Below are 57424 nucleotides of genomic sequence, written 5' to 3' on the forward strand. Positions count from 1 at the left end.
TGTTGCTTCTCATTATTTAAGTGATTTGCTAGAGATTTTTAAGAATAATGGTGATGAAGTTTATTCTTTTAGCTTTGAAGCAGGTGAAGCATCGAAAACACTTGATACTGTCAGATTCTTATATGAACATTTAATTACTAAGAAGTTTACTCGTAAATCCCTTCTTGTAGCATTAGGCGGTGGTGTTGTAGGTGATTTGACTGGCTTTGCCGCCAGCACTTTCCTTCGTGGAATTGATTTTATCCAAGTTCCTACTACATTGCTTTCTCAGGTAGATAGTTCTGTTGGTGGCAAGACAGGTGTGGACTTTGATGGCTATAAAAATATGGTAGGAGCATTTTACATGCCTAAGCTTGTATATATGAATCTTTCTACCTTGAAGACTCTTGATGACTATAATTTCGCATGCGGTATGGGCGAGGTTATTAAGCATGGTCTCATAGCAGATGCTGATTTTTACAGATGGTTAAGTGAAAATTCAATCAAGCTTAAAGAAAGAGACTTTGATGCTTTAGAATACTGTGTATACACTAATTGCAATATAAAGAGACATGTTGTAGAGATAGACCCTACAGAAAAGGGAATTAGAGCTTATCTTAATTTTGGACATACACTAGGACATGCAATTGAAAAGCATTCTAATTTTACTTTAGGCCATGGTCAGTGCGTTTCTCTTGGAATGATTTGTGCAGGTTATCTATCAGAGAAATTAGGATATATTACAGCAAAGGATAATGAGGAAATCGCTAGAATTTGCCAGTTATATGATTTACCTATTAAGGTGGGAAATATGACTAAGGAACAGGTCCTTGCAGCATCTAAATCTGATAAGAAGATGCAGGGTTCTAAAATCAAATTTACCATTTTAAAAAGTATTGGTGCCGCAGATTCTTATTTAGATTTTACTGATGAAGATTTGCTAGAAGCTATTGAAAAGGTGTTAGAATAATGTTTTACAAGGTTAATAAATGGATATCAATTATATACAGTCTCATTCTTGTAGGCTTATTAGTTTTACTTGATCAATGGACTAAGCATCTTGCTGTTAGTCACCTGATGAATAAAAGCGATATTATTCTTATACCAAATGTATTACAGTTACATTACTTGGAGAATACTGGTGCAGCTTTTTCTATGCTTGAGGGTAAGCAAACCTTCTTTGCGGTGGCAACACCTATATTATTAATTCTACTTTTAATAATACTTTTTAGGATGCCACGAGAGAAAAAATACTTATATCTGGATTATATTATTGTTTTAGTTGTTGCAGGTGCAATAGGTAATCATATTGATAGAGTTATTAATAACTATGTAGTAGACTTTATTTATTTTTCTCTTATTAATTTTCCGGTATTTAATATTGCAGATTGTTATGTAACTGTATCCATGATATTATTACTGATATTGATTTTGTTCTACTATAAAGACGAAGATTTAGAAGAAATTAAAAAGAGTATTTTATCAAGAAATTAGTATGGATGAAAGTTTAATCGTAATTGAAGAACCTTCTGATGCAGGCATTCGTATTGATAAATTCCTTGCATCAGCTATACCAGACAAATCACGGAGCCATTATCAAAAAGCTATTGATAATGGCCTTGTTTTGGTTAATGGTAAAACAGTTAAAAGTAAATATCAGACTCGACTAGGTGATGAAATTGTAATTAGTATTGAGCCTGTTAAGGAAATAGATATTTTACCTGAGGATATTCCTATAGATATTCTCTATGAAGATAATGATGTAATTGTAGTTAACAAACCAAAGGGCATGGTTGTTCATCCAGCACCTGGTCATTATTCTGGAACTCTTGTTAATGCTTTGATGTTTCATTGCAAGGATTCTTTGTCAGGTATCAATGGTGAGATTAGACCAGGAATTGTTCATAGAATTGATATGAATACAACTGGATCACTTTTAGTTTGCAAAAATGACAAGGCCCATAATGATATAGCAGCCCAAATCAAGGTACATTCGGTTAATAGAATCTATAAAGGAATAGTTATTGGCAATTTTAAAGAAGAAGAAGGTACCGTAGATGCCCCAATTGGCCGTAATCCCAAGGATAGAAAGAAAATGGCTGTTGTACCAAATGGACGTGAGGCCGTTACTCATTTTACTGTTTTAGAGCAGTTTAAAGGCTATTCTTATGTACAGTTTAAGCTAGAGACAGGCAGGACACATCAGATACGTGTGCATATGGCTCATATAGGACATCCACTTTTAGGTGATGATGTCTATGGCAAGCCCGTTAAAAATCTTGAGGGGCAGACGCTTCATGCTCAAACACTTGGGTTCAAGCAGCCTACAACAGGGGAATATGTTGAGGTTAACGCTCCATTGCCTTCATATTTTGAAGAATTACTTAATAAATATCGTAAGATGACAATTAATTAAAAGGTCTAAGCATTAATTTGCTTAGACCCTTATTTTGCTTATTTATCTTTATTTTTAAAATTAACAGCATTTCTTGCCTGTTTTTTGTGTTCATCCTCGATAGCAGCATAGTAATCAATAGTTGTATTTATATTTTCATGTCCTAATACGTCAGCAACTAAACGAATATCGCCTGTTTCACGATAGAGGGCAGTACCATAAGTACTTCTAAGCTTATGTGGCGTAATTTTCTTGTTCGGAACCACCATTTTCGCGTATTTTTTAACTAAATTCTCAATAGCATCAATACTAATACGCTTGCCCTGGAGAGAGTAGAAGAGAGCGCTTTCGTGGCCTTCTACAGGGTTAATGTATTCTCGTTCGCCATTAATATAGTCTTTTAAAGTCTCTGCAACATCATCATTGAAGTAGATAATATCTTGCCCGCCTCCCTTTCGAACAATTGTTAAAGAATTAACAATAAAATCTACATCGTTTAAATCAAGTCCATTGCATTCGCTGACACGAATTCCGGTATTAAGCATAAGTGTTAATATGGCTAAATCACGTCCACGAGTCTTTTGATTATATTTCTTTTGACGTTCAGATGTATAACAATTTCCGTTATCAATTGCCTCTAAAATTGCCTGAACCTCATAATTATTCATACGAACGATGTTTTTATCCTTTTTAAGCTTTGGCAAAGCAACCAGCTGGGTTGGATCCTTAGAAACAAATTCTCTTTGCAATAAATACTTGTACATACTGCGTAAAGGAGACATTTTTCGCGCTATGGCTTTTTTACCATTTTCATGTTGCTCACCAATAACATTTAACTCTAAGTATCTTTGATATTCTTCAAGATCATCTGGAGTAATTTTATCAAGGACGTTGTATTCGATTTTTTTGATGTCCATACCTGTAATTGTAGGGTTGGAGCTCTCTAAAAATCGAAAGAAGGTCAATAAATCATAGCAATATGAAATCAATGTACTTGGTTGCGTAGTTTGTTCCTTGGAATGAATAAAATCAACAGCAGGCTTAGGAAGTTGGAGAATAAGCTCACGTAATTTTAATTTCTGTTTTTTTGATTTATTTTTATAGAATTCTGAATCCTTACCCATGAAAAACCTCCAAATATCAATGTTTACAAGGATTATAGGATTTCCTTGTTTTTACTATTATAACATACTTTCTATCGGAAAAACAGATATTTAACCGATAGATGCATATCTTTTTTACACTACTCTTTTTCGAGTAGATTTTAATAAAATATAAATAATATTGTCATTGATAACTATAGAAGTAAATTTTATTTTATTGCCAAATCATCTTCTATAGTCAGTAGAAACATCTATGAATGAACGCTTACCAGTTATATAGTCATCATAGGCTGTTTCTGCATCTTTGCCATGGAAAACCTGACATAGCCCACACATATCACAATCAGCAATACATGGATAGGTTCTTTTTATATATTCTCGTCGTTCTTCAACTGTGGAATTTGATATGTCTGGTGCCATAGTAGCTTCTCCTATTTTATCTGCCTATCCTGACGGTATGTAGACATGTAATCAGCGTTAATATCAGCTATTTCTCGTCTTCCATCAATGTAATCCTGATAAATATCCCAAGGACTTCCGCCGCCCAGCCAACAAGAAGAACAATTTTCGCATCCACCTCCGCAATCAAGGGATGCTTTAATTATTTCTTCTCGTTCTTCTTTTGTAGTGTCTTTTATAAGAATAGATTTCATAATGGTCCCCACAATTCTTTACAACACTATTAATTATCTCCTATATAAGTATATTATACAGTACAAAAGCTATTTTATAAATCTTATTTAGATGTAGGTAAATACTGCACTGCTATTCTATTTTCTGGCTTTGAATCTACTAGATATATTACTATCAAAAATAACCATTCTAATGGCTTCATTATGATATAAGTAATATCACATGCTACTTTGTGTGTTCTAATTAAATTAGCTATTGGAAAGCCGTATTTATCATAAAAACTCCTGATTGACCTATGAAATCTAGGGGTTTTCTCTTCTAATATATTCTCAAAGGCATTAGCGATAAGAAGTTGGCGATTAACAATGATTCTATGACCATGGCGCTCTCCCATTCTAATAGGCTTAACAAGCTTTCTATGTCCACCAGCTGCTACAGTGCAAAGATAATGGTTATCCATAGGTAGATTCTGTGGAGCCTCTTTTAGGGACAAAGTCCAATCACTTGTCTCTGTCCACGCCTTTATAATTGCATCTGGCTCTTGGCCAAAAAGTACAAGTACAATAAGAATTATTCCAAGCATAGGAATAACAAAAAATAGTCCCCAAATTGGCCATTTATTTGAACATTTAATAAGTATGCTATTTATCTTTTTAATAAATGGTGATTTTCCATATATTTTATCTTCATGAAATTCATCGTTGCACCACTCTTTTATTTTCTCTCTTATTATCGTAAATGCGATAATGAATATGTTTATCGGTACTAATATATATAACGCGCCTACAAAATCAAATGCTATAGGCAAGCATTGAATTGCCCATAAAAGCTGTATTATAAGTGCTAAATAAATTGAAGTAATACATAAAACAGTAGTTAGTGGGGGCAATTTGTTTACATTATTAGATAGTAAAATAATGGCTCCTACAATACCTACTAATGATACGACGATAACAGTTATATACCCACCAGTCCAAATAGGTTGATGCCTTTCTACATTATATAACTGTTCAGTCCATTCAGCTTCAAATATTACATCTAATAAAGTCATCATGCCAAAGGTATAAAAAATACCTAATAATATGGTCAATGCCCAAAATACATGTCTTAATATCTTCTTTTTCCATTCATGAAAAATACCAATAAAATTATATAAAGACAATAATGCTGGTACACCTAATGTTAAGAAAGACACAATAAGTGAAATGAATAATTCTCCCATAAACTCAAAACTCCTTTTAATCTTGGTATATAAAATTTACCATAATTCATATTTATCTATTGAATATTCTACATCCTAGTGCTATTGTAATCATAGCTTTATCGCTTTAACGTACTAAACTCTATTTATGAAAGGAAGGATATTTTTATGAAAAAAATCAGTGATTTTATCGGAAAGTACATGGCGATTATCGTTCTAGTTGTGGCAGCTCTGGCTTTATTTAAACCGGTTACATGTCTTTGGATTCAAACAACATGGATTAACTATTTATTAATGGTTGTAATGTTTGGTATGGGTCTTACAATTAAACCAGAAGATTTCGTATTAGTGTTTACACATCCAAAGGATATCTTACTTGGATGCCTGGCTCAGTTTACTATCATGCCTCTTCTTGCTTTTATCTTAGGAAAGACATTTGGTCTTGAGGCTGGATTACTTGCTGGTGTAATTCTTGTAGGTACATGTCCAGGTGGTACATCTAGCAATGTTATTACCTATCTAAGCGAAGGTGATGTAGCATTGTCTGTAGGTATGACAAGCGTTAATACTCTACTCGCACCATTCCTTACACCACTAATTACATATTTATTCTTACATACTTCAGTATCAGTTGATATAAAGGCAATGTTTATATCAATAATCAAAGTTGTAATTGTACCAATCGCACTTGGATTTATTATAAATCATTTCTTTGGTAAATATACTCAGAAAGTAAAGGAAGCTCTTCCACTTATCAGTGTTCTTGCTATTACAATGATTGTAGCAGCTGTAGTATCACACAATTCTGAGCAGATTCTTTCAACAGGTGCTATTATCTTTGTAGTGGTAATCCTTCATAACTTACTTGGATATGCATGTGGTTTATTATTAGGAAAAGTTCTTGGTCTTCCACTTGCTAAGAAGAAAGCATTATCTGTTGAGATTGGTATGCAAAACTCTGGTCTTGCAACATCTCTTGCTGGTACAGCATTCCCTGATCTTGCAATGGCTACAGTACCTGGAGCTATTTTCTCAGTATGGCATAATATCTCAGGTGCATTACTTGCAAATCTCTATAGAAGAATGAAATCAGAGGATAATAATTCAAGTCAGCTTGAAGTTAGTCTTGATTCTACAAATTAAAAAAATTAAGGTTGCAGATTATTCTGCAACCTTTTATTTTTAATATTTAAAAACTGCCTGGCTCATCTTCCATGATGATGGCTGCTATAATATATGCTAAAATTCCACAACCAGCGCAGCAGGCAAATATAACCCAAAGCAATCTAATAAATGTAGGATCTACACCAAGATAATCTCCTATTCCGCCGCATACACCGCAAATTTTTCTGTGATTACTTTTATAAAGTCTTTTATTCATTTTCATCCCTCCATTTATCTATAATCTTAATTTATAAAGATTAAAAATACAAGAGACTAGAATTGAATTACATCTTCTAATGTTCTAACAAAAAGTTCAAGTCCTTCTTTGTCTGTCTGTGAAAATCTATTTAGACTAGGGCTGTCAATATCAAGTACGCCCACAATCTTACCATTATTATGAATAGGAACTACTATTTCTGAGTTAGAAGCGCTATCACATGCTATATGACCAGGAAATTCATGTACATTAGGAACTATTATAGTCTCATCATTTTGTACAGCTGTACCACATACACCCCTGCCTAATTTGATTCTAATGCAAGCGACCTTTCCTTGAAATGGACCAAGCAATAAGGAATCATTGTCTATTAAATAAAACCCAGCCCAATTTAAATCATCTAAGTTTTGGTTAATTAGGGCAGAAGCATTAGATAATACTGGAATATAGCTTGGCTCATCCTCTGCTAGTGCTTTTAACTGTTCTGCAAGTAACTTATAATCTGTCATTTATACATCCTCTCTTTATTCGAATCCGCAAATGCGAATTCTATTGTAGCTTCCTGTTGAGTATATAATAAATTTGCTAGTTATAGTAGCCTATTTTAAGAAAAACTTCGTCCATAAGCTCTGCATTCCTAATAGAAAAATTAGGAGTAATATGCTGAGGTTCGCCATTTAAAATGCAGCTATTAAGCTGAGCAATCTCAAGTGAATAATTCTGTGGAACGGATATCTTTCGCTCTATTATTTCCTTATCCAGGTATATTTTATATGATAACTCTCCAGATTGATTGAACTCTACATCAGAGCGAATTGCCCCCTTTGAGCCGTGTATATAAAGCTTATCAAAGCGACTACCGGTATCCTTGCCAAGTATCATACCAACAGTAAAAGTAGCATTAACACCATTTTTAAATTTGATAATAGCATTAGTAAGCTCATCAACACCAAGTTTTGTGTATCTTGCGTTGGCAATAACTGATGTAGGTGTAGAATCTATCAAAGATAAAATCATGGTAGTGCAATAACATCCTAAATCGTACATTGCACCACCACCCTGGTCTTTGTATAATCGTATATCTTCACTATAGCCCTGAGTTAAAAACTCTGATTCAATATAATCAATGTCTCCGATTAATCCTGAATCTATGTCTGCCTTTAAACTCTTAATATATGGACTATGTAAATATGCATATGCCTCCATAAGTATTACACCATTAGTCTTGGCTGTTTCAAACATATCTCTAGCGGCACTTGCATTAAGAGCAAGAGGCTTCTCACACATAACATGCTTTTTATGCTGTAGGGCTTCCTTAACCCATTTTAAATGAAGGCCATTAGGCAGAGGAATATAAATTGCTTGTACCTCAGAATCTTCAATTAATTCTTCATAAGAACTATATGCTTTTTGAAATCCAAAATCATCCTTGAACTTAAGGGCCTTATTAATATCTCTTCCTGCAATAGCATAAAGCTCACAAGTATCAACTTGCTGCATTCCAGGAATGGTACAACCCTTTGCAATATTTGCTGTTCCTAAAACACCCCATTTTACCTTTTCCATAAATAAAAACCTCACAAAATATTATTTGATAAAACTATATCCATAATAACAAGTCTTCTTTAAAGGAACTAATTAATCATTGGTAAAGGATTAATCAATTTTTGTCATTAATAAAAATAGGAACAAACCAACAAATAAAGGTGATCTGTTCCTATAATATAACTAAATAAATCCTACTAAGTAAGTAAATCTGGCGAATTCTGAGAGTTAACATATACGCCATGCTCTTCCATGGTAGTAATAATTGTGTTTCTCACTAAATCTGCCACCTCGTGTGTCTTCATATCCTTGTATGTATCATAGAGGATAGGCTTACCAAATATTACTTTAGTAGTAACAGGACCAGGCTTAAGGCTATTAAATGCAATATAGGAATCTATTAAAGTAACAGGAATAATAGGAACCTGAGCCTTCATAGCGCATTTAAAACTGCCGGGCTTAAATCTCTGAACTATATTACCATTTCGATCATATCCACCCTCGGAAAAGAGAATGAAGCGTGTGCCCTCAGCAACTTCCTTAGTAATCTGGTCCATAATACGGATATTCTGTCGTACATCATCAAGGGCTAAACGCTTGGCGCCAAGCAAATCAACTAACTCTCTAACTAAAAAGCCATATGACTTAGCCTTATCCATAACAAAGGTACAAGGATTATGATGGGCATACATAATACCTAAAGCATCGTATTTGCCCTGATGATTAGGATACATAACATATCCGCCCTCTTCTGGAAGGTTCTCCGTACCGTACACTTCTGTGGTAATTCTAGCGCTCTTCTTTAAAAATCTAATAAGTCTAAGAGCGTAAGCATATCTAACCTTCTCGGGATACCTATCCTTGTGTTTGGTCATCTTACGCATGTGGGATACTAAAGATGGTCCACGTTTTAAATTAAAAATAATAGCGATAAAAAATCTAATCATTTACTCTCCTAAAATACAAAATATAGATATGTTATCAAATATATAATCTATATGTATGTATTCTAACACAAGAGAATAAAGTATGTGAATACTTAAAGTTCCTCATATGAGGAATATTCAATAACTAAGTAATTTCCGGCGGTAATATCGTCCTTTGACAAATGATTCAGTGACTTAATATTATCAATGAACTCCCTCTTATCAGTAAAATCTGGTCCCATGAACTGATCTGCTATAGTCCAAAGTGTATCACCATCCTGAACCTCATAGCTAGTGTAATATGTATATACCTCTCTGCTATCCTCTGCAGAAGCATTAATACTAAAAGAAATCATCCCAACAAGAATAGCTGCAAAAATCCCAATAAATAACATCATCTTGCGTCTCTTAACAATTAACTCTGCTTTAGTAACTGCTCTCATAATTCTCATCCTCCAAAAAGATGTTCGAAAACATTTGTTCTGAAAACAATATAATTCACGAACAATCGTTTGTCAATACTTTTTACGAACAAAATTTCGGAAAATTTGTTTGCAAAAATATGTTCTTTATGCTATTGTAATTTTAAGAAAATGAAAGGAGTGTTTTCACTATGGCATACGGAAAAATATCTGCTAAGCAAAGAGAAATACTTGAAGTTATAAAAAGCGAGATTTTAAATAGAGGTTATCCGCCTACAGTGCGTGAGCTTTGTGATGCTTGTAATCTTAAGTCCACTTCTTCTATTCACTCACATTTAGAGACATTAGAGAAAAATGGTTATATTAAACGTGACCCTTCCAAGCCACGTGCTATTGAGATTGTAGATGATAATTTTAATATGATTAGACGAGAGGTAGTTAATGTACCTGTTGTTGGTAATGTTGCTGCAGGACAGCCACTACTTGCTGTACAGAATATTAATGAATACTTCCCTATTCCAGCTGAGCATATGCCTAATCAGCAGTCATTTATGCTTCGTGTTAAGGGAGAGTCTATGATTAATGCTGGTATCTTAGATGGTGACACTATTATTGTTATGCAGCAAGATACTGCTAGAAATGGTGATATGGTAGTAGCTCTCGTTGATGATAGTGCTACTGTTAAGACATTCTATAAAGAGGATGGACATATTCGTCTTCAGCCTGAGAATGATAATATGGACCCAATCATTGTCCCTGATTGTCAGATTCTTGGTAAGGTATTCGGAGTGTTCCGCTTCTTCTAACCACTGTAACATTTTTATTAATGCAACGCATATAAATTTAAAAATATATAATTTGAATATGTAAAAAATAAAGCCATCTGTAGCTATCAAGCTCTTAGTGTTACTTAAGCGAAGCTTTCCATGCTGAACGAAGTAATACTAAGGCATGAGGGCGTAACAGATGGCTTATAAATTATTAATTACTAATTATTAATTATTAAAGTTCCTTGGCATCAATAAGAATGCCGTCTTTCCATATACGCTCTAAGTCGTAGAATAATCTATCTTCCTCAGAGAATAAATGAACAATCACATCTTCATAGTCCATAAGCACCCAAGTACTCTGTCTATTTCCCTCGATTGATTTAGCGTGAATTCCCTGCTCGTAAAGAAGACGATCTACTTCGTCCTGCATTGCGTTAAGCTGACTCTGATTTGAAGCTGAAGCTACAATAAAATAATCAGCCATAATGCTTATATTGGAAATATCGATCGCTTTTACGTCGATGGCTTTTTTATCATCAAGTGCTTTGCAAACAATCTTTGCCATTTCTCTAGATTCCATTTTAAACCTCGCCTTTCATCTCATTTAAATAATAATTGTATGTATCTATTGTGGTAGAATCTACCATTTCAGGATTTTCATTTAAATAATTAACTGTGTCTTCTAAAATCATGAAAACACATTTATCTAAATCCTCATAGGCAACAGACCTAAGAATATCAAGTCTTGGCTGTTTATCACGTCCTGGCTCAATATAATCTGCAACGAAAATAATTTTATCAAGCAGATTCATTCCAGGACAGCCTGTTGTATGAACCTCTATTGCATGGGCAATTTGGTCATCAAAAACATCGTATTTGCTTTTACAATAGAAGGCTCCTACTTTGCCATGTAAAAGATGAGGATATTTGTATTCAATATCTCTGATAGGTATATTGTTTTTCTCACATACAGATATACGCTTTTCGTCTGATATACATTTGGCACAATCGTGCAGTATGCCTGCTACCATAGCCGTATAAGCCGGATAATTCCATTTTAAGGCCAATGAATAGGCTGTAGTGGCAACACCTAGGGTATGAACATATCGGCTGGATTTGAGCTCTTTATTCATCTCTTGAGACAGTCTCAATATATCGTCATAATGGTATGAGTAAGGGCTATATAAATTATGCTCTATAATATACTCTTCCACTTTTGAATCAAGCCATTTACGAACGCTTTTATCGGTGTAAAAATCCTGTCTTATAACTGATGAAGCTAAACCATTAGCCTTATAATCAATTAAAAAGAAATCACCTGAGAATAAATCCTTACATTCATTAATTGCGTCAGTAAGAACATCCATATCATCTCCGAGTCTAGGTGCAACCAATATAGTGGCACAATCAGAGATAACATCAGGCTTTACCCAGTTCTTAAAATAAAGCAAACTGTCACTTCCCATTATAAAGAAGATATCATCAGTAGGATTTTCTTTTTTTATTTCGGTTAAAGAAATATATGAGTAACTCTTACCAGTACGATAAATCTCTCGCTCATCAATAGCTATTTTAGGCTGGTTTGCGATGGCAAACTTAACCATTTCTAGTCTGCATGCATCAGGAATATTCTCCGCAGTATCCTTATGCGGTGGATTCCCAGCAACTAAAAAATAAACTTTATCAAGTGAAAATTGCTCTAAAGCAGCCCTTGCTATATCAATATGTGTGTTGTGAATTGGATTGAATGTCCCGCCATAAATACCAATTCTCATGTTGTCTCCTTACTGAGGAAGCTTAATAACTGGCTTCTTCGCTGGTCTATAAAGAATAATTTTTCTTCCGATAACTCTAACAACCTCAGAGTGAGTACGCTCAGAAAGGACCTGAGCCATCTCCTTTGGATCGTCAAAACAGTTCTTTAATACGTTGATTTTAATAAGCTCTCTTGCCTCAAGAGCCTCATCTACTGCATTGGTATACTCTGGAGTAAGTGAAGCCTTGCCAATTTGAAGAATTGGGCTCATATCTGAAGCAAGTGATGATAAATATGCTCTTTGTTTGTTAGTCATCTATAAACTCCTATTATTTATAATAATCAAATACTAAACCGTACATTCTAACGGTATCACCTTCTTGAATTCCTTTTTCTTCAAGTTCCTTGAGAATACCCTGCTCCTTAAGGAAGTTCTGGAAGAATAAAAATCCTTTTTCAGACTCAAGATTAGTGTAACCAAGCATTTTCTCAATACGAGGTCCTTCTACTACATAGTCGCCCTCGTCATTGATTTCAACTGTGTAAGGCTCCTCAGAGAATGCTCTGATTGTAGGGTCAAACTCCTGCTCATAAACTATTGGAGCATCGTCACATGTTTCAAGGAGTCTAACAACCTCGTATAAAAGGTCTTTAAGGCCCTTTCCTGAAACAGCTGATATAGGGAATACCTTGATTCCCTTTGGCTCAAATTCAGCCTTTAATGCTTCGATAACTTCGTTAGAATCTTCGCCAATTACATCCATTTTGTTGGCTGCAATTACCTGTGGCTTCTTAAGAAGCTCTGGGTCATAAGCTGCTAGCTCACCAGATATTGTCTTAATATCCTCAACTGGGTCACGACCCTCTACTGAAGCTCCATCAACCATATGGATAATTACTTTTGTACGTTCAATATGACGAAGGAACTCATGTCCAAGTCCGATTCCCTCAGATGCTCCCTCGATAAGTCCTGGGATATCTGCAATAACAAATCCGTTTATATCGTCAACATCCACAACACCAAGGTTTGGCGAAAGTGTTGTGAAATGATAATTTCCAATCTTTGGCTGTGCATTTGTAACCCTTGAAAGGAAGGTTGATTTACCTACGTTAGGATATCCAACAAGTCCTACATCTGCAATAACTTTAAGCTCTAAAAGTACCTCAAGCTCGATGGCATCAATACCTGGCTTAGCATACTTAGGAGCCTGCATAGTAGATGTAGCAAAGTGCTGGTTTCCAAGGCCGCCATTACCTCCTGGAAGAACTATCTGACGCTTATTATCACCAGACATATCTGCGATAACACGTCCTGTCTCAGCGTCCTTTATTACAGTTCCCTCAGGTACTTTCAAAATAAGGTCCTCTCCGTTTTTACCATGACAGTTGTCCTTGCCGCCTTCCTGACCATTTTCAGCAGCAAATTTACGTCTATGGCGGTAGTCAACTAATGTATTAAGGCCTGGATCTACTTCGAAAATAACATCTCCGCCCTTACCACCGTCGCCACCATTTGGGCCACCGTTAGGAACATATTTCTCGCGACGGAAACTTACATGACCGTCTCCACCTTTACCTGATTTTATAATAATTTTTGCTCTATCGGCAAACATAAATTTCTCCTAAATAATCAAATCCGCTGGTTACGACTACAAGCCTGAGAGTTTCTCAGCTCATCTAAAACGATTCGCTTAAGAAACCTCAGAGCTTGATGTCTACCAGCTCTTTTAATTGTTCTAAAATTAAATTTGACCCGACATACGATTCGTAGTCGGGTCAATAAATTACTGTTCTACTGGATAGACAGAAGCCTGCTTCTTGTCTCTACCTTTTCTTTCGAAACGAAGTACTCCATCTACTAAAGCAAAAAGTGTATCGTCTCCACCGAGACCTACATTGTTGCCTGGAAGAATCTTTGTACCACGCTGTCTGTAAAGAATATTGCCAGCCTTAACGAACTGACCGTCTGCTCTTTTAGCGCCTAATCTCTTAGACTCTGAATCTCTACCGTTCTTTGTAGAGCCTACACCCTTTTTATGAGCGAAGAACTGAAGGTTCATCTGTAACATGTCTTACACCTCCTTGTATGTGAATGAAATATATTCATCACCGTATTGTTTGTGAATTTCGTCCAAACCTAAAACCATGGAGTCCAATAATAACTGTGACTCACTAGAAATATCATCATTGAATGTCATGCTCATATAGCCGCCATCCTCTGCTGCGTCACACGAGAAAGCATCATCTGTAAATCGCTCAATACTATTAAAAGTATTAATCACAAGAACTGATACTGCCGAACAAACTATATCCTGACCGTTGTCAGCATAACCTGCATGTCCCTTAAGTGTAACATTGATATATTTATTCTGGTGTTTGGAAATTACTACGCTAATCATAATTAGCCGTTAATCTTCTCAATCTTAACCTGAGTGAAAGCCTGTCTGTGGCCATTCTTGTTGTGGTAACCTGTTTTTCTCTTGTACTTGTATACGATTACCTTCTTACCTCTGCCTTCTTTAACAACAGAAGCCTCTACTGTAGCACCCTTAACTGTTGGGTCGCCAACCTTGAGATCCTTGTCGCTAACAGCAAGAACCTGATCAAAAGTAACCTTCTCACCAGCTTCAACGCCAAGCTTTTCAATGGTAATGATATCGCCTTCAGAAACTTTGTACTGCTTACCACCTGTTGCAATAATTGCGTACATGGTTGCTCCTCCTTTTTATCATTACTCGCCAGTTTCGGTGGTGCTTCGGTATGAAACACACTTAAAAAACCACACTGAGCGGCATACTCATGTATATTAACACAGCTTTTTTTGTGCGTCAACTGATATCTGAATAAATTGTATAAAAAAATATGAAAATTTAGAAGAATCTAGATTGTTAAGCTAATCTATTTCATGTATGTCTCCAAGGTGCTTCTTCAAATATATATCTAATGAACTTAGATTCTTACTTCCTGCTTCTCTAATCTTTTTAGCTTCAGCCTCAAGACAGTGCCTACAGGCTTTTCTTAAATCCTCTTCTTCGTTTGTTGCAAACCAGTTATTGAATAGCTCATCAGGATCTTCTCCTTCTTTAAATCTACACTTGCTTAGTTGAAGTGTTAACTGAGAGGTGGAACATACTCTGACAGCTTCTTTAGCTTCATCAGTAAGAGTAATCTCCGGAAAATCCTTATTGTATTTTCTGATTTCCTCATCTGCAATCTCTACAGCTTTTGCTTGTACTACTTGGATCATCTCGCTTATTTCCATGGTTGATACCCCCATATAACAAATAAAAACGAATTATTTCCAAAGGTCTCTAAATTCTTGATATTGCCATAGGCCAATATTATTTTCTTCAGCCTCTGCCATCAATTCAGCTAAAATATCATCATGGGCTACTGTAGGCTCGTATTTTTTAGCAATCCCATAACCATTCTCGACAATTATAGCATTAACCATTGAATTTTTTATGTTTTCTACATTAAATGTATCATCCACATCTTCTAACCAGACGTAAGCTAAAATTCTATCGTATTGGTCGTCTGCATCTACATCATATTCTAGATAGAGGGTACCGGCATTTGTTAATAATTCCTTAGTATAGTCGCTTGCCATTACACCGTATTCATTGTTGCGCTCTTCTTCTTGAGCGACGGATTCTGGCGTATCGATTCCAATCATGCGAACTCGCTTATGCTCTCCATTTGAATCCTCAACAATAATAGTATCTCCATCTACAGTTCTAATGAATTTAACAGCATCCAATTTACTCTCCTGATTATCCACTGTATTATCTGCATCTATCTCAGTTACATTTTGATTATTAATAAATTCTGATGATGCAACGCATAGAATTATGGCTACAATAATTCCTACTATACGCTGCCATCTATTATTATTTTTCATATTATTCATCCCATATAATTGTAATTTATTCTAAAAAACAGATGAGAAATTTCTGCTCCTTGTGATTTCTAGTAAACCTAAATGAGTGAAGCCATGGACAGATACGTTAGAAATATCATCATTAGAATTGTCCTTGAAATATCTAATTAGCTCTTGCTCCTCATCTTTGGATACCTTAAGCATATCGATTATTATTATACCAGAAATAGATCTAAGTCTAATCTGTTTTAATACTTCATCAATTGCTTGTTTATTGGTGTCAAAAGCCGTTCCTTTCCCATGGTTTTTAGATGAATTGACATCAATAACTGTAAGTGCTTCTGTAGGTTCTATTACAATATTGCCACCATCCTTTAAATGGCAAACCTTTGATGTGATATTCTTTAAAAGTTTAGTAAGGTCATATAAATTCCATAAACTATAGGATTCATCAGTATATGCCCTAACATTAAGGTCCATATTGATTACTTCTTCTAGATCTGAAACTATTTCATAATCAGATGAAGCATACTCATTTATATAGTGATAAATAAAACCATTATTCTTATTATCATCAATTAAATGCTTTACAAAGTTACATGAAAATGGCTTGCTTCCTTTTTTATCCTGGGTAATTACAACGTAAAATTGATCTCCCTGACAAACCTTCTTTTTATCTGAATGACGAACCAAATAATATTCAGGAAATAGCTTTTTTGATTCAATAAAACCCTTTTCACCAATAGAAAGCTTACATATACAAGAATCAATGTCAGAAATAACCTTTTCTACTGTGGCAGTGCAGACTGTGCCAATCTGTGTGTTATCCAGGTTGATAATATCTAGAGGACTATCATTTTCATCAAATGAAACAAGGAGCCTAAGCTCCTTATTCTCATATATTCCCTTTGTAATTACTATTTTTTTAATGCTCATCCCCAATTTCTCCAAGAGAGATAAAGTTATCTGGCTGTCCAGTAAACATATCTACTCTTTTAATATCAAGCGATAAATCATCAAATTCAGGCAGACCTATAAATTCATGAAAAGCCTTTACTACAAGCTCTGGCTTAATATTATCTGTGCTACCGCTAGAAAGAAGAAAATCATACACAGGTACTTTATCTTCTATTGTAAGGTTAAAGCGGTAAATAAGTGGCTTTAAATCAAGCTCTCGTTCACCCTTTTTTGTCTTTTTAATAATGTTAATAGAATGTGCTTCATCAAAGAATTTCAATTTTAAATCTGAAATATTGTCTATGTAACAAGCATCATCCTTTGAATCCTTATATGTTACGATGTAACTTGCTGCAGTAACGGCAGACATACATTTTTCAGCATCATCTGGTAGGTATTTAAAGCCTGTTATTTCAAGCCCCTCCACCATGTTGTCATTAAGAGAATTAAGGGCTTCGACGGGATCTACCTTTTCCTTTAAATCGATATCCATATATTCACCCTCAGATGTAAGGCCTACACCAAGTGGTGATGCAAATGACATAATCTGGTGAGGATTAAATCCTTCTGAATATCTAATAGGAAGATTAGAACGCTTTACAGCTTTCTGGAAAAATCTCATTAAATCTAGATGGCCCACATATCTCATTATGCCTGTCTTGGCAAATTTAACTCTAGCGCGCATTATGACATACCCCCGATCCAATTTTAGCAGAGCCACAACCGCTACAAGCCATCTTGCAATTTGGTGTTACCTTAGCTTCCATAGCGTTGTTCCACTCTCTCTTTAAGAATTCTTTTGTTACGTGACAATTGATGAAATCCCAAGGAAGGAGCTCATCTAAATCACGCTGACGGTATGCATAATAATCTATAGAAATATTATTCTTTTCAAAGGCTGCAAGCCATTTGTCAAAGTCAAAATATTCACCCCATGCATCAAAGAAACAGCCGCTCTTATATGCATCCAAAATAGCAGGACAAAGTCTTCTATCTCCACGGGCAAACACCCCCTCAAGAACTGTAACATCAGAATGATGCCAATTGTACTTAAGAGACTTTTGGTTAAGCTGTGCCTTCATCTCGTCGTTAACAACTTTGGCACGGCGTAAGTATTCTCCTGCCTCATACATAGGTGCCCACTGGAAAGGTGTAAATGGCTTTGGTACAAAGAATGAAGTAGAAATAGTAATCTGGCATCTACCCTGACGCTGTTCCTTAGGAACGGTATCATAGTAAGCAGCAGCAACTTCATTGGCAAGCTGTGGAATGGCCTTCATATCCTCGTCTGTCTCTGTTGGAAGTCCCAGCATGAAATAGAATTTAACCTTATTCCAGCCGCCTTTAAATGCAAGTGTTGCACCACCAATGATATCCTCAACTGTAAGGCCCTTATTGATTACATTTCGCATACGCTGGCTGCCAGCTTCTGGCGCAAATGTAATACTTGATTTTCTAACGTCCTGAACCTTTGACATAACATCAAGAGAAAATGCATCAATTCGTAAAGACGGTAACGACACATTAACACCCTCAGAAAGACAATCATCAATAAGGAAATCCATAAGTTCTCCAAGTGCATGATAATCACTGGATGATAGTGAGCTAAGAGAAATCTCCTCGTGACCTGTTGAAGCTAAAAGCTCTTTTGCTTGAGCCTTTAAAACATCTACAGACTTTTCTCTGTTTGGTCGGTAAATCATACCAGCCTGACAGAAACGACATCCTCTGATACAACCACGCTGAATTTCTAGAACTACTCTATCTTGAATCGCTCTAACAAATGGAATAAGCATCTTAGTTGGGTATGAAGATGAATCCATATCTGTCACAACCTGTCTATCAATAACAGAAGGTACATCATCATAGAGAGGTCTAAAATACTCTAAAGTTCCGTCACTTTCCTTATAGCCAACTTCATATAAAGAAGGAACGTAAATCCCTGGAATATGACAAGCTTTTCTAAGGAAATCCTGTCTATTAAATCCACTTTTTCTGCATTCTTTATATAAGTCTAAAAGATCACCGTAGCTGGTCTCTCCCTCGCCTACATATACAATATCTACAAAATCAGCTATAGGCTCAGGATTAGTAGCACATGGTCCACCTACTACAACTATAGGGTCATCATCGTCTCTATCCTTTGATTCTAAGGCAACTCCCGCCAAATCAAGAATCTGTAAAATGTTGGTATAACACATCTCATATTGGAGTGTCATACCGATGAAATCAAAATCCTTGATGGCATCCTGTGATTCAAGCGCAAAAAGGGGTATATTACGCTCCTTCATCAGATTATGTAAATCTGGCCATGGCGAATATACCCGTTCACAATATGTATCCTCACGCTTGTTAAGCATATCGTAAAGAATAGCTATACCAAGATGAGACATACCTACTTCGTAGACATCAGGAAAGCACATAGCAAATCTGATGTCCACTTCTGCAGGATTCTTTTTTACACTATTAAATTCATTGCCGATATAACGTGCAGGCTTATCAATCTGCATTAAAATATCGTCTGGTAACGCAAGTTTTTTCATTTAATTATCTTTGAGCAAGCTCAGAAGTAACGTCCTCCCAAGTAACACCCTTTTCTACCATGAGAACCATCATGTGATACAAGAAATCAGAAATCTCGTATTTGGTCTCCTCTGACTCAGGGTTCTTAGCTGCAATAACGATTTCTGTAGCTTCTTCGCCCACCTTTTTAAGGATTTTATCAATGCCCTTGTCGAAGAGGTAATTAGTATAAGAACCTTCTTTTGGGTTCTTCTTTCTGTCCTCGATTACAGCGTATACATCCTCAAATACCTTAAGTGGATTTCGCTCAATATACTCCTTTTTTACTATCTCGTTGAAGAAGCAGCTTGGTGCGCCAGTGTGACATGCTACTCCTACCTGAGAAACTTTCGCCAAAATAGTATCAAAATCGCAATCGGCAGTCAATGACTTTACATACTGGAAATGACCGCTTGTCTCGCCCTTTACCCAAAGGCACTGTCTTGAACGAGAAAAATAAGTCATCTTACCTGTGCGAATTGTAGCATTAAGGGACTCCTCATTCATGTAAGCTACCATTAATACTTCGCCAGTCTGGAAATCCTGAACAACTGTAGGAATAAGTCCATCTGAATTTGGCTTCAAGTCTGACCATTCAAGCTTTGCTTCGAAGTTGTCCATTTTGATACCCTGATCAGAAAGCTCACTCTTCATGCGCATAGCATCAAAAGCTGTATTATTTAAAAACTGACCAGAAATACCTCTGATTTGCTCTGACTTTAAGATTCCTAAAATATAATCAAAATCATATTCATCAACCTGAACAATATAAGGGATATTAGTAATATTCTCAAGGCCCTCTAGAAGGCTTGTATCCATAATGAGAAGCTCGTGAACATTATCTGCAAGGAAATCCTTGGTCTTAAAGAGAAAATCTACTGTAGCAAGGCTGACAAGCATTTTCTCTGCGCCAAATCGTGCACTTGCCTCTTTGATAAGGTCGATTGTCTCTGGCTTTGAACCATTTAAGATAACCTCAACGCATCCTGCGTATAAAAGCTTCTTAACATCCTCAAGACGCTTGATATTGCCGCCGCCTGCTGTCTTAACCTGAATGTTGCGGTTAATCTCTCTGATAGCAAGTATATTTTTTTCATGCTCTTCATCATCTGTAGATAAATCATAGCAAATAATTTTATCAATACCACTATCATCATAAACTGATGCAAGTTCTAAAACGTCACTCTTATCATCAAGCTCTGTAGGACTCTTTACTGCCATACCATCTTTGATGTAAATAGTAGCAACTATATTTTTGTGTTCCATACTAAGTTGTACTCCTTTTTAGATTGAACCCTTTGTAGTCATAGTCTGATTATTCAGTCTAGGGTCAATAGTTGTGGCTTCATCTAAAGCCTTAGCGAAAGCCTTGAACATGGCCTCGCACATATGGTGTGAATTACCTGGTGTAAGAACCTTGATATGAAGGTTCATACTAGCTGAATAAGAAATGGCATAGAAAAATTCCTTAACCATCTCTGTATCCATATAGCCGATCTTTTCTGTAGGAAACTCGGCTTCAAAAGATAAATAAGGTCGGTTGCATAAATCAACTGCAACTAATACTAAAGTCTCATCCATAGGAAGAATACAGCTGCCATATCTCTTGCATCCAAGCTTAGGTCCACAGGCCTTTTTAATAGCATTACCAAGAACAATGCCTGTATCTTCGATGGTATGGTGACAATCAACCTGTAAATCGCCCTTAATGGAAGCATCCAAATCAAAAAGTCCATGTCTTGTGAAAGCATCAAGCATATGATCAAAGAAACCTATACCTGAGTTAACCTGACAAAGTCCACTTCCATCTATAGAAAAGTCAATTGTTATATCTGTCTCTTTAGTTTTTCTAGCAACCTTTGCTCTACGTTCTTCTGCCATAATCCTCGCCTATTTTTTCAATAACCACCTTTCTCATTATACAAAATATGAGTAGGTATTTAAAGTTTAATCGTCTCTTTGCACTGATAATTAAGATATATAAATAAATTATTAAATATCTTCAAATCTTACTCTTATAGAATTAGCGTGTGCTGTAAGTTGTTCATTCTCAGCAAACTTAACAATATCAGGATATACTGTTTCAAGTGCCTCTCTCGAATAAGAAATAATGCTAGACTTCTTAATAAAATCATCAACAGAAAGTGGTGAGAAAAATCTAGCTGTTCCATTTGTTGGAAGCACGTGATTTGGGCCAGCGAAATAATCTCCAAGAGGCTCTGATGAATACTGTCCAAGGAATATTGCACCAGCATTCTTAATGTATGTCATATCCTCAAATGGATTAGCTGTAACAACTTCTAAGTGCTCAGATGCAATGGCATTAACGCAATCGATTGCATCTTTTTTATTGTCAGCAACAAGTAAATAACCAAAGTTATCAAGTGATTTCTGGATAATGTCTTTTCTAGATAAAATCTTTACGAATCTCTCGATTTCCTTTTCTACTTCGTCTGCGATTCGCTCAGATGTAGTAACAAGAATTGCGCTGGCAAGCTCGTCATGCTCAGCCTGTGAAAGTAAATCTGCTGCCACGTATGTTGGATTAGCTGTCTCATCAGCCAAAACTAAGATCTCTGAAGGACCAGCAATTGAATCGATTGAAACATATCCAAAAACAGCCTTTTTAGCAAGAGCAACAAATATATTACCAGGGCCTACAATCTTATCAACCTTTTCGATTGACTCTGTTCCAAATGCAAGTGCTGCAATAGCCTGTGCTCCACCACACTTATAAATTACATCTACACCAGCCTCATTAGCTGCAACAAGAGTACTAGGATTAACCTTGCCCTCTTTGTTACATGGTGTAGTCATAAATACCTTTCCAACACCTGCTACCTTTGCAGGCATAACATTCATAAGAACAGATGATGGATATACTGCCTTACCACCTGGTACGTATACACCTACCTTTGCAAGCGGTGTAACCTTTTGTCCTAAAATAATGCCGTCTTCTGTAGTAAACCAGCTATTTTGTCGCTGCTTAGCGTGGTACTTTTCAATATTAACAAGGGCCTTTCTGATAACCTCAACAAGTTCCTTAGGAACAAGAGTATATGCCTCTTCAATTTCCTCTTTTGTAACAACAATATTGCTAGCATTAATATCTGCACCATCGAATTTCTTCGTATATGCGAATATTGCCTCATCACCCTTTTCTCTAACCGTATTTACGATTTCGGTAACAGTAGATTCATACTCTGTATACTGATTAGGGCTTCTTTTTAATAATGATTCTAAAATATTATCTATTGTGTCGCTTGTAAGCTTAAGCTTTTTCATTTTCAAGTGCTCCCTTCAACTTCTCAATAAGAGCTGTGATTCTCTCATATTCCATCTTCATAGAAACTTGGTTAACAACCATACGAGCAGAAAGTGGACAAACTTCCTCGAGAACAACAAGTCCATTTTCTCTAAGTGTAGAACCAGTCTCAACAATATCTACAATAACTTCTGAAAGACCAACAATAGGTGCAAGCTCTATTGAACCGTTGAGCTTGATAATCTCTACCGTCTGATTCTTTTTGTTGTAAAAATAATCCTTAGCAATTCTAGGATACTTGCTGGCAACTCTGATAAGCTCATGATGCTTAAGTAACTCAGCTGCCTCTGCAGGACCGCATACGCACATTCTGCACTTTCCAAAACCAAGATCTAATACCTCATAGATATTACGATTCTCTTCTAAAATAGTATCCTCTCCAACAACACCAATATCGGCTGCACCGTACTCTACGTAGGTAGGTACATCTGGTCCCTTTGAAAGGAAAAATCTAAGTTTTAATTCTTCGTTAGTAAAGATAAGCTTTCTGGTATCTGGATCCTTCATCTCTTCGCAAGTGATACCGATGCTTTCAAATAAAGCAAGTGTCTGCTTTGCTAAACGCCCCTTACCAAGGGCAAAAGTTAAATATCTATCGCTCATTACATCTCTCCAATGCTAACATCAATTGATCAACAGTTATCGCAAAACCAATAGCAGGTGAATCTTTGCCAAAATGTCGCAGAAGCGAATCATATCTACCACCCTTAACTAGTGGCTCACCTACTCCATAAGAATATCCAGTAAATATAATTCCAGTGTAATATCTATATTCTGAAATCATACCAAGCTCAAATGAAATATAATCCATCACACCGTTGCTCTTAAGGATTTCATATAGCTTTGTAAGGTATTCAAGAGCATCATATACTTTTTTGTATTTCTTAGCCTTTTCAAGATAATTCTTCCATTCTGAAGGAGAATTAAGAATCTTGCCTGTTAAATCAAAAAGCTCGATAAGGCTCTTATTAACTCCTGCAGATTCAAGTAAATCCTTGGCACCAAAGAAGTTTTTATTAGAGATAAGATTAAGCAATCGCTCCTCATCCTCTGCCTTAAGTGAAGCAGCCTCAACAAGGCCCTTTACAATATCAATATGTCCTACTCCAATCTCGAATTCCTTAAGACCGATTGACTTTAATGAATTGACAACAATTGTAAGAATCTCAGCATCTGCATCTACAGAACTATCGCCAATAAACTCGCATCCTGCCTGAGTGCTCTCTTTAAGACGTCCCTGAAGGCTATGATAATTAATAAATACATTGCCTTCGTAAGAAAGCTTAACAGGCTCATCTGTATCTGAAAAATACATAGCTGCTGCTCTACCTACAGATGGAGTAATATCTGGTCTAAGTACAAGAGTGTTGCCATCTCTATCAAAGAACTTGAACATCTCATTAGACTTACATGAACCTACTTCCTTAGAAAATGTGTCAAAGTACTCAAAAGTAGGGGTTGAAATAGGCGTATATCCAGATGCCTTAAAGTCCTTTCTGAGATTGTAAAGAACATCTAATCTACGCTCATATTCGCTGTTATAAATGTCTCTAACACCCTCTGGAGTGTGTAATGTAAGGTTTTTCATTCTCGTCTCCTAATCTATTAAAACACTTTAGTCTGCTAACGTAATAAAGTGATTATAACGAATAAAAGCCGGAAAGTCAACTTTCACGGCTCTTTAAATCAATATTTATCATGTCTAGATATGGAACTAATAGATTTGGCTTCGTCTCAAAGAAGTATTTTTCATCCAATTCGTCTATACGAAAGCTCTTTCTCCCACCATCTACCATCCTATCCCAGAAGGTCTTCAGCTGCACAAATGGAAGGTAATAATAGAGATCCCTCTCGCTAAAGAAAATAAGAATAAATGCTATTCCATCCTGCTTTTCCCACTTTTCCATGAAATCTATCTGGTGCTGATGGATGTTCTGAAGAGGAAAAGTGTCCTTATTGCACTCCTTAGCATCGAAACAAACTGGGATTCCTTGGATTGCACCAACATAATCAACAGTTGATTTCTGGTCGAAATATGCAAGCGTAATATGGCCCTTTTTGCTATCCATTTCAATAGGTGTAATAGGTGTGGGGATCTTTTGGATAAGTGCTAACCCATTTTCCTCGTATACTAAATTTGTTTTATTTATAAATTCTTCAAAAGTGGAACCTCTAAGGCCCCTCGACTTAAATGTAGACATTAAATTCCCCCGGTAAATCAGCTACATATTTTTCTCCATCTTCAAATTCAATAGAATATGCATGAAGAAGCTGTCCTTTTATTTTATATTTTTTATTAATTACCGTATTTCCGTATTTATTATCACCTAAAATAGGATGACCGATTGATGCTAAATGAGCTCTAATCTGATGAGTTCGACCAGTAATCAGATGAATCTCAATAAGGGTCATATCATTAGCAAGTTTTTTAATCGGTCTGTAGGCTGTCTGTATAGGTTTTGAATCATCAGATGGTTTTGATGAAATGGTTACTTTGTTGGTGGCCTCATCTTTAGACAGGTATCCGTCTATTTCCTGAGGCTCCTTAATATCACCTAAAACTATTGCTCTATACATTTTTATACAGCTTCGCTCCTTAAGAGCCTTGCCAAGCTTTTGTGCGCAAGGTAAATTCTTTGCGAATAAAATAAGCCCAGATGTATTTCTATCAAGTCTATTACAAATGCTAGGATGAAAATGTTTAAAGGATTCTTCTGAAAGCTCTCCCTTATTAATCATATAAGATATAGCCATCTCATTAATAGAAATATCATCCTCAGAATCTTTTTGGGACTTGATGCCGGATGGTTTGTTAATAATAATCATGTCATTGTCTTCGTGAATAATATTAATATCCGACGCAATAGATTTAAGGGAATGATAAAGGGGATCTGATTTTTCTCCTCCAGACATCTTTTCAAATGTCTCATCGGAAAACCATATCTTTACAACATCTCCCGTATTAAGTTTTTCTGAGCCGTCAGCCTTCTTGTCGTTTAGAGTAATATTTTTCTTGCGAAGCATCTTATAAATAAAAGATGTACTAGCCTCTGATAATACTCGTTTTAAAAACTTGTCAAAACGCTGATTACTATCGTTTTCGTTTATTTTTAATTCTTTCATTTGATTTGTTTTGCTTAGTAGAGCTTTTTCCTCTACTGTGATTATTGTTTACCGAATTTGTCTTTTTACCATTGTGTTGTTTAGCACCATTCTTGCTACCAGAATGGTTTCTAGTAATCTTTCTAGGTGGAATAAGACACTCTTCTCCAAAGCCAATCAAATCCTCTCTACCAGCCTTAACAAGTGCCTCTCTTACCAAATCATAATTCTCAGGCCTCTTGTATTGAATAAGAGCACGCTGCATTGCCTTTTCGTGAGGATTCTTGCATACATAAACTGGTTTCATATCTCTAGGGTCTATTTCTGTGTAATACATTGTTGTAGAAATAGTACTAGGTGTAGGATAGAAATCCTGTACCTGCTCAGGAGATAAATGGTGGTCTCTTAAATATTCTGCCAAAGCTATAGCATCATCAAGAGTAGAACCTGGATGTGAACTCATAAGATATGGCACTAAATACTGCTTAAGACCAAGTTCCTTATTAATCTTCTCGTATTTCTTGCAGAAATCGTTATATACGGATATATCCGGCTTTCCAAGATAAGACAACACATTGTTTGAAATATGCTCAGGAGCAACCTTTAATTGGCCGCTGACATGATATTTGCATAGGTCTCTAAGGAATGTATCATCCTTGTCATACATTACATAGTCAAAGCGAACACCGGAACGGACAAAAACCTTTTTTACTTTAGGTAATTTTCTAAGTTTTGTTAGTAAAGCAACATAATCCTTGTGGTCTACCTCTAGATTCTGACACTTAGTAGGAAACAGACACTGTCTATTCATACAAACGCCCTTTGTTATCTGCTTTTTACAAGAAGGATTTCTGAAATTAGCAGTCGGACCGCCTACATCGTGGATATATCCTTTGAAATCAGGATCCTCTGAAATCAATTTGGCCTCGTTTACAATGGAATCATGACTGCGGGATTGAATGATTCTTCCCTGATGGAATGTTAATGCGCAGAAATTACATCCACCAAAGCAGCCTCTATTGCTAATAAGAGAAAACTTAACCTCTTTAATAGCTGGAATACCGCCGTCCTTCTCATAAATCGGATGATAGGTACGCATGTAATCAATTGCATAAATATCATCCATTTCCTGCCTAGTCAGAGGCTTTTGTGGTGGATTTTGAACTACAAACATAGCTCCATCATAAGTCTCTACTAGCTTTTTTGCAGTAAACGGATCCGTATTTACGTATTGAGTGTAAAAGCTCTTAGCGTAGGCCGCCTTATCGGTTTTTATTTCCTCAAAAGTAGGAAGTATAATACCATCCTCAGTAAAGTATTTATCTCTTGTTTTAAAAACTGTTCCAGCTATAAATGTAATATCCTTTACATCCATACCAGAAGCAAGACAGTCAGCTATTTCTATTACAGAGTGCTCTCCCATTCCGTAAGAAATAATATCCGCTCCAGAATCCAAAAGAATAGAACGACGTACCTTGTTAGACCAATAATCATAGTGGCCAAGTCTTCGTAAAGAGGCTTCTATTCCTCCGATAATAATTGGCTTATTTTTGTATGTATGTCTAATAAGATTGCAATAAACAACTGTAGCATAATCTGGACGAAGTCCAATTTTTCCGCCTGGAGAATAGTTGTCAAAGTCTCTTCTATGCTTAGAAACACTATAGTGATTAACCATAGAATCCATATTGCCTGCGCTCACAAAGAACCCTAGCCTAGGCTCTCCTAAAACATTGATTGAATTATCATCCTTCCAATCTGGCTGTGGAATAATACCAACAGAATATCCGTGTAACTCAAGAAGTCTACAAATAATAGCCGCACCAAAAGATGGATGATCTACATATGCATCACCACAGACATAAACAAAATCAAGTTGTTCAATTCCTCTTTCCTGTAAATCACTCTTGGAAATTGGTAAAAACTTTTGCATAAATACCTCTAAAAATAATTTAGCCAACTTGCGTTTACAAGTTGGCTACTTATCAAATTTCAAAAAAGAAATTATTCCTTGTTGAAAAACTGCTCTGGAATATCAAGTGCAGGTACTTCATCGTCTGAAGAAGCTGCGCTTGCAACCTGTGGAGCCTCAACTCTTGGCTCTTCTGGAACTGATACATCAGCAGAAGGCTCAAGGCTTGATGCAGGGTCTGTAGCTCCGTCATTAAGTGAATCAGGAACAAGAGATGCACGATTGGCATCAACAGTATCTAAATAAACCTGCATTGTGCTAAGGAATGAATCTGTGCGTGTACGTGTAGTCTCAATAGAATTAGCAAGTATAGTCTGAATATTTGCTAAAAGCTCATCCGTATATGCGATAGCGCCCATTCTGATATTGTTAGCGTCTTCTGTAGCTCTATCGATCTTCTCCTGAGCATTTTTCTGAGCAATGAGAATAACCTCATTAGCCTGGGCATATGCCTGTTGCATAATCTGGTGCTCAGAAACAAGCTCATTAGTCTGAATCTGTGCCTGACTAATAATCTCATCTGCCTTAGCACGAGCATCTGCAAGAATCTGCTCACGGTTAGCAATCATTCTCTGATATTTTCTAATCTCATCAGGTGTCTTTGTACGAAGCTCCTGAAGTAAAGATTCAATTTCATCTTTGTTAACGATAATTTTACTTGTAGAGAAAGCTGAAGGCTTACAATCATCAATATAAGCTTCAATTTCATCAATAATGTCTTCTATTTTGCTTGCATTTGCCATGTTGCTTACTTCTCCTTGTCTTTAAATTTTGCTTCTATGAGGGGTATAATCTCCTTAGGAACAAACAGGCTGATATCTCCCCCATACGACGCAAATTCCTTTGCGACTGTAGAACTTAAATAAGAATACTTTAGAGATGTTGTCATAAACAATGTCTCTAACTCAGGATACTGGACTTTATTAGACTGAGCCAACTGAATTTCGTTTTCGAAATCAGTAACAGCTCTAAGTCCTCTGATAATAACCTGAGCATCTTTTTTCTTGGCGAAATCGACTAGTAATCCTTCAAAACATTCTACTTTTACATTGCCTAAATTTTCAGTCAATTCCTTTATCATGTTAACACGTTCATCAATGGAAAACAACGGATTTTTTTGTTTGTTATTGAGAACGCCAATGATTAACTCATCACATAATTTGCTAGCTCTTTTGATAATATCCAAGTGTCCAAATGTGATTGGATCAAAACTACCAGGATAAATTGCTCTATTCATTTTACGCCTTCTTTATAAATAAATGCTTATTTGTCTTATATATTTTTTCTTTGGTGATTTCATACCCCAAATCACCAACATAATCAAAATCAGTTTCTAAAGATGCCTCAACTATAATCAATGTATCCTCTGATACACTCTTAAGATTTGATAATGTCTCAAGAACCTGTTTTTCGATTAATTTATTGTAAGGAGGATCCATAAAAATCACATCGAACACTTCGTGATTATTTAACCTGTTCAAAACAGAAAAAACATCCTCTTTATACAATGTACAGTTATCTCCAAATTTTGCTTTGGAAATATTTTTCTCTATGCAAGCTATTGCTTTTTTATCTTTTTCTACAAAAATAGCTTCTCTAGCACCGCGGCTAAGAGCTTCAAGACCAATCTGACCACTTCCAGAAAATAAATCCAAGAAATATGAATCATATATTTCTGGAGCAATCATATTAAACAAAGTCTCTTTTATTCTGTCTGATGTAGGGCGAGTATCTAAGCCTTCGGGAGTTTCTAAAAGCATTCCTCGCTTACTACCTGAAATTATTCTCATTTATTATCCTATCTCATCCATGCAATCTGATAAAAGCTGAAGTGCCTCATCTGCTGCCTGATGTCTAACCTGGCTTCTGTCACCTGATAAATTAAGCTGTCTAACCTGACATTTATCATTGTATGCGCAGGCTATATATACAAGTCCAACAGGCTTCTCAGGCGAGCCGCCTCCTGGCCCTGCAATTCCAGTAGATGCAATGCCAAAATCGGCGCGAGCTTTCTTTCGAACGCCCGTAGCCATCTCTTTTGCTGTCTGAGTACTAACAGCCCCATACTGCATCAGAGTACTCTCTTTAACAGAAAGATTTCGCATCTTAGCCTCGTTGGAATAGGTGATATATCCCTCGTTGAAGCAATCAGAAGCACCTGCAATGTCTACAATACTGCTAGCTATCAAACCACCGGTACAAGACTCAGCAGTTGCAACAGTCATATTTTTTGATGCAAGTCTATCAACTATTACAGATGCATCCATTAGTTCTGCTCCTTAAGAACAGCACTATTCTGATAAATATAAATTACAAGTGAAAGAATTGTCATTACAAGTGCAACCCACTTAAGGATTTCTCCAACTATCTGAAGTGGAGCAAATGGAATATTTGCAACAAGAATGATAATCATAAACATCTGTGTAACTGTCTTAATCTTGCCAAAGATGTTAGCTGCAATAACAATACCATTTTCAGCAGCAATAAGTCTGAAACCAGAAATAATAAACTCTCTAGCAATAATAATAATTACGAACCAGCTATAGAGCTGTTTTGTCTCGATTAAGCAAATCATTGCAGAGCAAACAAGAAGCTTGTCTGCAAGTGGATCCATAAACTTGCCAAAGTTGGTAACTAAATTGTACTTGCGTGCAATCTTACCATCTAGCATATCTGTAAGGGATGCAATAATAAATATAACGTCTGCAATAATGCGGAGTGTCATATCATCATTATGAGCATGTCCTAGTAAAAGTGAAACTACAAAAAATGGAATTAATAGTACTCTTACGATTGTTAATTTGTTAGGTAAATTCATAACTTTACATCTCCTATTAAATCATATTCATCAAAGCTAGTAACGGTAACATCAACAAACTGACCGCTAGTAAGCTCAATGTCACTATTAACAAATATAAATCCATCAACAGATGGTGTATCTCTGTAAGTTCGACCTATAAATACTCCATCCTCCGGCAACTTACCTTCTATGAATGTAGGAATAGTACGACCTACGTATGTTTTATTATTTGAAAGACAAATATCCTTTTGAGCAAGCATAACCTCGTCTACCCAGCGATGCTTAAGCTCCTCATCAACTTGATTAAGCCATGCAGCTGCTACTGTTCCATCTTCTGGAGAATATGCAAAAGCACCTAATCTATCGAATTTCATATCGCCAATGAAATCAAGGAGCTCCCTATGCATCTCTTCTGTCTCTCCAGGAAAGCCACAGATAAGTGTAGTCCTAAGAGAAATATCCGGCATAGCCTGACGAAGTCTAGATGCAATTGCCATAATATCTGCCTTGTTAGTCTTGCGGCCCATTTTCTTAAGAATATCATCATTACAATGCTGGATTGGCATATCTATGTAATGACATATCTTAGGCTCACTTGCCATACAATCGATAAGCTCGTCAGTAATCTCCTCTGGATAAGCATATAAAATACGAATCCACTTAATTCCGTCGATTTCACAGAGCTTATGCAATAAATCTGGAAGTGACTTTTTGCCGTAGAGATCAACACCATAAACGGTAGTCTCCTGAGCAACAACAATCAATTCCTGAACGCCATCTGCAGCAAGCTGCTTAGCCTCTGCAACAACCTGTTCCATAGGAACTGAACGATAATCACCTCGAATATAAGGGATAATGCAATATGTACAGCGCTTATTGCAACCCTCAGCTATTTTTAGATAAGCAAAATGGCCACCAGTTGTAAGAACACGTCTGCCATCTCTAGGAAGGCCAACTAAATCCTTTTTAACAACTGGCTTAATTCCTTTATTCTCTAAAACTTTATCGATTGTATTCAAAAGCTCATCGTAGGAATTGGTGCCGATGATTGCATCAACCTCAGGTAAATCAGCTAGTATCTCATCTGTAAATCGCTGTGCGAGACAGCCGGTCACAATGAGAGCCTTAAGATTACCCTCAGTTTTGTAGGCACCCATATCGATAATATTTTGAATACTCTCCTCCATTGCATCTGCAATAAAAGAGCATGTATTAACAACAATAATGTCTGCTTCAGCCTCGTCATCACAAATTGTATATCCGTGATCAATCAAATCACCAAGCATATGCTCAGAGTCTACGAGGTTCTTGTCGCAGCCAAGAGAAACAAATAAAACTTTCATAAATTAGTTGTTTGTATCCTCGTTGATAATCTTAATTGCACCTTCATTTAACTCATTAACAGCAATAGAAAGTGGCTTGTCGCCTGGCTTATGATTGATAAGTGGCTCTGCACCGTCGATGATCTGACGTGCTCTCTTAGATGTTGCAGCAACGATTGTATAACGGCTATTTACAACTGGCTCCTCACCAACCTCAACATTCTCATTAACCTTTTCCATAAGCTCTACATAAGATGGATGTATCATAATTAATTGCTCCTTTCAAATACCTTTAATTGTTCTTTCATCTCGTTGATTGTCAAAGTATTTCTGCATACTCTGAAATGTTCAGCTTGAATTATATTATGAACCTGATCAACTGCCTTCTCTAATGAATCGTTGATAATCAGGTAGTCATAGCTATCCATAATCTCAGCCTCTGTGTTAGAAATAGCAAGTCTCTGTGCAATAACATCATCAGTCTCTGTGCCTCTTCCAACAAGTCTGTTTTTAAGCTCTTCAGCAGATGGTGGCATTGTAAATAACAAAAGCGCATCTGGATACATTTTCTTAACCTGAAGTGCACCGTGGGTGTCAATCTCAAGGATGACGTCCTTTCTACGGTCTATTAATTGTTCAACGTAAGCTCTTGGTGTACCGTATGAATTGCCATTGAATGTGGCGTATTCAAGGAGCTCGCCTTTTTTAATCATCTCTTCAAACTCTTCTTTTGTCTTGAAGAAATACTCTCTGCCCTCTTTTTCACCTGCACGCATGTCACGTGTAGTGGCAGAAATAGATAGATTATAATCTTGTGGATGTGCTTCAAGCAAATGCTTCATGATAGTGCCTTTGCCAGCACCTGAAAAGCCAGATAATACAACCACCAGGCCTTTGTCATGTATCATAATCTAAATCCTCCTTTATGTAATTGTCGCTAATTCTAGCGGAAATTGTCTCAGGCATAAGGGCTGATAAAACAACATGTGAATCACACACAATAACAGCTCTTGTACGTCTACCTTGTGTAGCATCGATAATATTGCCCTTTTCCTTGGCACCAGCAACAATTCTCTTAGCTGGTGCGGAATCGGAAGTAAGCATAGATACTATCTTTTTGCTATTTATAATATTTCCAAAACCAATATTTACAAATGCCATAATTACTCTATGTTTTGAATCTGTTCTCTAACCTTTTCAATAAGTGTCTTCAGGGTAATGCCAATATCGGCAATCTCTACATCCGTAGACTTAGAAAGGATTGTGTTGGCCTCTCTATTAAGCTCCTGTGCAAGGAAATCAAGCTTGCGACCAACCTCCTTATCAAGGTCAAATACTCCTCTAGTCTCTGAAACGTGGCTCTTGAGACGAACCATCTCCTCATCTATACAAATCTTATCAGCGTAGATGACAACCTCTTGGGCAACCCTTGCCTCGTCTATATGTGTATCCTCTAATAGCTCTGATACCTTAGTCTTAAGACGTGCTCTATACTCCTCGATAATCTGAGGGCTTCTAGCCTCTAATCTATCAACAAGGACAAGCATCTCGTCCATCTTAGCAATAAGGTCAGTCTCTAGTCTGTTACCCTCTGCAATACGGCTATCAACAAACTGAGCAACACAAGCATCAAGGGCCTCAAGAACTAATGTCTTAAGACTATCCTCATCTGCATCCATCTCCTCAAGCTCAATAACATCAGGAAGACGAGAAATACTGCTAGCTTTCATGTCATTATCGATGCCAAGCTTATCGGCCATTGCTGAAATTGAATCGTAGTATTTTTGAGCAATAGCATCGTTAATTGAAACCTGATAACAAGCATCTGAGTGCTCGTTTAGAGTAATATAAACGTCGACCTTGCCTCTAAATACGCTTTCGCTGATTTTATTACGAATTGTGCTCTCTAAAAAATTGAGCTTCTTAGGAAGTTTGATATTCAAATCTAGATATCTGTGATTAACAGATTTCATTTCAATTGTGACACGAGCGTCTGAATTTTCGGCAATTCCCTTGCCATATCCCGTCATGCTACGAACCATGTGAGTATCCTCTTTCTCTATGTAACTTTGCATAATAATCCACTTTTACATAGTTGTTTTTAATTATAATTAAATGTATCATAATAGTCAATTAAATCCGCATTAGAATAAGAAAGGAATACTAGATTAATGGCACTAGACGGCATATCTATTCATGCCCTTGTGGATGAATTTAACAATCAACTTTTAAACGGAAAAATAAATAAGATTTCTCAGCCTGAGCGAGAGGAACTTTTAATAACAATCAACACTCAAAATGGAAATAAGCGTCTTTTGATTTCTGCCAACGCTTCTCTTCCATTTATCTACATAACGGATGAAAATAAGACAGCTCCTGCAACAGCCCCAGGCTTTTGTATGCTGCTAAGAAAACACATTGGAGCTGGACGTATTATTGAGATTCAGCAGATGGGGCTTGAGCGAGCTATACGCTTTAAGATTCAGCATCTAAATGATATGGGGGATATCACCTTCAAATATCTTTATGTAGAAATAATGGGCAAGCATTCTAATATCATTTTCTGTAATGAAGAAAACATGATATTAGATTCAATTAAGCACGTGCCTTCATCTGTAAGTTCTGTTAGAGAAGTTTTACCTGGTCGAGATTATTTCATCCCAGCTCAGGAAGGAAAAATCAATCCTTTAGAATCTACAGAGGATTATTTCAAAAATCAGGTTTTAAAGAAAAGTAACTCCATTTATAAGGCATTAATTTCCTCATTTATTGGATTAAGCCCTACTATTACTAATGAAATTTGTTATCGAGCTGGAATTGATTCTGATGCTGCCTGCGCTTCTCTTTTCGATGAGCACAAAGACAGACTTTATAAGGCATTTATAGAGCTTATGGATGACGTAAAAAACAACGAATACAATTTTAACATTTACATCAATCCGGCTAACAACGAGCCAGTTGAATATGCGCCTATAGAACTTAAAATGTATCAGGACATGACGGCAAATAGCTACGAAACTATGTCTGAAATACTTGTTCAGTACTATGCAAAGCGCAACAAATATACTAATATTCGACAAAAGTCATCAGATTTAAGAAAAATCATTTCAAACCATATTGAGCGAGCTTCTAAGAAGCTAGACCTACAGTCTAAACAGTTAAAAGATACTGAAAAGCGTGATAAATATAAGATATATGGCGAGCTACTTCACACCTACGGTTACGAAGCTAAGCCTAATGATAAATCAATCACAGTAATTAATTACTATGACAACAAGGAACTGACTATTCCTTTGGATCCAGATTTGTCTGCATCTGATAACGCTAAAAAGTATTTTGATAAATATGCCAAATTAAAGCGTACCGCCGAGGCATTAGACACATATATTGAGCAATCTAAAACTGAACTTGAACTTTTAAAATCTATCGAGACAGCCCTTAACATTGCCGAGACTGAAACAGATTTGGCAGATATTAGACGGGAGCTTTCTGACCATGGGTTTATCAAAAAACACACTGGTAACAAGAAAGAAAAATCAAAGAAAAGCAAGCCTCTACACTTTGTAGATGACAATGGCTTTGATATTTATGTAGGTAAAAATAATTATCAGAATGACGAGCTTACATTCAAGTTTGCAACAGGAAATGACTGGTGGTTCCATACCAAAAAGATACATGGCAGTCATGTCATTGTTAAAACAAATGGAAAAGAGCTTCCTGATAGTACCTATGAGCACGCTGCTGAATTGGCCGCTTATTACTCTTCTGGAAGAGATACTGACAAAGTAGAAATTGATTATCTCCAAAAGAAGAATGTAAAAAAGCCCGCTAGCGCTGTAGCAGGCTTTGTAGTATATTACACTAACTATTCAATGGTTGTCACACCTACACTAGAGCACGTAAAACTGGTTGGTGAGGAATGAATTTAATGTGGACCTTAGCTTCGGATGATTATCTAAGCTAGGGTCTTTTTTTAACAACTCTTCTACATCCTGGCTGGCCATCTCTAGCTCATCAGCATCCTGATAGATATCAGCCACTTTAAAGCTAAATTCACCGCTTTGTCTTACGCCAAACATATCTCCTGGGCCTCTTAATTTAAGATCCTCTCTAGCTATGAAGAATCCATCGTTTGATTTAAGCATTATATTTAGTCGCTCAGACTCTCTATTATCAGAGCTAGAATTCATTAGGATACAGTAACTTTGAGCACTGCCTCTTCCTACTCTACCCCTGAGCTGATGAAGTGCTGCAAGTCCAAATCTATTGGCATTTTCTATCATCATAACAGTTGCATTGGGAACATTAACACCTACTTCTACAACTGTTGTAGACACAAGGATTTGAGTCTTATGATTAGCGAAATCCTCCATTACCTGGTTCTTATCAGCGGGCTTCATTTTTCCATGTAAAACACCAATGGAATATGCACCGTCAAAGTGTTCGTTAAGCTTTTTACTGTAGTCAGTAACATTTTGTGCTTCCGTTGTCTCTGAAGCCTCAACCAAAGGACAGATAATATATACTTGATGTCCCTTAGCAATTTCATCGCTGACGAATTTGTATGCAGTCTTTCGCATACTTTCTTTGATAACACATGTTTTAATAGGCAATCTATTAGCTGGAAGTTCTTTTATAGCAGAAACATGCATATTGCCATATAAAATCATAGCAAGTGTTCTAGGAATAGGTGTAGCTGACATAACAATAATATGTGGATGCTCACCTTTTGAAGAAAGCTTATCACGCTGCTGAACTCCAAATCTATGTTGCTCATCAGTTATAACAAGCGCTAAGTTTCCGAACTCTCGTCCCTCAGAAATAAGAGCATGGGTTCCAACAATTAAGCAAGAATCATTCTCAGTCACTAATTTTGCCATAGCCTTTTTTTCTGAGTCTTTCATAGAGCCTGTAAACAGGGCTACAGGAATATTAAGGCCTGCATTTTCAACCCATTTTACAAATCCCTCATAGTGCTGCTTAGCAAGTACCTCTGTTGGCGCCATAATAGCTGCTTGATAACCTGATAAGGCAACGTCTAACATAGCAAGAAATGCCACTATTGTCTTTCCAGAGCCTACATCTCCCTGGATAAGTCTTTGGGTAACATACTCGCCTTGAATATCAGACAAAATATCATTTAATACCTTATCCTGATCTCCAGTAAGGGCAAACTGAAGAGAGTTTCTAAAAACATCAGTCTGACTATGATGAGAAATATTAAAATTATTAGGATAAGATACACTTTTATCCTCTTGAAGCCTTGAATTTAAAATGAAGAAGAACATCTCTTCATAGGCAAGACGCTTCCTCGCCTTTACAAGCTTATCAAAATTCTCAGGAAAATGATAAGTCTTTAAAGCCTGACTATAAGTTAAAAAATTGTTCTTATCTTCTATTTCATCAGGAAGTCTTTTCTCTGGCAACTTACAATTATCAAGTGCTGCCTTTACAGATTTTAGAACAAGATTATTGCTAAGTCCCTTTGTCAAATGATAAATCGGCTGAATTTGATTTCTCAGTTCCTCATACTTTTCTGTCTCAAATATAAGTGGTTGAGATATTTTATATCGATTTTTATCAAAAACAAGCCTTCCATAGAAAATATATACTTTCCCAGGCTCGAGCGAGGATTTTAAATAATTTGAGTTAAACCAAACTAAATCAACTGGTATATCTCCCACAAATGCCGTGGCTGAGAGCACATCTATCCTGCTCTTTGAGCGAAAAATCTTTGGGCTAGTTTTAATTCTACCTGCAATACTTATTAAAGAATTAACGTTGTCTGGATTAGGTGTAGAAACTTCTGGATAAATCAGATATGTGCGCGGAAAAAAAAGGAGTATATCCTCTATGGTATATACTCCTAATTTGTTAAGTAATTTAGTTGTCTTTTCTCCGACACCCTTAATAGTGTCTATAGGCGACAACAGTTCCATCATTTTACTCCACTGAAACGATATATGCATAAACGGCCTGACCACCCTCAGAGATCTCAATCTCAAGATCTGGGTATTTAGCCTCTATAGCAGCGCCAAGCTCTTCTGCCTTGCTCTGATCACTTCCCTCGCCCCAATAAATTGAAACAACAGAAGAATCTTCAGATACCATAAGGTCAATCATCTCTTTGAATGCAACTGAAATATCAGCATTAACTGAAAGAAGACCTGAATCTCCCATTCCCATCCAGTCACCATTCTTGATTTCCTTATCATCAATCATAGTATCACGTACTGCGTATGTAACCTGACCTGTCTTTACATTAGCGATTTCCTCAGTCATAGCTGCCTGATTGTCCTCAACTGATGCATCAGGATCAAATGTAATAAGTGCAGTAATACCCTGAGGAATTGTCTTTGTAGGAATAACTACAATCTGCTTGTCCTCACAGATATCAGCTGCCTGATTAGCAGCAAGGATAATATTTTTATTGTTAGGAAGAACAAATACTGTCTTCGCATTAACCTTTTCAACAGCGCTAAGAATATCATCTGTTGAAGGATTCATTGTCTGACCACCTGGAATCATGTAGTCACAACCAAGCTCTGTGAAGATAGATGTAAGACCTTCACCTGTAGCAATTGAAACAAATCCCATTTCCTTTGCAGGCTCAGCTGGCTCTTCCTTCTTAGGTGTTTCAACAGCAGCTGCCTCAGCTCCCTCTTCTGCTATCTTGATATCAGAAATCTCTCCAACTGCAATCTTTTCGATTTTAGCCTGGATCTCCTTGAGCTGATATGAAGCAAGTGGTGCATCAGCCTCAACTACAAACTCTACAATATATTTAGTCTTAGTAGGTGCAGGAGCAGCCTCAGCCTCAGAAGCATAGTCTACATCCTTACCAATAAGAGCATCATAAGCACCCTGAAGTACGCATACAAGACCCTGTCCACCAGAATCAACTACGCCAGCCTGCTTAAGTACAGGAAGCATATCTGGAGTCTTAGCAAGTGTAGCCTCAGCCTCAGCAATAACTGCCTCGCAGAATGCTACGATATCTTTTGTTCTGCCCTTCATTGAAACTGCCTTGTCAGCAGCTCCTCTAGCTACTGTAAGGATAGTACCTTCCTTAGGCTGCATAACTGCCTTGTAAGCTGTCTGAACGGCCTTCTCAAAAGCCTCGCTTAAAATATCTACTGTAACTTCATCATAACCCGAAACAACCTTGGCGAAGCCACGGAAAAGCTGAGATAAAATAACACCTGAGTTACCTCTGGCACCTCTAAGTGAACCAGAAGAAATAGCCTTAACTACTGTCTTCATATCTGCATTATCAAGCTCCTTAACAGCATTAGCTGCAGACATGATAGTCATTGTCATATTTGTACCTGTATCTCCATCAGGAACAGGGAAAACGTTTAATTCATTTATCCACTCTTTTTTGGCTTCGAGATTCTTTGCTCCCGAAAGAAACATCTTTGCTAACAAAGACGCATCGATAGTTTGGATCTCCACTATAAATTGCCTCCTTAGTCAATAACTCTTACGCCTTCAACGTAAATGTTGATAGTATCTACAGTCAAACCAGTAAATGAAGATACCTTGAATTTTACTGTCTCAATAAGGTTCTCTGCAACAGCTTCGATGCTAACACCGTAAGAAACAATAACATGAAAATCAATGGAAATTGTATTGTCATCAGAGATAACAGCAGTAATTCCATGATTAAGATAATCTTTTTTCAAAAGCTTAACCAAGCCGTCCTTCATATTAACAGCTGCCATACCAACAATGCCAAAGCATTCAACAGCAACTGAACCAGCATAAGTTGCGATTACATCAGTGTCTATTACAATCTTACCAAGTTCTGTTTCCATTTGACCTTGCATAAAATTATACCTCCAAATTCGCATATTTAGTCATGATGACTCATTATATACTAAATGACTAAAAAATGAAAGTAAGTATTGGTACATCCTATCAACATCTAGCAAGAAAATTCACACATCTAGAAATTTATACCCTAATTCTTGGCATAAAAAAAGTCACCCTTCCGAGTGACTTTCAATATCGTGTAAGATTAAGCACGCTCAACCTTGCCAGAACGTAAACAAGAAGTACATACATATAACTTCTTAGGTGTTCCATTCACATTACACTTAACGGACTTCACATTAGACTTCCACATATGATTGGATCTTCTATGAGAATGGCTCACATTGTTACCGAAATGAGCGCCTTTTCCACAAACTGCACATTTTGCCATGATTGCACCTCCTTGTAAAAATATTTCAAAAACCAAGTGTGCGTTTTACGCAACAAATGGATTATAGCAAAGCAAATAGTAAATTGCAATGATTTTTTCAAGAATTATTGAAAATAAGCCTCAAACACCTTGGCTGCCAAAGGGGCTGCGTATTTGCTTCCGTATCCTGCACCTTCCATGATAACAGCTACAGCTAGCTTATTTCCATTGTCGTCTACGGCGTATCCCACAAACCATGAATGAGTAACACTTTTATCTTCTGTATACTCAGCTGTACCAGTCTTACCATATACAGTCAGTCCCTCGCCAAAATTAACTTTTTCAGCAGTTCCCTCCTCTACTACAGCAGCCATATAGCTTTGTAATAACTGAGACTCTTCCTTAGTAAGTAACTGGCCGTATTCTACTGGTTCTGTCTGACTTACAAGCTGTCCATCGGCACTAATAAGCTTATCTGCCAAATATGGTTCCATAAGCACGCCATCGTTAGCAATAGCAGAAACAATCATACACATATGAAGAGGAGATACTGTAGTACTGCCCTGTCCTATGGCTGTTTGTGCCACTATACTATCCTTTGTTTTATCATCAATTTTAAAGCTAGATTTCTTTGTAGTATCTAATAAAGTAGGAAGCGTAGTGTTAAAAAGCAAATCCTCTGAAGTGCCTATAAATGCAGTTCTATCAAGCTCTAATCCCATATAAGCATAGGCACTGTTACATGAATTGGAAAAAGCCTTTAAAAGGTCCTCACTGCCGTGCTTTTTATTGCCGCTACAGTGAATAGTATAGTCATCTATTTCGAACTTGCCGTTGCAGCTATAAGAAAATGTATCATCACCATTATTGGCTCTTAAATAAGCTAATGTAGTAACTATTTTAAATGTCGAACCTGGTGGGTAAGCACCAGAAGTAGCTCTATTCAAAAGTGATGACTTATTCTTAGTACTATCAGTGATATCATCCCAATATTTCGCGATTGTATTAGGATCATAATCAGGCTTAGATACCATGGCAACTATTCGACCAGTATCAGGTTCAATAGCAATTACAGCGCCATCAAACATTCCAAGGCCGTTAAAAGCAGCAAGCTGTGTATCATAATCAAATGTAGTATACAAACTATCCCCTGGGCTCTTTTGGCCAGCTAAATTATTATTAATCTGATCCTCTAGAGTAATATTGGATTTAAGTAAGTCAAATGAATACTGAGCCTCTAAGCCAGCCATGCCCTGTCCAACATAGCCTACAGCATGACAAAAAAGTCTCTCATCCGGATATACTCTTACTTCATTATCCTCGCTGTCGTATGTTGTCTTTGCAATAACCTTGCCATCAGCAGTATAAATATTACCCCTGACAACATCATCACTAAAGACTGAGAATCGTGAGTTGTAAGCATTATAAATAAATTCTTTGGAACCGTTGTTCACATAGTTACAAAAATAAACAATCATAGCGATGAATAGGCCAAAGAATAGAATTCCAACGATATATATTTCTTTTCTAATTAGTCTGTGTGTCTTCTTATCTATCATGTCGTCTACCCTGTCTAGAATCAAAATAAAGATTGTTAGAACAACTAACTATCAAAAAGCATAACATAAGTGATAGTAATGAATTGCCTCCGTAACTGATAAATGGAAGTGTTACACCAGTGGATGGAATAAACTTTATTACTCCGCCAATATTTAAAATGGTCTGAACTGCAAAAAGAACTGCAATTCCACTACTTACAAGCATATAAAAACTGTTATTACAATTAAAAGCAGCGTTTAAAATCAACATAACAGTACATGCAAAGCAAACAATAAGGCAAACTCCTACAATTGCACCCATCTCCTCGGAAATAGCCGCAAAAATAAAATCCATAGTTACAACAGGTATTTTGTTAGGCATACCCTTGTTAAGACCTGAACCAAGCCATCCACCAGTACCAATTGCAAATAAAGACTGAGATATCTGATACCCCTTATCATCTACAACAGAAAGAGGATCTGTCCAAGCGATAAATCTAGTCTGAATATGTGGAAAATAATGATATGCCAATATACCGCCTATTGTAGCCACGCCTATCTCAAGGGATAAAACAATATAATTTTTGTATGCAATAAACATAACAAAAACATATGCCGTTAGAAATATAAGGGCGGTTCCCAAATCTCTTGCCAAAACAAGAGCAACAACGTGCACAGCAGAACCTACAGATGCAATTAAAAATCCTCTCATATCTTTAAAAGTAACAATGCATCCACTTATAAAAAACAAAAATGAAAGCTTAATAAATTCACTAGGTTGAAATCTAATTGGTCCTACAGCAAATGATAATTTAGCTCCATTTTCAACCTGTCCAAAGAAGGCAACTATCAAAAGAAGGATAATTCCAACGATGGCGAAAATATACATAAAACGCTCTATTCTATCAACATATTTCAGTCCCATAATAACAAGTAAGGAAATAACAAGAGTTATAAATAAAAAAATCATATGCTTTGCTGCAAACTCTGTTTTAAGTCTAGCAAGAGCTATAATTCCAAAGGAAATAAATAAAAACATGTTATTTATAAGCGCTCTTGGTACAAAATCTGATAGCCTGTATACAGCTACATAAAAGCCCACAAAGAAAATACAAGTAAATATACCAAGCATTATCATGCCAGCATCTTCTTTTGCCATAAATAGCACGAAAGTTCCATTAAAAAGAAACAGTACAACCATAACTGATTGAATAGTTGAAAGTATGCTATATACAGCCTCATTAAGCTTGTATTCAAAAATCTGAACAAGGTCAATGAGGGTAAAAATAAGCACAAAAGATAAAATTGTAATTCGTGAAAATGATGTAATAACGTTAACCAAAGCTATTCCACTCCTCGCTTTAAATGCCCCTTTGTATAGTTATCATGTAGATGAACAGGTTTATTTTCAATAAAAATACCCTTATAGGCATCAAGAACCTCTTTTGTTTCTTTATAATTCTCAATAGTAAAATCAAGCCTATAATCAGTTACACCAAGCATATCAAGTTCATCTTTTAAATCAAACGCAACGTATTTTTTACTGTTATAAATAGTGTTATAGCAATAATCACAGTTGCAGGCTACTGAAAATGATTCATTTTTTCTATCAACAATAGTGATAATGTCGTTAGATTTTTTGCATCCCACCGTGTTTTTAACAGTGCAATTTGCAGTTATCATCATAGGAATTCTACTGTAGATAATCATCTGAGAGCCCCGATTATCTCTATGTTTAAGCTCCTTAAGGGAAAGCTCATATGGGATACAGTTCAAAGAGTATCCTTGCTCCTTAAAAAGCTTAATGCTTCTATTGTTAAATGTATAAAGTCTATGGTCTATAATCACCTTATCAAGTGGATAATCTATTTTATTAAGGTATCCTAACTCATCATAGGAACAAGCAACTACACCTGCCGCCTTATCTGGAATAGTAATATTTGAAACATATTCCTCTCTTAGAATTGATGGCAAGGAAATATATATTCTCCCTGAAAATACCTGAGATGCCTTTTCAAATAGATGAATTGGAACTGCAATTTCATCCACAAAATCACTACTGCAGACAGCATCCAATTGTTCTGCTGTAGAAATACTTACAAAGCATCTAGTAGCAGTCCTTTGATTAGATATACTTTTTAATTCTTTAAACTCTATTACAGTCTTAGGTAGTTCATCTGCCATCTGACTGGTCGATAGAATATCAATGGCTTCTCTTCTAGCGTTTTTAATAGCGGATACAGGAAGGAAAATATCATCGTCATAATCCACATGAATATTGCCCATCATATACTGTGTATTGCCTAGACCAGAAGCTGCCTTAATAATATCTTCTTTAGTAGTAGGCTTATTTTTAGCCTCCTGCACAGTATCCCCAGCAACGATAGCTTCTTTACCATCTTCTGAAACAAATTTGATAGAAAAATCCTTGCCTTTTAAAGCCTTAATATAACAATCAACAGACATTTTCTTCTCTGAAATGTCAACAGTGGCACCCTCCACCTTCTTATGAGATGGAGCCTCAAAAGTAATCATCTCTGGACCATTATGTTTGTGAAGATATAAATCCGTAAATCCGCTTCTATTTCCATAGTCTAAAAGCTTTTGAATATCTGACTCTGAAACACTGTAATTCTTAGCTCCTCTATAGAGATATTCATCAATGTAATGACGATATACACTCACAACACCTGTTGCATACTCAAGCTGTTTCATACGGCCTTCAATTTTAAATGAATTAACTCCAGCTTCAATCATTTCAGGTAAATGATTAATAGTGCAGAAATCCTTAGGGCTAAGTATATATTGTCCCTTTTTATTGAGCTTGTTTCCAGCGTCATCAAAAGCATCGTAAGGAAGTCTACATGGCTGAGCGCAACGGCCTCTATTACCAGAACGGCCTCCTAAAATAGATGACATAAGGCACTGACCAGAATAGCAAACACAAAGTGCGCCATGAATAAATGATTCAATCTCTAAATCAGGACAATACTCATGAATAGCACTGATTTCAGAAGTAGAAATCTCCCTGGCTGTAACGATGCGTTTAGCTCCTAAATCCTCAAAAAATTTAGCTCCATATTTAGTACAAAGACTTGCCTGAGTGCTAATGTGAATATGTGTATCAGGAAAATAATCTCTTATAAATGAAAAAACTCCAAAATCCTGAACAATAAATGCATCAATACCAGCATTTACATAGTCCTTCAAATATGTATAAAGACTACGCTCTATTTCTGTGTTCTTAAGCAGTGTATTAACAGTAAGATAGGCCCTAGCTCCATGAATATGGGCATAGCGAATAGCCTCTGCAGCTTCTTCCATTGTAAAATTCTTAGCATAAGCTCTGGCACCAAATAAATCGCCGCCAAAATAAACAGCGTCTGCACCTACATTTACCACAGCCTTAAATATTTGCAAATCACCTGCAGGTGAAAGTAATTCCAATTGATTCATAAATAATTCCTTTATAAAAAATATAGAGTCCCTTGATTGGGACTCTTAATCATCTGATAATGAACCTAGAAGTGCATCCTCTAAGGAAGCCTCAAGCTTTGTCTTATTGAGAAGGAGCTCTTTGTTTTCCCTCTCTAGCTTTGAAATTGTCTCTTCTAGAGTTTCTGTTTTTAATTGAGCTGAAATCAAATCATGCTTAAGATTATAAATTTCTTGATCACGAATCTGTAAGTCTGATTCAAGTGATTCAACTTGATTTTTGGCTTTAAAATAATCATCTGCAATATTCAACTCTAAAAGTGTTGCCTTTAGGTCAGCCGAAATACGCTTGTAATCATCAATAGCATTAAACTCATCAAGTTTTGAATTGATATAATTCGCTACCTTTTGAAGATATTCTTCTGATTCGTAGCCACTTAACGTATAAACTTTTCCGCCTATAAGCACCTTTGCGCTCTTTTCGGAAACCATAACGTATCCTCCCTAAAGAAATTCATGATTTATTATAACTTTCTTCACATCTAAAAACAAGTATTATAGCCCAATTACAGCCCTGTTAGATGGATTTTTAAAGGAATTTATGACAGGTTTTCCGGAACCGGCATATTAAAATGCTCATAAGCAACTTTAGTTGCAACCCTTCCCTTTGGAGTTCTAATTATAAGTCCGTGTTGAAGTAAATATGGCTCGTAAACATCCTCGATAGTACCTGAATCTTCACCAACGGTAGCAGCCAGATTATCAAGGCCTACTGGGCCTCCATTAAATCGCTCTATAATAGCAAGCAATATATTTCTATCGTTGTTATCAAGTCCTAAAGTATCTACTTCAAGTGAATCCAAAGTAGCCGCAGCTACTTCCTTTGTAATCTCACCATCATATCTAACTTCAGCGTAATCTCGCACTCTCTTTAGATATCTATTGGCAAGACGAGGGGTGCCTCTAGAACGAAGAGCAATCTGATATGCTCCCTCGTAATCAATCGGTGCATTAAGCTTACTAGCAGATGCAGTAACAATTGTAGAAAGCTCCTCTGGTGTGTAGTAATCCATGTGTCCAATTATTCCAAATCTATCTCTAAGAGGCGCCGAAAGAAGTCCTGGTCTTGTAGTAGCTCCAATTAGAGTAAATCTAGGTAACTTAGTATGGATAGAACGGGCAGTTGTATCCTTGCCCATTACTATATCTACTGCAAAGTCCTCCATTGCAGAATATAAAGTCTCTTCAACAGGCTTAGAAAGACGATGGATCTCATCAATAAAAAGAATGTCTCCATCCTTTAATGTCATAAGAACAGCCACTATCTCACCTGGAATTGTAATAGCAGGTCCGGAAGTAACTTTTATATTAGAGCCCATCTCCCCAGCTACGATACCTGCAAGTGTTGTCTTGCCAAGTCCCGGAGGGCCATAAAGCAACACATGGTCTAAGGCATCTCCACGATTTTTGGCAGCCTCAATATATATTTTCATATTTTCCTTAACTTTTGACTGACCAATATATCCATCAAAAGTCTTAGGTCTGAGAGCATTGTCATTAACTAAATCTTCATGACTAGCTATTGTTGATGTGATTTGCTTATTAGTTAACATTTTATTCCCCATTTATTATAAGAATGACATCTGTTTTAAAGTATCAGATAAAAGCTGTTCTGTAGTAGTAGAGTCTGTAATAGTCATCTTATCAAGAGCTCTAGCTGCATTGCTTGCTGAATAACCAAGAGCAACAAGCGCCTCAAGCACCTCTTCTTTTACAGAAACAGCAGGTGAAACTTTCTTGCCAGATAAATCGGCAGTGATTTTAGCTTCAAATGCACCTATAATATCTACCTTATCCTTTAAATCTATAATTGCTCGCTCCGCCGTCTTTTTTCCTACGCCAGGAACAGCAGCAAAAGCCTTTGCATCAGAGCCTGCAACAGCAAATTGGATATCACTGACAGTCATAGAACTAAGAATGGAAAGTGCGCCCTTTGGTCCAATTCCACTAACAGAAAGAAGAAGCTCAAACATCTTAAGCTCCTCCTTATCATAAAATCCATATAAAGTAAAAGAATCTTCCTTTGGAATGAGCTTTGTCTCAAGTTTTACTTCTGAACCAATTGCAGGAAGCTGCCTGATTGTGTTCATAGAAGAACTGACACCATAGCCAATCCCATTATTCTCAACAATTACAATATTCTCATCAATATCTGAAAGTGTGCCGCGAATATAGGTAATCATACTATCCTCCCTAAAGGGCCCTTTCTTAATTTATTTCTCCAATAAAATAGAACCCTTTACAACAGTTTAACCTAACATCGACAATTTTGCCAACCATAGATTCATCACCTGGGAAGTGAACTGTCACATTATTTTCGAGCTTTCCTGAGACAAGATTTTTATCCTGTTCATTGACCTCTTCAACAAGGACCTTTTGTACTGTACCCTCAAGGGATTTAACCTTTTCATGACCGTGCTTTTGAACTAGAGCAAGAAGTCTATCAAATCTATCCTTCACTACATCCTCTGGCACCTGATTGTCCATTGTAGCAGCAGGTGTTCCAGTTCTCTTGGAATAGATAAATGTAAAAGCACTATCATAATGAACCTTGTCTACTACATCCATAGTGTCAAGGAAATCCTCCTCTGTTTCACCAGGGAAGCCAACAATAATATCTGTTGTAATAGCAACATCAGGAACACGAGCACGTAGTTTTTCAACTAATTCAAGATAATGTTCCTTGGTGTATCTGCGGTTCATTTTCTTTAAAATCTCAGTACTTCCAGATTGAAGTGGTAAATGCATATGATGACATACCTTTGGAAGTGTAGCCATGGCCTCAATTAAATCATCGGACAAATCCTTTGGATGAGGTGTCATAAATCTAATACGCTCAAGACCTTCGATATCATTAACCATGCGAAGTAAATCTGCAAAAGTAACCTTTTCCTCAAGGCCTACCCCATAGGAGTTAACATTCTGGCCGAGAAGCATAATCTCTACAACTCCATCAGCAACAAGCTCTTTAATCTCAGCTACGATATCCTCAGGCTTTCTAGAACGCTCTCTACCGCGAACATAAGGAACAATACAGTATGTACAGAAATTATTGCATCCAAAGCTAATATTTACACCTGACTTGAAAGGATATTTACGTGAAATAGGCAAATTCTCAACAATTTTGTCTGTATCCTTCCAAATATCAATAATCATGCCCTTTTTATTAAGAAGAGCTGTTGTAAATAATTCTGCAAATTTATAAAGGTTGTGTGTACCAAAAATAAGATCAACAAACTTATAATTCTTCTGAAGATGCTCAATAACAGTAGGCTCCTGCATCATGCAACCACAAAGTCCAATCATCATGTCTTTGTTCTTTTTCTTGTATCCATGGAGAATACCAAGGTGACCATAGACCTTATTGTTAGCATTTTCTCGAACAGTACATGTGTTATAAATTACAAAATCAGCATTCTCATCTGTTGTTTCAACATAGCCAATTTCCTTAAGTACACCAAGGAGCTTCTCAGAATCTCTAGCATTCATCTGGCATCCAAAAGTAGTAACACAGCAAGTGAGCTTTCTGCCCTTTTCCTGCTCTTTTAAAGCAACTATTTTCTTTGCCTCTTCAATGAAATAATATTGACGCTCTGGCTCCTCAGTTGGAGCATTGTTTAATAAATCTGTAATACTCATTTTAAATCCTATCTAATTCTACTTTCTAATCTGGCCATTGCCAAAGATTGTGTATTTGTAGCTTGTAAGAGCAAGAAGGCCCATAGGTCCTCTAGCGTGAAGCTTTTGAGTGCTGATTCCAATCTCTGCACCAAATCCAAACTCAAAACCATCAGTAAATCTAGTTGAAGCATTGACATATACACAAGCAGCATCTATACCCTCTAAGAACTTATCAGCATTTTTCTCGTCGTTGGTGACAATAGCCTCAGAGTGACCTGTATTGTACTTATTAATATGCTCAATTGCCTCTTCAACAGATGAAACAGTCTTAACGGAAATAATATAATCCAAATATTCTTTTGCAAAATCTTCCTCAGTAGCATCTTCTGAGCCTTCCATTAAAGCCTTAGCTTTAGCGTCTGCAAAAATCTGAACGCCCTTTTCTCTAAGAGCTTTATTTAATTTTGGTAAAAGCGAAGCTTCAATATCCTCGTGAACTACAAGAGATTCTGCAGAGTTACAAACACCGATGCGCTGTGTCTTGGCATTAACGATAATATCAATAGCCATATCAATATCAGCATCATGATCTACATATATATGGCAGTTTCCAGAGCCAGTCTCTATTACAGGAATAGATGCATTCTCTACAACAGACTTAATAAGACCTGCGCTACCTCTAGGGATAAGTACATCAATATAACCATTGAGACGCATCATCTCCTTTGCAGTCTCTCTGGAAGTGTCGTCAATAAGAGTAATTGCATCAACTGGATATCCACCTTTTTCAAGGGCTGATTTAATCACCTTTACAATAGCCTTATTTGACTCAAGAGCATCAGAACCACCCTTTAAGATAACCGCATTACCTGTCTTAAAACAAAGGCCAAAAACATCGGCAGTAACATTTGGTCTAGCCTCATAAATAACACCGACTACACCGATTGGAACAAGTCTCTTTTTAATCTTCAATCCATTAGGACGCTCAAATTCCTCTGTAATCTGACCTATAGGATCATCAAGCTTAACAATCTCACGAAGTCCATCAGCAATACCCTTAATTCTTGACTCATCAAGCTTAAGTCTATCTAAAAGACCCTGTGAAAGCCCCTTAGTCTCGCCATTTTTCATATCTATTGCATTGGCTGAAATGATATCGGAAGCGCTTGCCTCTAATGCATCAGCTACAGCCATAATTGCTGAATTTTTGTCTTCTGTGGAAAGAGCTGCCACAGTGTATTTAACGTCTCTTGCTTTTGTTGCTAATTCTAGTAATGTCATTGCCTACTCCTTTTTTATAAGTCTGTTATTAGTTACAACGTAATCTAAAGGCACATCATATGCCCCTACATTCAATTTATTAATTATTTGTTCTTCAAACCCGACTCCCACTTTAAAAGTATCTGGATGAGACGCGAAAAATCTGTCATAATAGCCTGCACCATAACCAATTCGATTACATCTTTCATCAAAGATTAATCCTGGTGTAATGACCACTGTAGAACTATCATCCCCATTAAACTGCTCTAAATTAGTATTGGGCTCCATTATACCGTAAGCCCCCTCATGAAAATCATCCTTTAAATCATTAATCTTGTAAAATGTAATTTCATGAGTATTTATATTTGATACTGGAAAATATAGGTCTTTATCAATATCTAGAAGTCTCTCATAAAGCCCTAATAAATCCACCTCGGAACCGTAGGGATAAAAGCATAAAAAAATATTAGCCCCTTTAAAATCAGATTCTAAAAGAGCCAAAAAATTTTCTGTAATAGCAAGCGACATATCTTCTCGAAGCTGTGAAGAAATAGCATTTCGCTTAGCTTTGAATTCTGTTCTAAGTTCTTTATTATTTAGAGACTTTTCCATATTTTTCGCCAAGGTTTTCTACCCTGCCATCTTCATCTACAATATCAATATTATTAAGCTGAGCTCTAACATTTCCTTTTATTGCATCAATATAAGCACGTCTAAGCTTAGCCTGTTCTACCTTTTCTGCATCAGTAAGGCCCTCGCCCTTACTCTTGTGATACAACTCATTGATTCTTGCGATATCTTTTTCTGTAATCATAATTAATCCTCTAATAAATCTAATACCCTTACATCGTCGCGCTTGTTGGCAACAAATAGGGTACCCTTATCTTTATTTTCAAAAATACGGTGAATATTACCGATATGAGCGCCATTAGTGATAACCATATCAGCACCGCTGTATGTAGCAATCTGAGCTGCACGAAGCTTTGCAGTCATACCGCCTGTTCCCACATCAGATGAGCTATCAGAGCTAGCCATATCCATAACATCCTCAATGCTCTCAACTACAGGCACAAATTCAGCATCTGGATTAGTATTAGGATTGTCTGTGTAAAGACCATCAATATCTGATAAGAGAACTAATGCATCTGCCTTTGTAAGGGCTGCAACAATAGCTGAAAGTGAATCATTATCACCAAACTGAATCTCGTGTGTGGCAACAGTATCATTCTCATTAACAACAGGAATGACTCCAAGATTAAACAGCTGCTCAAATGTATTTCTAGCATTTTCTCTAGATTCTGGGTCAGTCATAGTCTTTTTAGTCATAAGAATCTGACCAGCCTTTTGATTGTATTCAGAGAAAAGCTTCTGATATACGGACATTAAATAAGCCTGACCAATTGATGCGCACGCCTGCTTTGTAGCCAAATCCTGTGGACGTTCCTTTAATCCAATTGCATAACGACCTACTGCAATAGCACCAGATGAAACAAGACATACATCCTTACCCTGGGCTCTCAAGTCGCATAACTGACGAACAAGTCGCTCTAATTTTGTGTAATCAATATTTCCAGTTGCATCATGTGTAATAGTAGATGAACCTACCTTAACAATGACTCTCTTCTTTTTAGTAAAATCGTGTCCGTACATATCATTCTCCTGTTTATTTTCCGCAATATCATACCACTAAATACACTAATATAGCAAGAGCCAAACTGTTACGCCTACAAGCCTTGGAGTCTCTTCGCTCATCTAACACGATTCGTAGGAAGTATGCAAGAAAAATAGAGACAATAAAAAACCAATCTGTAGGCATCAAGCTCTTTGGTCTCCCAAGGGAAGCTTTTTATGCTGAGTCTGGGAGACTCTAAGGCTTGTAGCCGTAAACAGATTGGTAAGTTACTTATAAAATGATTTTACGAGGACATGCTTCCGCGCACTTGCCACAGCTAGTGCATTTTTCCTGATCAATATGGGCGAAGAATCCATCCACATGGATGGCATCACTCTCACACACTTTTTCGCACTTGTGACAGCCGATACATCCTACCTTACATACCTGCATTACATCCTTGCCCTTGTCATTATTGTGACAACGAACAGCATGACCAAAATCATAAGGAATAAGCTCAATAAGATGATTAGGGCATGTAGCAACACATTTGCCGCAGGCCTTACATGCTTCCTTATCAACCAATGCTACACCATCAATAATGTGAATAGCATCAAAAGGACAAGCCTTAACGCAGGAACCAAATCCCATACATCCATAAGAGCATGCCTTTGGTCCACCACCAGGGACAAAAGCCATTGCCTTACAATCCTCAACACCGGTGTAATCGTACATCTGCTTAGCATTCTCGCAAGTACCGTTACACATAACAAATGCAACTTTGCGAACGCCCTCTTCTGCAGCTACGCCCATAATCTCTGAAATCTGAGCTGCAACAGGTGCACCACCAACAGGACATTGGTTAACCGGTGCCTCTCCCTTTGCGATGGCAGCAGCAAGACCAGAACAACCTGCATATCCACAACCACCACAGTTATTTCCAGGTAAAACTCCAAGTACAGCCTCTTCCTTTGGATCAACCTCAACCTTGAACTTCTCAGCTGAGAAACAAAGGAAAAATCCAATTACACAACCAGTAGCGCCAACAATAACAGCTGCCAGTAAAATTCCTGTTATACTCATTTGTCAGCCCTCCTTATATTACTCCTGAGAATCCAAGAAAAGCCATTGCCATCAATCCTGCAGTAATGAGGACTATAGCAGAGCCCTTAAATGTCTCAGGGATATCGTTGTATTCAATCTTCTCACGAATGCCAGCCATGATTACGATTGCAATTGTAAAACCAACTGCTACGCCAAAACCATTAATGACACTCTCAAGAATATCGTAATTGTTAGTAACGTTGTTAATGGCAGTACCAAGAACCGCACAGTTTGTAGTAATAAGCGGAAGATATACACCAAGTGACTTATACAGTGATGGAATACTCTTCTTAAGGAACATCTCAACAAACTGAACGAGGGCTGCAATAACAAGAATAAATACTATTGTCTGCATGTACTGGAAACCAGTAGGTGCAAGAACATATTTGTAAATAACTGATGATACAAATGAAGCAATTGTAATTACGAAAATTACAGCACCACCCATACCAGCAGCAGTCTCTACCCTCTTAGATACACCAAGGAATGGGCAAAGGCCAAGGAACTGAGAAAGAACAACGTTATTTACAATAGCTGATGAAACAAGTAATAGAATCAATCCTGTAACATAATTCATTATTTATCTTCCTCCTTTCCTACAATATCGTCATCTGCATAAGATGAATCAGAACCAGATTTCTCAACATCTTCTGTGTTCTTAGCATTAGCAGTGTGCTTAACCTCTATCTTTGTCTCAGGCTGAGGCTTAGCAACATCCTTAGGATCAACCGGAATCTCTTCAGGAGTGTTATGTACAAGTGACTTACCAGTACATGCGCTTGAAAGTCCACAGCTAGAACAATCACCGCTTAAGCAACCCTGCACTGCAGGAAGTGGCTTGCCAGCTGCTTCCATTTTACGTCTAACAACATTCATGATAGCAACTAAGAAGCCAAGAACTATGAATGCACCAGGTGCTAGTCCAAATAAAGTAATATGGTAATCATTAAGTGCCGGAATATTTACTCCAAATGCAGAACCATTACCAAGAATCTCTCTTACTACACCGATAAGTGTAAGACCAACTGTAAAGCCAAGACCCATACCAATACCATCAAACATAGATGGAATAACAGGATTCTTAGATGCGTAGCTTTCAGCACGTCCAAGAATAATACAGTTAACTACAATAAGTGGAATATAGATTCCAAGTGATGCATACAAGGATGGTGTAAATCCCTGCATCAAAAACTGCACGATTGTAACGAATGAAGCAACTACTACGATAAAAGCAGGCATTCTCACTCTATCTGGAATAATATTTCTAAGTGCAGAAATCATCATATTAGAAAGAACAAGAACCACTGTTGTAGAAAGACCCATTCCTATACCATTGATTGCCGATGTGGTAACAGCAAGTGTTGGACACATACCAAGCATCAATACAAATGTAGGATTCTCTTTCCAAAGTCCATTATATAAACGCTCTAAATTTTTATTCATTATTTTGCACCTCCTACCAGATAATTGAAGTAGGTGACGCCTGCATTCACACCATTTGTTACAGCCTTAGATGTGATTGTAGCTGCAGAAATGGCATCTATTTCTGATGATTGAGTCGCACCAGTTTTTGTTACTGTAAATATCTCTGACTGACGATTGATGAACTGAGAAGAAAATGTTCCATCTCCTGTATCTCTGGCTTTCATTCCAAGACCAGCTGTCTCAGAGATTGTGGTAATAGAATAACCATTTAACACTCCGTCATTTGTAATGCCAAGTGAAAATGTAATATTGCCACCATATCCAGCTGACGATGTAACAGTAATAACATAGCCAAGTGGATTACCAGAACCATCAAGGGCTACTACACAGTTATCAATTGTATCATCAGTATATCCAGCCTTTTGGACTACATCTGTAGCAGCTGAAGAATCAAAACCATCTAAATCCTTAAATGATGCTGCGTCTGCGAAAACTGTCTGATATGCATTCTGAAGTGCATCGGCCTCTGCCTTAGCAATAGGAGCTTTTGTAATCTCGTATACAAGACCAAGGGCGAATCCGGCAATAACTGTAATACAAGTAAGGACCAAAGCGTCTTTAACTAATTTATTCATCAGCCTTCACCTCCTTTGGTTTTCTTTCTCTTACAACACCAAAAGCACGAGGAACTGTAACCTTTTCAATGAGCGGAACAAGAAGGTTACTAAAGATAATTGCAAAGCTGACTCCCTCTGCACTATTTCCAAATATTCTAAAGATACCAGTAAGTACACCTAGGCAAATACCAAAAACAACTTTGCCAGCAGGTGTAATTGGAGATGTAACATAATCTGTAGCCATGAAGAATGCACCAAGCATCAATCCACCACCACAAAGGTGAGCCACAAGAAATGTTGTATCAAATCCATGTCCACCAAAGACACATACGAATATTGCAAATGAAACTATATAAACGCCAGGAATAATAAGATCAATAACTCCTAGAAGAATAAGAATAATAGCTCCAATCAAAATACAAATGGCAGATGTCTCACCGATTGTACCTCCGGTACGACCAATAAGCATGTCAAGAGTATTTACTGCCTCGCCACTCTTTAAAAGAGCAAGTGGTGTAGCACCTGCTACTCCGTCATATTCAAAATGTGTCATAGTTGCAGCAAATGAAATCACAAGAAATGCTCTACCACCAAGTGCTGGGTTCATGAAATTCTGACCCAAGCCGCCAAAGAGCATCTTAACAACAACTATAGCAAAAATAGAACCGAGAACCGCCTGCCAAACAGGAAGTGAAAAAGGTAAATTAAGAGCAAGAAGTAGGCCTGTAACAGCGGCACTTAAATCGCCAATTGTGCTCTTTTTACCTACAGCTTTTTCAAATAACCATTCTGAAATCACACATGTAAAGATACAAACAAGTACTAAAAGCAAAGCTCTGTAACCAAAATTGAAAATACCAAATACAGTAGTTGGCATAAGAGCAAGAATCACATAAAGCATGATTCTAGAAGTATCATCCTTTGCTCTAACATGTGGAGATGAAGAAACTTTTAATAAATCGCTCACTTTAGTTACTTTCCTTTCTACTTTTTTCTCTTATCTGCAAGAACCATCTTTTTCATAGTCTTAATAGATTGTGCAAGTGGCTTTCTGGCTGGGCATGCAAAACTACAGCTACCACACTCAATACACTCAAGTCCATACCACTTTTCAAATGTTTCCTTGTCCCCGTGATCTGCGAACTTAGATAATCTAGAAGGGATAAGATTCTCAGGGCAAGCATCTACGCAACGACCACAGTTGATACAAGCAGTAGTCTCGTACTTAGATACTTCATCCTCTGATAAGCAAAGAAGTGCACCTGATGTCTTGGTTGTAGGAACATCCACATCCAAAAGAGCAAATCCCATCATAGGACCACCAGATATAATCTTCTTTGGCTCATGGATATATCCACCTGCAGCCTCAAGAATCTCCTTGCAGCTAGTACCGATGCAAATACGGAAATTGCGTGGTTCCATAACAGAATCACCTGTTACTGTAAAAATACGATCCATAACAGGCTTGCCCTCAACAACCGCAGTGTAAACAGCATTGATAGTGGCAACATTATCTACAATGCATCCAGCATCAGCAGGAAGCATCTTTGAATTAATCTCACGTCCTGTACAAGCTTTAATGAGCTGACGCTCACCACCCTGAGGATATTTTGTCATAAGAGGAACAACCTCAATACGTGGCTCATGCTCGCACAGTTTTGAAAGAGATGCTATAACATCGCTTTTATTATCCTCGATTCCCAAAAGTCCCTTAGCCTTAGGGAAAAGCTGAAGAATAATTTTCATTCCAGTAATGAGCTTTTCAGGCTCTTCTACCATCGATCTGTAATCAGATGTAAGATAAGGCTCACATTCTGCACAGTTAGCAATGATAAATTCGATGCTCTCTGGCTTGTTAGGTGAAAGCTTTACATGGGTAGGAAAACCGGCACCACCCATACCAACAATGCCTGCATTCTGGATTTTAGAGATAATCTGGTCATCAGAAAGCTCAGTATAATCATCACAAGCTTCAAAACCAGTCTCGATGAATTTTCCATCACTCTCAATTATGATAGAATTAACCATGTCGCCTGTGGCAACTCGTCTTGGCTCGATTGCCTTGACTGTTCCAGAAACAGATGCAAAAATAGGCGCAGAAACAAATCCGCCAGCATCTGCTATCTTCTGGCCTCTGAGCACTGTGTCACCAACGGCAACAATTGCAGTAGCTGGTGCACCAATATGCTGAGACAATGGATATACCATTTCACCCTGTGGCTTTAATTCTTTGATAGGCTTTTCCTTTGAAATAGCCTTGCCATCATAAGGATGAACACCGCCCTTAAAAGTCCTAAGACCCATTAGCATTACCCCTCTTTCTTTAGAGAATTTAGCTATTTATTCAACAAAATAGCATTTCATGTATAAATTATATCATTTTGGTCATAGCAAAAGAGAAAATTTATCACTTATTTTGTACATTTTTAAGTACCAAACAATTTTATATGGTGTAAAATTTAACAATAAACAACTTAAGTTAGGATTTGATTATGGAAATTATTAATAACAGTTACCAACTAGATCATGTAAGCTA

General features: G+C 36.9%; 67 protein-coding genes (2 of these 67 only partly in view). 7 read left to right on the forward strand and 60 right to left on the reverse strand.

The annotated features are described in order from the left end of the window. The 3 genes in view from aroB to BLP50_RS01325 are tightly spaced (at most 1 nt apart) and all read left to right on the forward strand, a layout consistent with a single transcriptional unit that may run on beyond the window. Positions 1 to 949, forward strand: partial view of a 3-dehydroquinate synthase gene (gene aroB, locus BLP50_RS01315; protein ID WP_090149740.1) — the 3' portion only. It extends 143 nt beyond the left edge of the window; the window shows 949 of its 1092 coding nt (coding positions 144–1092); the start codon falls outside the window, past its left edge; it ends in the stop codon at positions 947 to 949. Continuing rightward, on the forward strand, positions 949 to 1473 hold the full coding sequence (gene lspA, locus BLP50_RS01320; RefSeq protein WP_090149743.1) for a signal peptidase II: 525 nt from the start codon (positions 949 to 951) through the stop codon (positions 1471 to 1473). The genes aroB and lspA overlap by 1 nt, the downstream gene beginning before the upstream one ends. 1 nt (position 1474) lies before the next feature. Then, positions 1475 to 2395 (forward strand): RluA family pseudouridine synthase, encoded by a 921-nt coding sequence (locus BLP50_RS01325; RefSeq protein ID WP_090149746.1) that lies wholly within the window; start codon positions 1475 to 1477, stop codon positions 2393 to 2395. Between the two features lie 38 nt (positions 2396 to 2433). On the opposite strand, the gene BLP50_RS01330 is transcribed toward BLP50_RS01325, so the two are convergent. The 4 genes from BLP50_RS01330 to BLP50_RS01345 form a co-directional block, all read right to left on the reverse strand. Further along, on the reverse strand, positions 2434 to 3498 hold the full coding sequence (locus BLP50_RS01330; RefSeq protein ID WP_090149749.1) for a tyrosine-type recombinase/integrase: 1065 nt from the start codon (positions 3496 to 3498) through the stop codon (positions 2434 to 2436). A 204-nt stretch (positions 3499 to 3702) separates the two neighbouring features. Further along, on the reverse strand, positions 3703 to 3897 hold the full coding sequence (locus tag BLP50_RS01335) for a hypothetical protein (protein ID WP_090149752.1): 195 nt from the start codon (positions 3895 to 3897) through the stop codon (positions 3703 to 3705). 11 nt (positions 3898 to 3908) lie between these two features. Beyond that, positions 3909 to 4130: a hypothetical protein gene (locus BLP50_RS01340; protein WP_090149755.1), complete on the reverse strand. Its 222-nt coding sequence runs from the start codon at positions 4128 to 4130 to the stop codon at positions 3909 to 3911. 83 nt (positions 4131 to 4213) lie between these two features. Then, the gene (locus BLP50_RS01345; protein ID WP_090149758.1) at positions 4214 to 5332 is read right to left on the reverse strand and encodes a DUF6688 domain-containing protein; all 1119 of its coding nucleotides are present in this window, start codon (positions 5330 to 5332) and stop codon (positions 4214 to 4216) included. 147 nt (positions 5333 to 5479) lie between these two features. On the opposite strand from BLP50_RS01345, the gene BLP50_RS01350 reads away from it, so the two are divergent. Continuing rightward, on the forward strand, positions 5480 to 6454 hold the full coding sequence (locus tag BLP50_RS01350) for a bile acid:sodium symporter family protein (RefSeq protein ID WP_090149761.1): 975 nt from the start codon (positions 5480 to 5482) through the stop codon (positions 6452 to 6454). 46 nt (positions 6455 to 6500) lie between these two features. Here BLP50_RS01350 and BLP50_RS01355 read toward each other — a convergent pair whose 3' ends face one another. The 5 genes from BLP50_RS01355 to BLP50_RS01375 form a co-directional block, all read right to left on the reverse strand. After that, positions 6501 to 6692 (reverse strand): PspC domain-containing protein, encoded by a 192-nt coding sequence (locus BLP50_RS01355; RefSeq protein ID WP_090149764.1) that lies wholly within the window; start codon positions 6690 to 6692, stop codon positions 6501 to 6503. A 56-nt stretch (positions 6693 to 6748) separates the two neighbouring features. Then, the gene (locus BLP50_RS01360; protein WP_090149767.1) at positions 6749 to 7201 is read right to left on the reverse strand and encodes a GAF domain-containing protein; all 453 of its coding nucleotides are present in this window, start codon (positions 7199 to 7201) and stop codon (positions 6749 to 6751) included. A gap of 76 nt (positions 7202 to 7277) precedes the next feature. Further along, on the reverse strand, positions 7278 to 8258 hold the full coding sequence (locus tag BLP50_RS01365; protein WP_090149770.1) for a Gfo/Idh/MocA family protein: 981 nt from the start codon (positions 8256 to 8258) through the stop codon (positions 7278 to 7280). Positions 8259 to 8434: 176 nt separating this feature from the next. Beyond that, entirely contained in the window at positions 8435 to 9184 is a 750-nt protein-coding gene (locus BLP50_RS01370) for a lysophospholipid acyltransferase family protein (RefSeq protein ID WP_090149773.1), read from the reverse strand. A gap of 92 nt (positions 9185 to 9276) precedes the next feature. Further along, entirely contained in the window at positions 9277 to 9606 is a 330-nt protein-coding gene (locus tag BLP50_RS01375) for a LysM peptidoglycan-binding domain-containing protein (protein WP_176753651.1), read from the reverse strand. A 170-nt stretch (positions 9607 to 9776) separates the two neighbouring features. On the opposite strand from BLP50_RS01375, the gene lexA reads away from it, so the two are divergent. Next, positions 9777 to 10391 (forward strand): transcriptional repressor LexA, encoded by a 615-nt coding sequence (gene lexA, locus BLP50_RS01380; protein ID WP_090149778.1) that lies wholly within the window; start codon positions 9777 to 9779, stop codon positions 10389 to 10391. A 196-nt stretch (positions 10392 to 10587) separates the two neighbouring features. On the opposite strand, the gene rsfS is transcribed toward lexA, so the two are convergent. The 30 genes from rsfS to BLP50_RS01530 form a co-directional block, all read right to left on the reverse strand. Next, positions 10588 to 10935 carry a ribosome silencing factor gene (gene rsfS, locus BLP50_RS01385; RefSeq protein WP_090149781.1) on the reverse strand — a complete coding sequence of 116 codons (348 nt, stop codon included), beginning with the start codon at positions 10933 to 10935 and terminating at the stop codon, positions 10588 to 10590. A 1-nt stretch (position 10936) separates the two neighbouring features. Then, the gene (gene nadD, locus BLP50_RS01390) at positions 10937 to 12130 is read right to left on the reverse strand and encodes a nicotinate (nicotinamide) nucleotide adenylyltransferase (RefSeq protein WP_090149784.1); all 1194 of its coding nucleotides are present in this window, start codon (positions 12128 to 12130) and stop codon (positions 10937 to 10939) included. 9 nt (positions 12131 to 12139) lie between these two features. Further along, on the reverse strand, positions 12140 to 12427 hold the full coding sequence (locus BLP50_RS01395; RefSeq protein WP_090149787.1) for a YhbY family RNA-binding protein: 288 nt from the start codon (positions 12425 to 12427) through the stop codon (positions 12140 to 12142). 13 nt (positions 12428 to 12440) lie between these two features. Next, the gene (gene obgE, locus BLP50_RS01400) at positions 12441 to 13724 is read right to left on the reverse strand and encodes a GTPase ObgE (protein ID WP_090149790.1); all 1284 of its coding nucleotides are present in this window, start codon (positions 13722 to 13724) and stop codon (positions 12441 to 12443) included. Between the two features lie 171 nt (positions 13725 to 13895). Continuing rightward, positions 13896 to 14180, reverse strand: coding sequence for a 50S ribosomal protein L27 (gene rpmA, locus BLP50_RS01405; RefSeq protein WP_015549701.1), 285 nt, complete (start codon positions 14178 to 14180; stop codon positions 13896 to 13898). A gap of 3 nt (positions 14181 to 14183) precedes the next feature. Continuing rightward, positions 14184 to 14510 carry a ribosomal-processing cysteine protease Prp gene (locus BLP50_RS01410; protein WP_090149793.1) on the reverse strand — a complete coding sequence of 109 codons (327 nt, stop codon included), beginning with the start codon at positions 14508 to 14510 and terminating at the stop codon, positions 14184 to 14186. A 2-nt stretch (positions 14511 to 14512) separates the two neighbouring features. Further along, positions 14513 to 14821 carry a 50S ribosomal protein L21 gene (rplU, locus tag BLP50_RS01415; protein ID WP_090149795.1) on the reverse strand — a complete coding sequence of 103 codons (309 nt, stop codon included), beginning with the start codon at positions 14819 to 14821 and terminating at the stop codon, positions 14513 to 14515. Positions 14822 to 15004: 183 nt separating this feature from the next. Continuing rightward, a complete protein-coding gene (locus BLP50_RS01420) occupies positions 15005 to 15373 on the reverse strand; it encodes a hypothetical protein (protein WP_090149798.1) in 369 nt (122 codons plus the stop codon). A gap of 33 nt (positions 15374 to 15406) precedes the next feature. Continuing rightward, complete coding sequence (locus tag BLP50_RS01425) at positions 15407 to 16012, reverse strand: thermonuclease family protein (protein ID WP_176753652.1); 606 nt, start codon at positions 16010 to 16012, stop codon at positions 15407 to 15409. A gap of 30 nt (positions 16013 to 16042) precedes the next feature. Continuing rightward, positions 16043 to 16927, reverse strand: coding sequence for a ribonuclease E/G (locus BLP50_RS01430; RefSeq protein ID WP_090149804.1), 885 nt, complete (start codon positions 16925 to 16927; stop codon positions 16043 to 16045). Further along, positions 16917 to 17633, reverse strand: a complete 717-nt coding sequence (locus BLP50_RS01435; protein ID WP_090149807.1) for a TIGR03936 family radical SAM-associated protein — start codon at positions 17631 to 17633, stop codon at positions 16917 to 16919. Before BLP50_RS01435 ends, BLP50_RS01430 begins: the two co-directional genes overlap by 11 nt. Further along, positions 17623 to 19491, reverse strand: coding sequence for a TIGR03960 family B12-binding radical SAM protein (locus BLP50_RS01440; RefSeq protein WP_090149809.1), 1869 nt, complete (start codon positions 19489 to 19491; stop codon positions 17623 to 17625). The genes BLP50_RS01435 and BLP50_RS01440 overlap by 11 nt, the downstream gene beginning before the upstream one ends. 4 nt (positions 19492 to 19495) lie before the next feature. Beyond that, positions 19496 to 20776, reverse strand: coding sequence for a bifunctional phosphoribosyl-AMP cyclohydrolase/phosphoribosyl-ATP diphosphatase HisIE (gene hisIE, locus BLP50_RS01445; RefSeq protein ID WP_090149811.1), 1281 nt, complete (start codon positions 20774 to 20776; stop codon positions 19496 to 19498). Positions 20777 to 20794: 18 nt separating this feature from the next. Beyond that, a complete protein-coding gene (hisB, locus tag BLP50_RS01450) occupies positions 20795 to 21391 on the reverse strand; it encodes an imidazoleglycerol-phosphate dehydratase HisB (protein WP_090149814.1) in 597 nt (198 codons plus the stop codon). A 111-nt stretch (positions 21392 to 21502) separates the two neighbouring features. Beyond that, positions 21503 to 22795, reverse strand: a complete 1293-nt coding sequence (gene hisD, locus BLP50_RS01455) for a histidinol dehydrogenase (protein ID WP_090149817.1) — start codon at positions 22793 to 22795, stop codon at positions 21503 to 21505. Then, on the reverse strand, positions 22782 to 23438 hold the full coding sequence (hisG, locus tag BLP50_RS01460; RefSeq protein WP_090149821.1) for an ATP phosphoribosyltransferase: 657 nt from the start codon (positions 23436 to 23438) through the stop codon (positions 22782 to 22784). The genes hisD and hisG overlap by 14 nt, the downstream gene beginning before the upstream one ends. Continuing rightward, complete coding sequence (hisZ, locus tag BLP50_RS01465) at positions 23428 to 24423, reverse strand: ATP phosphoribosyltransferase regulatory subunit (protein WP_090149827.1); 996 nt, start codon at positions 24421 to 24423, stop codon at positions 23428 to 23430. Before hisZ ends, hisG begins: the two co-directional genes overlap by 11 nt. Positions 24424 to 24499: 76 nt before the next feature. Then, positions 24500 to 25036 carry a Holliday junction resolvase RecU gene (locus BLP50_RS01470; protein ID WP_090149830.1) on the reverse strand — a complete coding sequence of 179 codons (537 nt, stop codon included), beginning with the start codon at positions 25034 to 25036 and terminating at the stop codon, positions 24500 to 24502. Further along, a complete protein-coding gene (locus BLP50_RS01475) occupies positions 25023 to 25958 on the reverse strand; it encodes an RluA family pseudouridine synthase (protein WP_090149834.1) in 936 nt (311 codons plus the stop codon). The genes BLP50_RS01470 and BLP50_RS01475 overlap by 14 nt, the downstream gene beginning before the upstream one ends. Then, a complete protein-coding gene (locus BLP50_RS01480; protein ID WP_090149837.1) occupies positions 25927 to 27870 on the reverse strand; it encodes a YgiQ family radical SAM protein in 1944 nt (647 codons plus the stop codon). Before BLP50_RS01480 ends, BLP50_RS01475 begins: the two co-directional genes overlap by 32 nt. Before the next feature lie 71 nt (positions 27871 to 27941). After that, the gene (locus BLP50_RS01485) at positions 27942 to 28652 is read right to left on the reverse strand and encodes an ATP synthase subunit B family protein (protein ID WP_176753653.1); all 711 of its coding nucleotides are present in this window, start codon (positions 28650 to 28652) and stop codon (positions 27942 to 27944) included. Positions 28653 to 28657: 5 nt separating this feature from the next. Next, entirely contained in the window at positions 28658 to 29146 is a 489-nt protein-coding gene (gene coaD / locus BLP50_RS01490) for a pantetheine-phosphate adenylyltransferase (protein WP_090149840.1), read from the reverse strand. Between the two features lies 1 nt (position 29147). Further along, positions 29148 to 29699, reverse strand: a complete 552-nt coding sequence (rsmD, locus tag BLP50_RS01495; protein WP_090149843.1) for a 16S rRNA (guanine(966)-N(2))-methyltransferase RsmD — start codon at positions 29697 to 29699, stop codon at positions 29148 to 29150. 3 nt (positions 29700 to 29702) lie between these two features. Next, positions 29703 to 30176: a CinA family protein gene (locus tag BLP50_RS01500; protein ID WP_090149845.1), complete on the reverse strand. Its 474-nt coding sequence runs from the start codon at positions 30174 to 30176 to the stop codon at positions 29703 to 29705. Then, a complete protein-coding gene (gene pgsA, locus BLP50_RS01505; protein ID WP_090149846.1) occupies positions 30176 to 30727 on the reverse strand; it encodes a CDP-diacylglycerol--glycerol-3-phosphate 3-phosphatidyltransferase in 552 nt (183 codons plus the stop codon). Before pgsA ends, BLP50_RS01500 begins: the two co-directional genes overlap by 1 nt. Next, entirely contained in the window at positions 30724 to 32052 is a 1329-nt protein-coding gene (rimO, locus tag BLP50_RS01510; protein WP_090149849.1) for a 30S ribosomal protein S12 methylthiotransferase RimO, read from the reverse strand. The genes pgsA and rimO overlap by 4 nt, the downstream gene beginning before the upstream one ends. 3 nt (positions 32053 to 32055) lie before the next feature. Further along, positions 32056 to 32298, reverse strand: a complete 243-nt coding sequence (gene rpoZ / locus BLP50_RS01515; RefSeq protein ID WP_090149852.1) for a DNA-directed RNA polymerase subunit omega — start codon at positions 32296 to 32298, stop codon at positions 32056 to 32058. Between the two features lie 2 nt (positions 32299 to 32300). Continuing rightward, entirely contained in the window at positions 32301 to 32936 is a 636-nt protein-coding gene (gmk, locus tag BLP50_RS01520) for a guanylate kinase (protein WP_090150035.1), read from the reverse strand. Further along, positions 32929 to 33192: an extracellular matrix/biofilm biosynthesis regulator RemA family protein gene (locus tag BLP50_RS01525; protein ID WP_090149856.1), complete on the reverse strand. Its 264-nt coding sequence runs from the start codon at positions 33190 to 33192 to the stop codon at positions 32929 to 32931. The genes gmk and BLP50_RS01525 overlap by 8 nt, the downstream gene beginning before the upstream one ends. 2 nt (positions 33193 to 33194) lie before the next feature. Next, positions 33195 to 34106, reverse strand: a complete 912-nt coding sequence (locus BLP50_RS01530; protein ID WP_242869196.1) for a YicC/YloC family endoribonuclease — start codon at positions 34104 to 34106, stop codon at positions 33195 to 33197. A 96-nt stretch (positions 34107 to 34202) separates the two neighbouring features. Here BLP50_RS01530 and BLP50_RS01535 point away from each other — a divergent pair, with 96 nt between their 5' ends. Beyond that, positions 34203 to 35954: an Rqc2 family fibronectin-binding protein gene (locus BLP50_RS01535; RefSeq protein WP_090149859.1), complete on the forward strand. Its 1752-nt coding sequence runs from the start codon at positions 34203 to 34205 to the stop codon at positions 35952 to 35954. On the opposite strand, the gene recG is transcribed toward BLP50_RS01535, so the two are convergent. The 21 genes from recG to rsxC all read right to left on the reverse strand — a co-directional run bounded on the left by recG (position 35922) and on the right by rsxC (position 57192). Continuing rightward, a complete protein-coding gene (gene recG / locus BLP50_RS01540; protein WP_242869197.1) occupies positions 35922 to 37973 on the reverse strand; it encodes an ATP-dependent DNA helicase RecG in 2052 nt (683 codons plus the stop codon). The genes BLP50_RS01535 and recG overlap by 33 nt on opposite strands. A 1-nt stretch (position 37974) precedes the next feature. Continuing rightward, the gene (locus BLP50_RS01545; protein ID WP_242869198.1) at positions 37975 to 39486 is read right to left on the reverse strand and encodes a DAK2 domain-containing protein; all 1512 of its coding nucleotides are present in this window, start codon (positions 39484 to 39486) and stop codon (positions 37975 to 37977) included. Between the two features lie 14 nt (positions 39487 to 39500). After that, a complete protein-coding gene (locus tag BLP50_RS01550; protein ID WP_090149865.1) occupies positions 39501 to 39860 on the reverse strand; it encodes an Asp23/Gls24 family envelope stress response protein in 360 nt (119 codons plus the stop codon). A 191-nt stretch (positions 39861 to 40051) separates the two neighbouring features. After that, on the reverse strand, positions 40052 to 40237 hold the full coding sequence (gene rpmB / locus BLP50_RS01555) for a 50S ribosomal protein L28 (RefSeq protein ID WP_015549663.1): 186 nt from the start codon (positions 40235 to 40237) through the stop codon (positions 40052 to 40054). Between the two features lie 104 nt (positions 40238 to 40341). Beyond that, positions 40342 to 41775, reverse strand: coding sequence for a peptidoglycan D,D-transpeptidase FtsI family protein (locus BLP50_RS01560; protein ID WP_090149868.1), 1434 nt, complete (start codon positions 41773 to 41775; stop codon positions 40342 to 40344). Continuing rightward, positions 41765 to 43096 carry an FtsW/RodA/SpoVE family cell cycle protein gene (locus BLP50_RS01565; protein ID WP_090149870.1) on the reverse strand — a complete coding sequence of 444 codons (1332 nt, stop codon included), beginning with the start codon at positions 43094 to 43096 and terminating at the stop codon, positions 41765 to 41767. The genes BLP50_RS01560 and BLP50_RS01565 overlap by 11 nt, the downstream gene beginning before the upstream one ends. A gap of 2 nt (positions 43097 to 43098) precedes the next feature. After that, the gene (locus BLP50_RS01570) at positions 43099 to 45210 is read right to left on the reverse strand and encodes a peptidase U32 family protein (RefSeq protein WP_090149872.1); all 2112 of its coding nucleotides are present in this window, start codon (positions 45208 to 45210) and stop codon (positions 43099 to 43101) included. 45 nt (positions 45211 to 45255) lie between these two features. Continuing rightward, entirely contained in the window at positions 45256 to 45681 is a 426-nt protein-coding gene (locus BLP50_RS01575) for a cell division protein ZapA (protein ID WP_090149874.1), read from the reverse strand. Between the two features lie 107 nt (positions 45682 to 45788). After that, on the reverse strand, positions 45789 to 46802 hold the full coding sequence (ruvB, locus tag BLP50_RS01580) for a Holliday junction branch migration DNA helicase RuvB (protein ID WP_090149876.1): 1014 nt from the start codon (positions 46800 to 46802) through the stop codon (positions 45789 to 45791). Positions 46803 to 46817: 15 nt separating this feature from the next. Next, positions 46818 to 47432, reverse strand: coding sequence for a Holliday junction branch migration protein RuvA (gene ruvA / locus BLP50_RS01585; protein ID WP_090149879.1), 615 nt, complete (start codon positions 47430 to 47432; stop codon positions 46818 to 46820). A 25-nt stretch (positions 47433 to 47457) separates the two neighbouring features. Further along, a complete protein-coding gene (miaB, locus tag BLP50_RS01590; protein WP_090149882.1) occupies positions 47458 to 48888 on the reverse strand; it encodes a tRNA (N6-isopentenyl adenosine(37)-C2)-methylthiotransferase MiaB in 1431 nt (476 codons plus the stop codon). 18 nt (positions 48889 to 48906) lie between these two features. Further along, a complete protein-coding gene (locus BLP50_RS01595) occupies positions 48907 to 50151 on the reverse strand; it encodes a glutamate-5-semialdehyde dehydrogenase (RefSeq protein ID WP_090149884.1) in 1245 nt (414 codons plus the stop codon). Between the two features lie 3 nt (positions 50152 to 50154). Beyond that, positions 50155 to 50742, reverse strand: a complete 588-nt coding sequence (locus tag BLP50_RS01600) for a 5-formyltetrahydrofolate cyclo-ligase (protein WP_090149887.1) — start codon at positions 50740 to 50742, stop codon at positions 50155 to 50157. Next, on the reverse strand, positions 50723 to 50944 hold the full coding sequence (locus tag BLP50_RS01605; protein WP_330386037.1) for a DUF896 domain-containing protein: 222 nt from the start codon (positions 50942 to 50944) through the stop codon (positions 50723 to 50725). The genes BLP50_RS01600 and BLP50_RS01605 overlap by 20 nt, the downstream gene beginning before the upstream one ends. A gap of 2 nt (positions 50945 to 50946) precedes the next feature. Next, positions 50947 to 51780 (reverse strand): glutamate 5-kinase, encoded by an 834-nt coding sequence (gene proB, locus BLP50_RS01610; protein WP_090149890.1) that lies wholly within the window; start codon positions 51778 to 51780, stop codon positions 50947 to 50949. A 253-nt stretch (positions 51781 to 52033) separates the two neighbouring features. Next, positions 52034 to 52825, reverse strand: coding sequence for an RnfABCDGE type electron transport complex subunit B (locus BLP50_RS01615; RefSeq protein ID WP_090149893.1), 792 nt, complete (start codon positions 52823 to 52825; stop codon positions 52034 to 52036). 13 nt (positions 52826 to 52838) lie between these two features. Continuing rightward, positions 52839 to 53423, reverse strand: a complete 585-nt coding sequence (gene rsxA / locus BLP50_RS01620; RefSeq protein WP_090149896.1) for an electron transport complex subunit RsxA — start codon at positions 53421 to 53423, stop codon at positions 52839 to 52841. Then, entirely contained in the window at positions 53423 to 54289 is an 867-nt protein-coding gene (gene rsxE, locus BLP50_RS01625) for an electron transport complex subunit RsxE (RefSeq protein ID WP_090149899.1), read from the reverse strand. Before rsxE ends, rsxA begins: the two co-directional genes overlap by 1 nt. After that, a complete protein-coding gene (locus BLP50_RS01630) occupies positions 54289 to 54906 on the reverse strand; it encodes an RnfABCDGE type electron transport complex subunit G (protein ID WP_090149902.1) in 618 nt (205 codons plus the stop codon). The genes rsxE and BLP50_RS01630 overlap by 1 nt, the downstream gene beginning before the upstream one ends. Then, positions 54899 to 55855 (reverse strand): RnfABCDGE type electron transport complex subunit D, encoded by a 957-nt coding sequence (locus BLP50_RS01635; RefSeq protein ID WP_090149905.1) that lies wholly within the window; start codon positions 55853 to 55855, stop codon positions 54899 to 54901. The genes BLP50_RS01630 and BLP50_RS01635 overlap by 8 nt, the downstream gene beginning before the upstream one ends. A gap of 17 nt (positions 55856 to 55872) precedes the next feature. Further along, positions 55873 to 57192, reverse strand: a complete 1320-nt coding sequence (rsxC, locus tag BLP50_RS01640) for an electron transport complex subunit RsxC (RefSeq protein ID WP_090149908.1) — start codon at positions 57190 to 57192, stop codon at positions 55873 to 55875. Between the two features lie 188 nt (positions 57193 to 57380). Between rsxC and BLP50_RS01645 the strand changes: the two genes are divergently transcribed. Further along, positions 57381 to 57424, forward strand: partial view of a ribonuclease H-like domain-containing protein gene (locus BLP50_RS01645; protein WP_090149912.1) — the 5' end (the start) only. It continues 1018 nt past the right edge of the window; 44 of the gene's 1062 nt are visible here — the first part of the coding sequence; its start codon is at positions 57381 to 57383; the stop codon falls past the right edge of the window.

Origin of the sequence: Pseudobutyrivibrio sp. AR14 (genome assembly GCF_900101325.1) — a bacterium.
Classification (GTDB): Bacteria; Bacillota; Clostridia; order Lachnospirales; family Lachnospiraceae; genus Pseudobutyrivibrio.

Bases quoted from the DNA above. Each gene is read 5' to 3' on its own strand.
- lspA (WP_090149743.1), top strand. From the start codon at position 949: ATGTTTTACAAGGTTAATAAATGGATATCAATTATATACAGTCTCATT.
- BLP50_RS01325 (WP_090149746.1), top strand. From the start codon at position 1,475: ATGGATGAAAGTTTAATCGTAATTGAAGAACCTTCTGATGCAGGCATT.
- BLP50_RS01330 (WP_090149749.1), bottom strand. From the start codon at position 3,498: ATGGGTAAGGATTCAGAATTCTATAAAAATAAATCAAAAAAACAGAAA.
- BLP50_RS01335 (WP_090149752.1), bottom strand. From the start codon at position 3,897: ATGGCACCAGACATATCAAATTCCACAGTTGAAGAACGACGAGAATAT.
- BLP50_RS01340 (WP_090149755.1), bottom strand. From the start codon at position 4,130: ATGAAATCTATTCTTATAAAAGACACTACAAAAGAAGAACGAGAAGAA.
- BLP50_RS01345 (WP_090149758.1), bottom strand. From the start codon at position 5,332: ATGGGAGAATTATTCATTTCACTTATTGTGTCTTTCTTAACATTAGGT.
- BLP50_RS01350 (WP_090149761.1), top strand. From the start codon at position 5,480: ATGAAAAAAATCAGTGATTTTATCGGAAAGTACATGGCGATTATCGTT.
- BLP50_RS01355 (WP_090149764.1), bottom strand. From the start codon at position 6,692: ATGAATAAAAGACTTTATAAAAGTAATCACAGAAAAATTTGCGGTGTA.
- BLP50_RS01360 (WP_090149767.1), bottom strand. From the start codon at position 7,201: ATGACAGATTATAAGTTACTTGCAGAACAGTTAAAAGCACTAGCAGAG.
- BLP50_RS01365 (WP_090149770.1), bottom strand. From the start codon at position 8,258: ATGGAAAAGGTAAAATGGGGTGTTTTAGGAACAGCAAATATTGCAAAG.
- BLP50_RS01370 (WP_090149773.1), bottom strand. From the start codon at position 9,184: ATGATTAGATTTTTTATCGCTATTATTTTTAATTTAAAACGTGGACCA.
- BLP50_RS01375 (WP_176753651.1), bottom strand. From the start codon at position 9,606: ATGAGAGCAGTTACTAAAGCAGAGTTAATTGTTAAGAGACGCAAGATG.
- lexA (WP_090149778.1), top strand. From the start codon at position 9,777: ATGGCATACGGAAAAATATCTGCTAAGCAAAGAGAAATACTTGAAGTT.
- rsfS (WP_090149781.1), bottom strand. From the start codon at position 10,935: ATGGAATCTAGAGAAATGGCAAAGATTGTTTGCAAAGCACTTGATGAT.
- nadD (WP_090149784.1), bottom strand. From the start codon at position 12,130: ATGAGAATTGGTATTTATGGCGGGACATTCAATCCAATTCACAACACA.
- BLP50_RS01395 (WP_090149787.1), bottom strand. From the start codon at position 12,427: ATGACTAACAAACAAAGAGCATATTTATCATCACTTGCTTCAGATATG.
- obgE (WP_090149790.1), bottom strand. From the start codon at position 13,724: ATGTTTGCCGATAGAGCAAAAATTATTATAAAATCAGGTAAAGGTGGA.
- rpmA (WP_015549701.1), bottom strand. From the start codon at position 14,180: ATGTTACAGATGAACCTTCAGTTCTTCGCTCATAAAAAGGGTGTAGGC.
- BLP50_RS01410 (WP_090149793.1), bottom strand. From the start codon at position 14,510: ATGATTAGCGTAGTAATTTCCAAACACCAGAATAAATATATCAATGTT.
- rplU (WP_090149795.1), bottom strand. From the start codon at position 14,821: ATGTACGCAATTATTGCAACAGGTGGTAAGCAGTACAAAGTTTCTGAA.
- BLP50_RS01420 (WP_090149798.1), bottom strand. From the start codon at position 15,373: ATGGAAATAAGCGAGATGATCCAAGTAGTACAAGCAAAAGCTGTAGAG.
- BLP50_RS01425 (WP_176753652.1), bottom strand. From the start codon at position 16,012: ATGAAAAATAATAATAGATGGCAGCGTATAGTAGGAATTATTGTAGCC.
- BLP50_RS01430 (WP_090149804.1), bottom strand. From the start codon at position 16,927: ATGAGCATTAAAAAAATAGTAATTACAAAGGGAATATATGAGAATAAG.
- BLP50_RS01435 (WP_090149807.1), bottom strand. From the start codon at position 17,633: ATGCGCGCTAGAGTTAAATTTGCCAAGACAGGCATAATGAGATATGTG.
- BLP50_RS01440 (WP_090149809.1), bottom strand. From the start codon at position 19,491: ATGAAAAAACTTGCGTTACCAGACGATATTTTAATGCAGATTGATAAG.
- hisIE (WP_090149811.1), bottom strand. From the start codon at position 20,776: ATGGAACACAAAAATATAGTTGCTACTATTTACATCAAAGATGGTATG.
- hisB (WP_090149814.1), bottom strand. From the start codon at position 21,391: ATGGCAGAAGAACGTAGAGCAAAGGTTGCTAGAAAAACTAAAGAGACA.
- hisD (WP_090149817.1), bottom strand. From the start codon at position 22,795: ATGAAAAAGCTTAAGCTTACAAGCGACACAATAGATAATATTTTAGAA.
- hisG (WP_090149821.1), bottom strand. From the start codon at position 23,438: ATGAGCGATAGATATTTAACTTTTGCCCTTGGTAAGGGGCGTTTAGCA.
- hisZ (WP_090149827.1), bottom strand. From the start codon at position 24,423: ATGAAAAACCTTACATTACACACTCCAGAGGGTGTTAGAGACATTTAT.
- BLP50_RS01470 (WP_090149830.1), bottom strand. From the start codon at position 25,036: ATGTCTACATTTAAGTCGAGGGGCCTTAGAGGTTCCACTTTTGAAGAA.
- BLP50_RS01475 (WP_090149834.1), bottom strand. From the start codon at position 25,958: ATGAAAGAATTAAAAATAAACGAAAACGATAGTAATCAGCGTTTTGAC.
- BLP50_RS01480 (WP_090149837.1), bottom strand. From the start codon at position 27,870: ATGCAAAAGTTTTTACCAATTTCCAAGAGTGATTTACAGGAAAGAGGA.
- BLP50_RS01485 (WP_176753653.1), bottom strand. From the start codon at position 28,652: ATGGCAAATGCAAGCAAAATAGAAGACATTATTGATGAAATTGAAGCT.
- coaD (WP_090149840.1), bottom strand. From the start codon at position 29,146: ATGAATAGAGCAATTTATCCTGGTAGTTTTGATCCAATCACATTTGGA.
- rsmD (WP_090149843.1), bottom strand. From the start codon at position 29,699: ATGAGAATAATTTCAGGTAGTAAGCGAGGAATGCTTTTAGAAACTCCC.
- BLP50_RS01500 (WP_090149845.1), bottom strand. From the start codon at position 30,176: ATGGATGCATCTGTAATAGTTGATAGACTTGCATCAAAAAATATGACT.
- pgsA (WP_090149846.1), bottom strand. From the start codon at position 30,727: ATGAATTTACCTAACAAATTAACAATCGTAAGAGTACTATTAATTCCA.
- rimO (WP_090149849.1), bottom strand. From the start codon at position 32,052: ATGAAAGTTTTATTTGTTTCTCTTGGCTGCGACAAGAACCTCGTAGAC.
- rpoZ (WP_090149852.1), bottom strand. From the start codon at position 32,298: ATGATACATCCATCTTATGTAGAGCTTATGGAAAAGGTTAATGAGAAT.
- BLP50_RS01525 (WP_090149856.1), bottom strand. From the start codon at position 33,192: ATGGCATTTGTAAATATTGGTTTTGGAAATATTATAAATAGCAAAAAG.
- BLP50_RS01530 (WP_242869196.1), bottom strand. From the start codon at position 34,106: ATGCAAAGTTACATAGAGAAAGAGGATACTCACATGGTTCGTAGCATG.
- BLP50_RS01535 (WP_090149859.1), top strand. From the start codon at position 34,203: ATGGCACTAGACGGCATATCTATTCATGCCCTTGTGGATGAATTTAAC.
- recG (WP_242869197.1), bottom strand. From the start codon at position 37,973: ATGATGGAACTGTTGTCGCCTATAGACACTATTAAGGGTGTCGGAGAA.
- BLP50_RS01550 (WP_090149865.1), bottom strand. From the start codon at position 39,860: ATGCAAGGTCAAATGGAAACAGAACTTGGTAAGATTGTAATAGACACT.
- rpmB (WP_015549663.1), bottom strand. From the start codon at position 40,237: ATGGCAAAATGTGCAGTTTGTGGAAAAGGCGCTCATTTCGGTAACAAT.
- BLP50_RS01560 (WP_090149868.1), bottom strand. From the start codon at position 41,775: ATGATAGATAAGAAGACACACAGACTAATTAGAAAAGAAATATATATC.
- BLP50_RS01570 (WP_090149872.1), bottom strand. From the start codon at position 45,210: ATGAATCAATTGGAATTACTTTCACCTGCAGGTGATTTGCAAATATTT.
- BLP50_RS01575 (WP_090149874.1), bottom strand. From the start codon at position 45,681: ATGGTTTCCGAAAAGAGCGCAAAGGTGCTTATAGGCGGAAAAGTTTAT.
- ruvB (WP_090149876.1), bottom strand. From the start codon at position 46,802: ATGTTAACTAATAAGCAAATCACATCAACAATAGCTAGTCATGAAGAT.
- ruvA (WP_090149879.1), bottom strand. From the start codon at position 47,432: ATGATTACCTATATTCGCGGCACACTTTCAGATATTGATGAGAATATT.
- miaB (WP_090149882.1), bottom strand. From the start codon at position 48,888: ATGAGTATTACAGATTTATTAAACAATGCTCCAACTGAGGAGCCAGAG.
- BLP50_RS01595 (WP_090149884.1), bottom strand. From the start codon at position 50,151: ATGACATTACTAGAATTAGCAACAAAAGCAAGAGACGTTAAATACACT.
- BLP50_RS01600 (WP_090149887.1), bottom strand. From the start codon at position 50,742: ATGGAAAAGTCTCTAAATAATAAAGAACTTAGAACAGAATTCAAAGCT.
- BLP50_RS01605 (WP_330386037.1), bottom strand. From the start codon at position 50,944: ATGATTACAGAAAAAGATATCGCAAGAATCAATGAGTTGTATCACAAG.
- proB (WP_090149890.1), bottom strand. From the start codon at position 51,780: ATGTACGGACACGATTTTACTAAAAAGAAGAGAGTCATTGTTAAGGTA.
- BLP50_RS01615 (WP_090149893.1), bottom strand. From the start codon at position 52,825: ATGAGTATAACAGGAATTTTACTGGCAGCTGTTATTGTTGGCGCTACT.
- rsxA (WP_090149896.1), bottom strand. From the start codon at position 53,423: ATGAATTATGTTACAGGATTGATTCTATTACTTGTTTCATCAGCTATT.
- rsxE (WP_090149899.1), bottom strand. From the start codon at position 54,289: ATGAATAAAAATTTAGAGCGTTTATATAATGGACTTTGGAAAGAGAAT.
- BLP50_RS01630 (WP_090149902.1), bottom strand. From the start codon at position 54,906: ATGAATAAATTAGTTAAAGACGCTTTGGTCCTTACTTGTATTACAGTT.
- rsxC (WP_090149908.1), bottom strand. From the start codon at position 57,192: ATGGGTCTTAGGACTTTTAAGGGCGGTGTTCATCCTTATGATGGCAAG.